Here is a 57,671-nt window from a genome sequence, read left to right as displayed (position 1 = left end):
TCGTGCCAAGTTGGTTTTTAGTGGCTTAGATGGCTTGCTAGCAAGGGACGCAGCTGGTAATGTCAACTCAGTCAATTTTAGAGTAGAGCCGTAATGAAGCAATTCACACTGTATTTTCCACGATTTATCCAGCCTCAGTGGCTATGTTGATAAGGTGAATACACGTATTATTTAACTAGCCGTTGGGGCCAATTGGAATCGCAAGGTCGATGATGACCAGATTCGATTGGGGGCTGTTAATGTTATTGTTAACTTGCAAAATCCTCTCCCTCAAAGTCGTTCTAAATCTGACCTACCAAAATAAATTATAAAATTTAACAGGACAATTTTGTGAACTCAAAAATACTTGGCTCAGTTGCCATTGTCGCAGGAACGGCAATTGGCGGCGGTATGTTAGCCTTGCCATTGGCAACCGCTTCATTAGGTACCATTCCCGCACTGCTTTTACTCATCGCCATCTGGGGCGTATCAATCTATACCTCTCTATTGATGCTTGAAATTAACCTGCGCACGGGTGTGGGTCTTAATATGCACTCTATTACCGGCAAAACATTAGGTCGAGTGGGGCAGATTTTTCAGGGGGCGTCATTCTTAAGTTTATTATTCGCCTTAACCATGGTGTATCTGATGGGCGGCTCATCGCTGCTTGAGTCTAAGATGGACTTGGTTGGTATGAAGATGGACAACCAGCTTGCTGTATTGATTTTTACCGCTATTTTCGGTGGTTTGATTGCGGTTGGTGTGCGCTGGATTGATAAAGTTTCACGGGTGCTGTTTACCTCCATGATCGCATTACTTGTGATTGTGGTCGCTTACTTGCTACCTGAAGTCGATATGAGCCTACTGATGCGCAACTCGACTGAAGGTATGGTCAGTAGTGGCGACTTAACCAACCTGTGGCTAGCGGCTATTCCAATTGTATTCACCTCATTTGGTTTCCATGTGTGTATTGCCACGATTGTGCGCTACTTAGATGGTGACGCGATGTCATTGCGTAAGGTATTGATTATCGGCTCAACCATTCCATTGGTGTGTTATATCCTGTGGTTGCTAGTGACGCTTGGCACCTTAGGTGGCAAAACCGTGTATGAATTTAGCGGCTCACTACCTATGTTGGTTAGCGCACTGCAAGGTGTGGCGGAATCATCAATTTTGCAGCAGTTCATCGACCTATTCGCTAACCTCGCATTGGTGACCTCATTCCTTGGCGTAACCATGAGTTTGTTTGACTATATTGCCGAGCTGACCCGTGCCAAAGAGAACTTAGCTGGCCGTGCACAAACCTGGTTATTGACCTTTGTGCCACCGCTCTTGTGTGCACTTTATTATCCAGATGGTTTCTACAAGGTGCTTGGTTACGCAGCGATTCCGTTAGTGGTGATGATTATCTTCCTACCGATTGCGATGGCACTGCGTCAGCGTAAGCAGAACCTAGGCGGTTATCAGGTGTGTGGCGGTAACACGGCACTTGCTTTAGCTGGGGTTGCAGGTGCAACCATTATTCTAGCCCAGCTATGGGTGGCGCTATAATTTGCCAAGATAAATCTACTTATAGACAGATAAGTATATCAATTAGATTAGGTAACAGCTTTGTAAGAGATTAATTCTGAATCTGTTATCAACATAGCATCTTATGATAAAGTCGAGCTCGATTATGAAAATAATGGCTCGGCTTTTTTGTTTTTCGGGCCCAACAAAATTGACTATCGAAGCACAAGCAATCAACAAAAAATCTTAAAAATACTCATAATAAATGCTTTTAAAAATAATATAAAAATGGACTTATAAAATGAAAAAATGGCTTTTGACAGTAGCTATCGCCACCTCTTTTGGTGCCGTAGCTGACGAAGGTATGTGGCAGCCTCATCAACTTCCCGCCATGGCAGATGAATTGAAAGCGAAGGGATTAGAAATCGACGTTAACTCGATTTCAAAATTGACCGAATTTCCTATGAATGCCGTGATCAGCCTAGGTGGCTGTACGGCATCATTTGTATCACCAAAAGGCCTAGTGGTGACTAACCACCACTGTGCTTACGGCTCAATCCAGTACAATTCAACGCCCGAAAATAACCTGTTACGTGACGGCTTTTTAGCTAAGTCGTTTGGCGAAGAGCTAGCGGCAACACCGGGCTCACGCATTTTCGTGACCGAAAGTGTTACTAACGTGACCGACAAGGTGAAAAAAGGCCTTGAGGGCGAAACCGGTAATGCATTTTACAAAGGCATTGAGCAAAAAGAAAAAGGCTTAGTCGCCGAGTGTGAAAAAGAAGACGGCTACCGCTGTAAAGTTTATAGCTTTCACGGCGGCCTTGAGTATTACCTCGTTAAGCAGCTAGAAATTCGCGATGTGCGCTTAGTGTATAACCCGGCCGCTAGCGTTGGTAAGTACGGCGGCGACGTTGATAACTGGATGTGGCCACGTCACACCGGTGATTACTCATTCTACCGCGCGTATGTCTCTAAAGACGGCAAGCCTGCAGATTTCAGCAAAGACAACGTGCCATACGAGCCAAAGAGCTTCTTGAAAGTGTCGGCTAAAGGCGTGAGCGAAGGTGATTTTGTGATGGTCGCGGGCTACCCAGGCCGTACCAACCGTTACCGCACCGCCAACGAAGTTGAAAATCAATTTGAGTGGGCATATCCAGAAGGTAAAGTCTTACGTGAACGCTTAATTGAAATCATCAAAGAAACTGCGCCAGAAGGCAGTGATGAGCGCATTAAGTATGAAAGCTCAATTGCAGGCCTAGCAAATTATGCTAAAAACTTTACCTCGATGATCGAGTTCTACGGCAAATCGCCCATGCTTGACGACCGTAAAGGCTTAGAGCAAGAGTTAGCTAACTGGATTAAAGCGGACAAGAAGCGTGAGCAGCAATACGGCAAAGTACTGGCTGAGCTTGATAAGTTAATCGCTAAGAGCCAACAAGGCCAAGAACGTGATTTACTGCTGAGCTACATGGGTTACAGCACCATGCTGAGTACAGCTAACCGTTTGTATCGTCTAGCGAACGAAAAAGCATTGCCAGATATGCAACGTGAGCCAGGTTTCCAAGACCGCGATATGACCCGTTTTACCTCTGGCATGGAGCGCATTGAGCGCCGCTATGCAGCCAGTGTTGATAAAGCCATGCTAGCGGATCTCATAACCCGTTACGCAGCGCTGCCACAAGATCAGCGCCTACCAGCATTTGATAAAGCGTTTGGTATTACTAACAACTTTAACGCGGCCGAGCTAAATAAAACGCTGGATAAGATGTACGCTGATACCCAGCTTTCAGACAAAGCAACGCGCCTTGCTTGGATGGAGAAATCAGTTGCTGATTTCAAGCAATCAAATGACCCGTTTATTCAGTACGCGGTAGCGACTTTCGATGAGCGCATGCAGCGTGAAAATGACAAGAAGCAGTTAGCAGGTGAGCTAATGAAGGTGCGCCCTATGTATATGGACGCCATCATTGCTTATAACCGCGAGCAAGGGTTGCCAGTTTACGCTGATGCCAACTCAAGCCTACGTGTTACTGTTGGTCATGTGAAAGGTTACTCACCAGAAGATGGGCTTAAAGCGGTGCCGTTTACTCGCCTTGAAGGTATCTTGGCCAAAGACACAGGTGTAGAGCCATTTAACGCACCAGCTAAGCAGCTAGAGCTTATCGCTAACAAGCAGTACGGTGATTACTACGTAAAATCACTAGACTCTGTACCAGTTAACTTCCTATCGACGCTTGATACCACAGGTGGTAACTCAGGTTCACCAACCTTAAACGGCCGTGCTGAGCTAGTGGGTCTACTGTTTGACGGTGTATACGAGAGTATTATCGGTGATTGGGGTTACGATCCACAGACTAACCGTTCTATCCAGGTGGATAGCCGTTATATGCTTTGGGTGATGAAGTATCTGGATAATGCAGATAACCTGTTAGAAGAGATGGAAATTGTTAATTAACCTTATAGACCAAGGTTAGATAGGTCTTTTGGATGCAAAAGCCGAAACATTAAGGTGTTTCGGCTTTTTTGATCTTGTGGTTTGGGTTGAGTTTCATGCTCAAACTCGTCTGAACGATACCAAGCTGTGCTTGAGCTTAAAGTTAGACTGCGTCTAACAACTAAAGTCGTGAGCTTCCAGCTCACACACGGCCAAGAGGGGATCAACAGCAATCCCCTCTTGGATCACCCCTGCCGCCCCGACGAAGTTACATGCATTAGATACGGGCCTCGTACTTATTCGAAATAGTCTAACGCTTCCGATGGGGCATCCTGCCCCGCGAAAGCTATGCCCACGTCCGTGTGGGCATTACGACTATTTCTTCAACGTACTTCGGCAACTCCGATGGGGAAGTCGGTGTTTCCTGTGAGTTTCGTAACTCATTTTTGCCCCATTTCCAGTTAGTGCTTTTACTCATTCACACCTTGTTAATGTCCGATTGCCATACTAAAAGTTATCTGAATTCAGCACATCCAGAAACTCTCTCTCACAGAGCAATCTAACTTCTCAACTCTAGTGCTAAGCTGTTGATTTAAAATTGAAGAATTAAGCGAAAGAATGCATTATAGGAAGATGAAAGCGGCTTTTAACCGTCTAATAAGCGTTTGGCTTACATCGATATAATCAAATTTTCACCAGAGGCATCAGTATGGAAGTACAGAAAAAGCTAAAGTCAGTTGATATTAAGTTACTTGATGAAATATTCGAGATGGGGGCTGGGTATGTCCTTGATTTTTCGAATCGAACATTCTCAGAATTCTTTATTGAAGAGCTAGGCATTAATATCGACAATCCTAACTATGCCGTAGATGGCGGTAGTAAAGCCAAAAGGTTACGTTGTTATCTACGTCAGGCAAATACTAATGAGGTTGTAAAAGTATTGCTCGCATTATGGGATTACCGTGAGGCTATACGTCGTCGTTCTGGTCAAGAAGAGACTATGGAGCTGGCAAAGTCTGAGTTCTACCTGCTGATTGAAAAGCTAAGTGGAAAGGCTCCTGAAAGTGTTCATCATAAAGCAACGAAAACAAGCTTTTCAAACATATCTAGTCACGTAGCAGATGAATTTTTAAACAAGCTAATTACTGTTACCAGCTTGGAGCCGCAAGCTAGAGGCTATGCATTCGAAAAATTCTTAAAGGAACTATTTGATGCTAATGGTTTGGATGGTCGATCTTCATTTCGGTTGATTGGGGAACAGATTGATGGCAGTTTTGAAATGTCAGGCGAAACCTATCTTTTAGAAGCTAAGTGGACCAGTAAACCTGTTGATGCCGCAGTTCTACGTTCCTTTAATGCAAAGGTTGAAGACAAAGCTTCATGGGCAAGGGGACTTTTCATTAGTGATTGTGGCTTCTCTGAAGAGGGGTTATTAGCTTTTGGCAAAGGGAAAAGTTTAGTTTGCATGGACGGTCTAGATCTTTGCAATATGTTGCAAGAAAGGCTTTCGTTGCAAGAAGTATTATCTAAAAAGGTACGTCGCGCAGCAGAGACTGGTAAGCCTTTTGTTCGTATTAGAGAGCTTTTTTAGCGCTGGTTGTGTAAGCCTACAAATTGCTTAAGAATAACGACTAACCTTTGGCATTTTTGGTTCGGTCAGTTTCAGTGATTACGTGGCTTTCCTTGAGTGTTATGGAAGTTATCAGCATCTTAGCAAAGCGTTAGGTCTTAGAGGTAATATGGACGCAAATTTATCATTTACGAGACTAGAATCTCAGGTTGAGCCTATTAGCAAAGATGAATATGAAACTCGCTTGAGTTCGATGATATCAAGCATCGAATCGATGCTTGATATTTCATTGGTTAAAGATGGGAAAGCAAATAAAAAGCACCCACTAGGTAAGGTTATTGTAGAAATTATAAACCTACATATTCAAGGTAATTACTATAACCGTGATATTGAGTTAAAGCGTCTGTTTGGCTTTGTTAATGACCTTAGAAAGATCAAGGAAAAATCCGAATCACACTTTATGCAGCACAGAAAGCTCTTGAGAAAGTGTACAAGGCTAAGTCAGTTTGTTGGTTTACGCTTTGAAGTTAGCCTTTCAGCGACCTTTGTGAAAAAGAGATTAACGTACAAAAACACAGAGAGTCCTGACTTTGAATTCAGCATGAAAACTAGTGGTGAAACAGCTTTCATTGAGAGCACTAGTTGTCATTTTACCCAACTTCGTGACGGTGATATGTATAACAAGGTCGCCAATGCAATACGAACTAAATCTAAGAAAAAATACGCAAACAGCAAAACAATATTGGTTGTAGATTTTACTAACGTCATGCACTCAGCTGCAATATCAGGATCTGAATTTAAAGTTGAAAAATTAGTGGAGCGACTAAGTGATGTAATCAAAGTGTCAGATTATGGTGCATTTGTTTTTACAGGGGTACATACGAATCCTGATGATGGTTGGTTATATAGTGGTGGTGATTCCTATATTAAAGCTACAGCCTCAAAAGGTGTAATCGAATTGTATTCAGCATTAGGGTGGGCTGACAGGCAACCTAGTTTCGTTGAACATGGAACAGTATTTAGCTACTGAGCACATAAACCATACAAGTCGTTTATTATCCGCACCATCAATATTGGACATGCCGTTAAGCCACTTTTCCATACCTGAAATAATTCATCGAATGCTAATTTAGATATGTGGGGTCAGTGTAAACTTTATTTGATTGCCATATATTTCCTAATTCTACGACCTAGCTTTAGACCCTTTGCACTAAATGATTTCTGTCCAAAAGTGCGTTAGAAATGTTTTAGTCTCAGCCATTATCCAAGCTTCCAGTCCATTATTAACTTACAGAAAACACCTATTCCCCATCGGAGTTGCCGAAGGTATTGAAGAACAATCGCGTGAGCGAGTCATGGATGACGAGGTAGCCTTAGGTGAGCCATGGACGGCGAATATGAGGCGATAGCGATTTTCGAAAATAACTGAGGATCAACAACTTCGTCGGGGCGGCTCGGGTGATGCAAGAGGGGGAAGCTGTTGTCCCCCTTTTGGCCGTGTGTGAGCTGGAAGCTCACGACTTTAGTTGTTAGACGCAGTCTAACTTAATCCCCTAGCCGGTAAGGCTAAATCAAACGCTGCTTTCTGGGTAAGCAACAGAAGCTAACAATTCCGTTAGCTCAACGGAACTCAAAGGTCGCATAGAGCCCTCTGGCAAATCCCCAAGCTGCAAACTCTGAATCGATACCCGTTTAAGGTCGATAACCTTAAACCCCAACGCCTGAGACATACGCCGTATCTGGCGATTGAGCCCCTGAGTCAAGGTAATCTCATACTTATCAGTAGCTAAACGCTGCATGATACACGGCAAAGTGGTGACATCTTTATAACTCACTCCAGCAGCCATACTGGTAAGAAAACTATCATCAAAAGCACGGTCAACTTGCACATGGTAAGTCTTAGCATGACCAAAGTCTGGGTGCATCAGTTGATGGGTTAGCTCGCCATCGTTGGTTAAAATCAGTAAACCGCGGCTGTCTTTATCGAGGCGGCCGATAGGGTAAAGCCTTGGCGACTCAGGCAGTAGATGTAATAAACTGTTTGGCAGATGCGACAACAGCCGACTGTCAGTACCGACCGCTTTATTAAATAGCCAATAAGCTTTAGCTTCAACGGCGCGAACAAGCTCCCCGTTAACATAAATCCGCTCTACACATTGCTGGCCATCTGCCGTTTCAATAATAGTGACACTATCAATATGGTTAGCGAGGCGGTCGTTAATGCGTACTAAACCATCACGGATTAAACGGGTGGCGGCGCGGCGTGAACAGCTGCCTGTTAAGGCAAGATATTTTGCGAGTCTCATGGAAAGCCTAGTGGTCTCCAGCGAGGTAGCGCTGTGACAGTTCTCGGTAATTATTAATCGCAATTTTACGTATGCTCCAAGCCAATGCAAGGCACCAAAGCATGACGATATTGGTTAAGACCCACATGCTGATAGGCACCCAGCAGTAATGTTGTTTGATATTGTGATTGATGCAAGGAGCGAAGTCTAAGGTATGCCAGTCTAACTGAAATACTAGCCCTGAGGCGGTAATAAACCCCAGTACGCTGCAAAAGAACACGGGCCAGCTACAAACAGATTGACGACTAAATTTATCGCTAATGCAGATAAAAAACATCATCACAGTGCTAATCAGATAACAGGTCGATACGAGTCGGTGAAGCTCAAGGTAATTGATGGGGAACACGCCCATTAAGATAATGCAAAAGCCCACACATGAGCCGATAAGCGATAAATAGTGACTAAAGTGACCAAGGCGAAGCAGGTATAAACCTAGCATCGACAGTAAAATACACAGACCCGCAATCATTAGAGAGAAATTATAGATATAGGCAAAAGGGGTTTCTGTATAGTCTCCGAGTAAATCGGCGCGGCGGTTTAATACGTCAATGCCTATGTTTTGATATTCAAACCAGACGGATAAAGATACACCCATTGCCGTAATTAATGCGCCACTAAAAATCATCAACACCACTAAGCGGTGAAGGTCATATTGCATCGATTGGTGTTGCAATTTATCGTCCATTCAAGCCTTTGTATTTGATAATGGTGTTAAGGGGGCTTATCACAACCTTCTTTATGTTTGGATAACAAAAAAGGAGTACATATTGATGTACTCCTTTTGAGTGTTAATGCGCTCGCCTTGAACACTCTATTAGCATAACTTGCCTGATTAATGGCGTTTGCGCAAGATAACAATCGCAATTGCGACCACGGCTAAGATCATGCAGTACCAAGCGTGGGTGACAACATCAAGTGGTGAAAGACTAAAGGTTGAGGCCACTAATAGCGCCTGTGCGCCGTATGGAATTAGACCTTGAATGATACAAGAGAAGATGTCCAAAATGCTGGCGGCACGCTTTGGGGTTACGCCGTGCTTCTGTGCGAGGTCTTTAGCAATATCGCCTGTAACCACAATTGATACAGTGTTGTTGGCCACACAAGTGTTAGTGGCTGCCACAATCGCTGCCATACCAAGCTCTGATGCGCGGCATGATGCTTCGCCTTTAGCTTTAGAGAAGCGACCGATCAGCTTTTCAATTTGTTGACTAACAAAAGCAAGGCCACCTTGTTGCTGCATTAGCGCGGCTAAACCACCGACTAACATAGACAAGATGAAGATCTCTTGCATGCTACCGAAGCCTGCATAGATATCTTTACCAAACTGGATCACGCCGTAATCCATAGTGGTTATCCCCGTAACGCCTGCGAGTAAAATACCGATAGTCAGTACAACAAATACGTTAACACCCGCCACCGCTAAGAATAGAATGGTTAGGTAGGGGATGACTTTGATGAAATCGATATCTTGTGGCGCCACCTCAGCTTGGCCTTGACCCACTAGGGTGAACAGTACCAAAGTGATGATAGATGCAGGGATTGCAAAGATTAGGTTTTCTTTAAACTTGTCTTTCATATGGCAGCCCTGAGTACGAGTGGCTGCAATCGTAGTATCAGAGATGATAGATAAGTTATCACCAAATAGCGCACCTGAGATCACCGCGCCCGCCATAATGGCTAAGTCGATTTGTGCTTCGTTAGCGACGCCAAGTGCAATCGGGGCTACTGCCGCGATGGTGCCCATAGAAGTACCCATGGCCGTTGCTATAAATGCAGCAATGACGAAGAAACCAGGTAGTAATAGGTTCGATGGCACAAGAGACAGGCCAAGGGCGACCGTTGCATCAACACCGCCAGTGGCTTTAGCTACAGCGGCAAAAGCACCCGCTAACAAATAAATCATACACATTGCGATGATATTTGAGTGGCCAATGCCTGCGATAAACGTTTCAATCGTTTGGTTAAGCTTCTGCTTTGAAATCAAAATAGCAAAAATAATGGCGGGTAGAATCGCCACTACGCTAGGTAGTTGATAGAAAGCAAAGTCTACGCCTTGGCTTTGAAAATAAACGCCTGCACCAATAAATAGGGCTAAAAACAAAAATAGCGGTGTAAGGGCTAAAAATGATGGCGCAGTGGTCGCTGCAGTATTTTGGGCTTGTGGAGCATTACTGGAAGTCGTCAATGTTATCTCTCTTATCTTCAATCTGTCTTTGAACCATTGTTCCTATTGCCCTCCTAGCTGGAACAAACTAATCATTAGGTTTAACTAAATCATAGAATGGTACATCTCAATAGTTCAGAGGATATGAGATCGTAACACGCCTGTCAATTTAGACGTCTAGATGTTTTTACTGCTAATCTGATATTTAATGAAACTTGTGAACTCGGTTGGCTTAGCTATTACTATTTAAGCTGAGGCTTAAGTTGTTGGGCTTAGCTTAAAATAACGGCTTAAAGTATTAGCGCAAAGAATACGAACTGTTTATCTGAACGCCAATGAATTTGTGAGCGATATTTTATCTAGAGCTTATGCTTAAGTGGTAAGCTTTAGTGCTGATTTATCTGTTTGCTATTTTAAGGCTGATAAAGCGTAAAAAGAATACCGCGTTACATTCACTCTCCACGATAAATAATAAATGAGACCCGAGATGCAACTGATTGAAATTGATAAGCAAGCCTACCGTAAACATACCAATCTAGTCATTATGAGCTTTGTGGCAGCTCTGGCGATCTTATCGCTGGTATTCGGCGCACTGTTAATTCACTTCTTTGGTTCGCAAGCGACTGTCAGTGGTGAGTCGACAGGTAATTTTCATTTGAACTTTATTGGGGTGCTTTTAGCCTTGGGTACCTGTAGCGCTGTGCTGAATAGTCAAAAACAAAAACCTTTTTTCAAAGAGGTGTATTACGTCTGGCGCTTGAAGCAGTTACATAATCAAATCTACCGTAAGCTCGCTAAGATAAAGCAAGCCGCTGACAAGAACGATACCAATGCGTTTATTATCTTGAGCTTCTACTTTGTTAGCTTAAAGCAGGTGTACACACTTGATAACAACACTCTGACGATATCTACGGTAGACAAAGATCTCAGTCAGCTAAACGATAAGATTGCATCGCTGGGGTTAAGCATCACACCTGAACAGTTTGAGCCGCAAATGCTAGCACAGATCTAACACTGCCATTTGCCATCTAGCGAGTCATACAAAATCTTTAGTCTTCTAGATGGCTAGCTGTTATGTTCGTATTTCAATCAAATGGAATAGGATATGACGCGATGAAACTCGAATCTTTAGCTCTGCACCACGGATATAAATCGGAAGCCACCACCAAGGCGGCAGCGGTTCCAATTTATCAAACCACCTCTTATACCTTTGATGACACCCAGCACGGTGCCGATCTGTTTGACTTGAAAGTGCCTGGCAACATTTATACACGCATCATGAACCCTACTACTGATGTGCTAGAGCAGCGACTTGCGGCGATAGAAGGCGGCATCGGTGCCCTCGCACTGGCATCGGGAATGGCGGCCATTACCTATGCGATTCAAGCGCTCACCGAAGTGGGCGACAACATCGTTAGCACCAGCCAGCTCTATGGCGGCACCTACAACTTGTTTGCTCATACTTTACCGCGTCAAGGTGTTGAAGTGCGTATGGCGGGCTTTGATGATTTCGAACAGCTTGATGCATTGATTGATGATAAAACCAAGGCATTATTTTGTGAGTCTATCGGCAATCCGGCGGGCAATATTGTCGATCTGCAGCGCCTTGCTGAGGTAGCCCACAAACACGGCGTTCCCTTGATTGTTGATAATACCGTTGCCACGCCCGTGCTGTGTAAGCCGTTTGAGCATGGCGCCGATATCGTAATCCATTCACTCACTAAATATATTGGCGGCCATGGCACCACCATTGGCGGCGCAATTATCGATAGCGGTAAGTTTGACTGGGCGGCGCAGCCTAAGCGTTTTGCGCTACTTAATGAGCCAGATCCCTCTTATCATGGTGTGGTTTATACTCAGGCCTTTGGTCCAGCAGCTTTTATTGGTCGTTGCCGCGTTGTTCCGCTACGTAATACTGGCGCGGCGTTAGCGCCTCAGAGTGCTTTCTTGCTGTTACAAGGGCTAGAAACCTTAGCGTTAAGAATGGAGCGTCATTGTGATAACGCCTTGGCTTTAGCCCAGTATTTAGCATCGCACCCCAAGGTTAGCTGGGTTAATTACGCAGCGCTTGAAAATAGCCCCTTCCAGGATAACTGCCATAAAATTACCGGTGGTAAGGCATCTGGGATCATCAGTTTTGGTATAAAAGCTGACGACGGCAAGGCCGCGGGGGGACGCTTTATTGATGCACTGCAGATGATTTTGCGATTGGTTAATATTGGCGATGCCAAGTCTTTAGCCTGTCACCCAGCTTCAACCACTCATAGGCAATTGGATGCAACAGAATTAGCCAAAGCCGGGGTATCAGAGGATTTAGTGCGTATTTCTGTGGGTATCGAACATATTGATGACATTATCGCTGACGTGGCGCAAGCATTAGATAAAGCGAGTTAATCTACAGAACAAGCTGTAGTGAAGCGTTAATCTATTCTAATGATGCTCTACTTAACTAAGCGGGTTTAACATTATTTAGCGTTAATCGATCATATTATTACTGGTGTCGATTCTGTACAAAAGGCTAGCGAAGCTCGCTAGCCTTTTGTGTGTTTAATATCGATATTTACCGTTATCTTCACTACTTATTGATATTAATATGAAGCGATTTGCTGCTGTTTTAGCATAAAAAATCTGGAGTATGTAAAGGGGGACTTCTAATGATAAGTCCTTATTAAATCAAGCCTATATACAGGATAGGTGTTTGTGTTAAGCTGCTTGACGATTTTTGTAAAATAACCTGGATTGGCAGTGCTTGTTGCAACAAAATGGCTAAAGACAATGATACTTTTTACTGTGGCTTATTTGGCCTCTGTAGCGGGTATATGCGCGCAAGTATCACAATCATTACAATCTTTAGAGCAACAGCTTGCTGACGCTTCTACGGCCGATGGGCTGTCTCTTCTTAATCACTTCAATTTAGATCTAGCTAACGCGAGCATTCAAGAACAAGCAAAGCTGCACTTTTTATATGCTATGCAATATGAAAAAAACCGTCAGCTTGAGCAAGCGATTGGCCGTTACGATAAAGCCATCGCGCTAGTAAAGCCGCTCGGTGCATCAGCGCTATTGATCGACAGTTACTTAGAACGTTCTTTTGCACTGTATTTACAAAGCAATGATCCTCAGGTTTATTGTGTTGATAGAAAAAAGGCCTTGGTATTTGCCCGACAACAAAGCGATAAAGAGCTCCTAGCCAAAACACTGACCCAAAATGCTTTTTGCTATAACAAGGTTACCAATGTTCATCAAGGCATTGCCTTACTTGATGAAGCCATGCAGCTGATTGAAACTGACGGTAATACAAATTTTAACCGTAAGGCGATGATCTATAACGCGACGGGATCGCTCTACCGTACGGTAGGTTTACATAAGCGTGGCTATAGCAACTTTGAAAAAGCCTATCAAACATGGAGTGAGATAGACGATATCCAAGATATGTTTAACATGCAGCACAATATGATTAGTGAAGCGGTTAAACTCGGCGACTGGGACAAGGCAAGACATAATATTGAGCAGCAATTTTTATTAACCGAGTCGGCACCTGAGTTTACCGACTTTGGCTTTTTTACCCAGCTTAATGCTGGTCGAGTTGCGCTGGCGACCCACCAGTATGCCAAGGCGATTGAGCATTTAGAAAAAGCAATTTCTTTGCAAGATACCACCCAAGAGCAGTATTTCGTAAGCAGTGGCTTTCTCTTTTTAGCCGAAGCTTATTTGCGCTTTGGTGATATCACAAAAGCCGCGGATATGGCGCGTATGTTTAAACAAGACAGCAGTTTTCCGAAAAATATGGCCAGCCTTACGTTAAAGGCTAATGCTATCATTGCTTTGGATGAACAGTATTATTTAACTGCGGTAAATACCTTGCTAGAAGTGATCGATCAGGAACGTGAAACCAATAAACAGGTAATTAATAATGAGGTGATTGATTTAGCCTTAAACCATAACTCGAAAGTGGCAGAATTTGAGAATCTACTATTAGCGAACAAGCTGGCGATTAATGAACTGAGTTTAGCTGCGGTGGAGGATAAAGAGCGTATCTACGACTTGAGGTTAAGCATGTTCTTCTTAGTGGGTATCGTCCTGCTGATCGCCATCTTGTTTCTGTGGCAATCACGCAAAGCTTTTAAGCATAGTGCACAAACTGACTTTTTAACGGGTATCGCTAATCGTGGCCATACCTTCAGTCAGGGGCAACGGATGATTAATAAAGCCATTAAGAAGCAGCGTGGTTTAGCTGTGATCATTTTCGATATCGACAACTTCAAATCCATTAATGATCAATTTGGCCATCATACTGGTGATCTGGCCATTCAAGCGGTGGCGAAACGTGGTGCTCGTTGGCTAAGAGAGAGAGACTTAATTGGCCGAATTGGTGGTGAAGAGTTTTTAATTGTCTTGCCAGAGACAAGTGAAAAGGAGGCTATGGTGATCTCTGAGCGTTTGCGGGAGGGGATTGCCGCTCAAGCGTATACATTTGACGATGTGACTATTGAGCTGACGGTTAGTATTGGTGTTACGGCGTTAACTGGGCAGCAAAGGTGTTTAACAGAGCTAGTTAATCAAGCGGATCAGGGGCTCTATAAGGCTAAATTTTCAGGAAAGAATACGGTGCATTTTATTCAGAGTTACGCTTAAGTTCAAACTACTATCCCTTCTTAATACTCACTTATTTACCAGATCTTATTTCATACGTTTACCATTTTCTGAACGAGTATAGGCTTGTTTCGAACTTTTAAAGTTATTAAACCTATCAAAAACTTGTATTAAGTCATTTGTTTGCTATGTTTTTTATTTAGCGAGTGCTGAAATTTGTTTGTGCAAACGCGCGAAATTATGTCAGCTAGGATGTTCGCTAAACGGATTGATAAATTGATAACCAAGGTTGGAGATCCCATGAAAAAAGCGCTAGCAATATTCCCCCTTGCCACATTGGCCCTAATGCCATCGGCTTTCGCTGTTGAAATCTATAAGGATGATAAAAACTCCATAGGAATTGGCGGCTATCTGGATGCTCGAATTATTGATACCCAAGGCCAGACTCAAGTCGTAAACGGTAGCTCTAGGGTCAATATTGGTTTTACCCGTGAGATGTCTGATGACTGGAAGGCTTATGCCAAACTCGAGTGGGGTGTAAACCCTTTTGGTGACACGAATCTGTCATATAGCAGTGAAAGTTTCTTTGAAACCACCACAGATAACTTTCTGAGCAACCGTTTAGGTTATGTGGGGGTGAGTAATGATAAGTTAGGTTCCCTTGCAATAGGTAAACAGTGGGGCGCATGGTATGACGTGGTTTACAATACTAACTATGGCTTTGTATGGGATGGTAATGCATCGGGTACCTACACTTATCAAGGAGATGGCTCCTTTAATGGTACGGGCCGTGCAGATAAAGCGCTGCAGTACCGTAACAGCTTCGGTATGTTTAGTTTTGCGTTGCAGGCGCAATTAAAAGATGATTCCTTCGATGTCATTGAGCCCGTAGACCAAGTCGCTGCCATGGTAACGACTCCTGCAACAGTCACTCATGTTGAATATAACTATACCTACGGTGCAGGCCTGACTCTTGATGCAACCGATAGGCTGACTTTCACTGCTGGTGCCAACTTTGGTGAGTTCAAAGCGAGATCGTCTAATGGTTCTCGATTAACTGAAACAGATTATATTTACGGTGGTGGCGTCACTTGGGGGGCATGGGATGAGCAGGGATTTTATGCGGCATTAAATGCCAACCAACAGCAATACCATGATACTGATAATATTGGGCGTATTATCCAGGATGCAACGGGTCTAGAGTCACTTTTCTCCTACCTATTTGAAGATGACTTTAAGGTATTTATCTCATACAACATCTTAAAGGCGGGTGACGAATATGAAGCCGCTTATAACGGTGATATTTTTGAGCGTGAATCGCTCGTTGCTGGCGGGCACTATATTTGGCAAAACAGTGTTATTTTCTATCTTGAAGGCCGTAAAGATTTGAGTAACTTTGACAGCACCAATAAAGAGCAAGAAAAGCTGATGGGTAAACCTGAAGATGATGGTGTTGCAATAGGCGTACGCTTTATTCTGTAGTATATATACCCAAGCCACCTGAAGATGGGGTCAGTGGGAATTTAATGCGCTTTAAGCAAGGCGTTGATTGCAGTTAATGGTTGTTCCCTTAGCAAGATCAATAACGCAGCAGAAAGTGCATTAAACCCCATCGAAGAAGGCTTTGCGCAAGCCCACTTCGTTGTTGCACTAGCTTAAAAGGGAGTTACCATTCCTACGCTAATACGCCTAGAATTGAACTCGCGCAAGGCCTCTGAAATGAGCATGTTCAAGTCGTTTGGGTATAGTTTTAATAACATTAAAGGCTTACCTAGTTCATTTTGAGACTGGGTAAGCCTTTTTTCTACTTTATTTAACCTAATAAGGCTATTTCAAACGATAAGTCACTTCGACTCTATCCTGTATCGTCACCTGGCCTTGTTGATAGCTAGGGCCGGCATCGAAGCTCGCTTTCTCTGAATTCATTCGTAGCATCACAGGCTGAATAGGGCGCTGCTCAAAGTAGCTTATAGCCCACACTCCATCGAGTTTCTGGCCAAAACCTTCAGCCAGCATTTTGGCTTTCTGCTGGGCATCTTTTATCGCGGCCATTCTTGCTTGTTCAACATATTGCGTTTCTTTACTCGACTTTAGCGCGATGTTATTGATGCGGTTGATCCCTTGCTCAAGGGCTGAATCAAGGATGCTATTAAGCTTGGCTAAATCCATCACAGTGACCTTGATACGGCGGCTAGCGCTATAACCGGTAAGCTGATTCGGCTTATCTTTCTCATAGGTATATTGCGGTTGTAGGTTGATATTGGCACTTTGCACTCGCTCTTTATTCACGCCAGCTTTTTCTAAGCGTTGTAAAAAGCTGACAACGGCTTTATCTGATGCAGTTTTGGCTTCTAGTGCTGTTTTAGCCTTAATGACCACTTCAACATTTATTTCAGCCATATCGGCTGGCACGGTGAGTTGGCTCGTGCCTACAGTGTTGAGGCTAGGAAAGTCTAAGTCGGCCGCATGAGCTGTACCTATCATGCTCGTTGACGCAATAAGCCCTGAGATGAGTGCTGCGATAATTGATGATTTCATAATGACTCCAAAAGTGAAAATTGATTAGGTTTAGCAAAGTTTGTTTATCTTGTTAGGTATAAACGTAGTCACTTTTGAAAAGGGTTTTATTTTTTATTCTTTTTTTATTCTTTTTTTATTCTTTTTTTATTAGTTAGCCCGAGTTCAGGCTAGTTATGTCAGTTATGTCAGTTATGTCAGTTATTGAGTTAGTTTTAGGACAGACGATTGTCGTGGTCAGGTAGAGCCAAACAACTCTCAGGTTGCTACATCAAAGCTGTCTTTAAATACCAGGTCAATTTTACTCTTTTGCTGTTCCCATCCGGCAGACTTTAGCTCGGGTTCAGCGAGAAACTCGTCAACATAACCGATACACAAATAGCCTATTAGCTCACTATCATCGGGTGCATTTAGCGCTTGCTTAACCGCATTTGGGTCAATAATGCTGACCCAGCCGACCCCAATATTGAGTGAACGAGCCATTAACCATAGGTTTTGAATCGCACACACCACACTGAACCGTCCCATGTCTGCCATGCTGGTTTGACCAAGCACGGGCGTTGATTGGCTTTGATAAAACACCGCCAGATTGACTGGCGCTTCTAATATGCCCTCAAGCTTTAGCTTACTGTACTGAGTATTTTTATTACCGTTAAATTGCGCGCGCCCTGCAGCGTTGGCTGTAACAAAGGACTGATGTACCTGCTGTTTCACTGCATCGTTGCGGATCACCACAAATTGCCAAGGTTGCGAATAACCCACTGATGGCGCATGTAATGCGGCGTCGAGCAGTTTATCAATGATGCTGTCATCGACGGGAGTCGACAAAAAATGGTTGCCACGCACATCACGTCTAAGGCGCATTATCTGGGTAAGTAACAGGCTATCGTTTGCAGAAAACTGGTGGCTCATAGGGCTCTCATCTGACATGACGGTAATAAAAAGGCGCCAATAATGGCGCCTTAAACTTAACGGTATTACTACTGGAAATCAGTTAACTTGCTTTCAATCTAATTTATCATCATTGAGATGAAATAGCCTATTACTGTCGCGGTTACCACGCCAATAAAGCCAGGCATAATAAAGCTGTGATTGACTATGTACTTGCCAATATGGGTCGTCCCGGTTCTATCAAAACTGATCGCCGCTAAGTCACTTGGATAGAAGGGGAAGAAGAAGTAGGCATAGCAGGCAGGCAAAACACCGATAAGCACGGGTGCTGGAATACCTAACGAGAAGCCTAGTGGTAGCATGATTGTCAGCGTCGCAGCTTGGCTCTTAAGGAACACCGATGCGGTAAACATTGCAATCGCGAATGACCAAGGGTGAGCATGAACAATATCGCTCACCGACTCAATTAAATAAGCCTTGTGGTGACCGATAATGGTGTCGCTTAACCAAGCAATACCGAAGATGATGATCACCGCTGTCATACCCGCGATAAACACATTGCTATGGACAATCTTCTTCGGGTCTATCTTGGTCGCAAGCAAGATCACCGCGCCCACCGATAGCATCATAAACTGAATCGCTACCGACATTTTCACGCCTTCAGGCAGCAGTTGGTCGCCAAATATCGCTAAGGCAATCACTGACAGTATGCCAAGTAGGAAGATGCTTAAGCCTCTCTTGGCGATGCTATCACTGTGAGCGCTATCGGTATCATCAGTGTCGATATCAACTAGGCTGTTTCTAAAGTCTTCATCTTGCATACGAGCTTGAAATTCAGGATCTTTATCGAGATCTTTACCACGCTTAAGGCTCCAAGCGGCCGCGACGATTACGCCAATCAATGTTGATGGGATGGTCACCAGCAATACGTCTATTAAGCTGATATCGAGGTTATTCTCCATCGAGGTGGCAATAACCACTGCAGCAGCTGCGGCAATAGGGCTGGCAGTAATGCCCATCTGCGAGGCAATTGTTGCCACTGCTAACGGGCGTTCAGGGCGAATGCCTTTTTTATAAGCCACATCATAAATAACGGGCAATAGTGGATACACCGAGTGGCCAGTACCAACTAATACGGTTAACGAATAAGTACATAGTGGGCCAAGAAATACAATTTGGCCTGGGTGTTTGCGCAGCAGCTTTTCGGCGTAACGTACCAAGAGCTTTAAACCACCCGTCGCTTCCAGCGTTGCAGACGCAGCCACAACCGCCAAAATGATCAACATCACGTTGATAGGTGGCGCACCTGGAGCAATGCCAAACACAAAGGCGAGTATCGATACGCCTAGGCCACCGAGCAGACCAAAGGCCACACCACCGTGGCGGATCCCCACAAAAATAACAGTTAGCAGTAACAGCATATGTACAAAGAACATAGCGGGGTTCCTTTAAGAATATAAGCAGATCGTCAGCAAAGTGCAGACGTAGGCAAAAGCAATTGCAGCGGCCATTAAAGTCATCTTATACCGTATGTTATCGAATGCTTAAATAGTCAGGATTTAACAAGGTGATAGGGCGCATTTATTTGATCAGATTTTTGCCAAAATTGTGAACTGAAACTGACGTGAACCAGCAAATATCGCGGCGAAACAAAGCTTGAATGTGACCGCTAGCAGCGTGTCTGTTGTCATCGCGTCGATTTAAACGCGAGTTAACTGCCAAAGCGTGCTGCAATTGGGTAGAATGAGACAGGTTTTTCATTCATCAGAGTGACGGTATGCACGTACATATTTTAGGGATTTGTGGCACCTTTATGGGTGGCTTAGCATTATTGGCTAGAGCGGAAGGGCACAAAGTCACAGGCAGCGATGCCAATGTTTATCCGCCAATGAGCACGCAACTCGAGGAGCAAGGTATTGAGCTTATCCAAGGCTTCGATCCATCACAACTTGGCAGCAATGAAGACGATGCCCCAGATTTAGTGGTCATAGGTAATGCCATGAGCCGTGGTAATCCTTGTGTTGAAGCGGTATTAAATCGAGGCATTAAATACACCTCTGGCCCGCAGTTTTTGGCGGAGCACATCTTGCCGCAGCGCTGGGTACTTGCAGTATCTGGCACTCACGGCAAAACATCGACATCAAGTATGTTGGCGTGGATTTTAGAAGATTGCGGCTATGAGCCAGGATTTTTAATTGGCGGCGTACCGCAAAACTTTGGTGTATCGGCGCGTCTTGGTGGCTCACCTTTCTTTGTCGTGGAAGCCGATGAATACGATAGTGCCTTTTTCGATAAGCGTTCTAAGTTTGTCCATTATCAACCGCGTACCTTAGTGATTAATAACTTAGAGTTTGATCATGCTGATATTTTTGACGACTTAAAAGCTATTCAGCGACAGTTTAATCATGTAATACGTACCGTGCCGGGCGAAGGTAAGATCATCTGGCCAGCGGATGTGGGCAGCGTGCAGCAAGTCATTGAAATGGGCTGCTGGAGCGAGCAAGAGCAGTACCACCTAGCAGCAAATGCTAAGGGCTGGTATGCGATGAACCTGACTGATGATGGCCATCAATTTGAAGTGTTCTTTAATGGCGAGTCACAAGGTGTTTTAGACTGGCAGCTAATCGGCCAGCACAATATTGAAAATGCGGTTATGGCGATAGCCGCCGCAAGGCATGTGGGTGTTAAGCCTGATGCGGCGATTGCGGCGCTAACTCAGTTTGCACCGCCAAAGCGCCGTATGGAGCTACTTGATACGGTGAATGGCATTGAGGTTTATGATGACTTTGCTCATCATCCAACGGCGATTAGCACATCACTTCAGGGCATGCGCGCACGCGTGGGAACGGGCAAGGTGACGGTGATTTTAGAGCCACGTTCAAACACCATGAAAAGTGGTGTGCACAAAGATACTTTAGCTAACTCATTAGATTTAGCGAGTCATGCTTATCTGTATCAAGCGGGTAATATTGATTGGGATATTCGCGCGGCAATGAGCTCGGCTTCTATTCCGGTTGAGGTCTTGTATGATATCGATGAGATCGTTGCTAAAGTGGCCGCCCAAGCCAGTAGCGGAGATACTATTATTGTTATGAGTAATGGCGGTTTTGGTGGCTTACATCAAAAGCTGCTTGCTACACTTCGCAGTCAAACAGGTAAATAACAGACCATGAGCGTTAAATATCACAAGGCAGAAAAGTCGATTAGTTTGGCATGGACCGGCGCGTCTGGTGCACCTTATGGGCTAAGGCTGCTAGAGATCTTATTGAAAAGTGATTATCAGGTGTTCTTGATGATCTCTTCTGCTGCTAGGGTTGTGCTTGCTACTGAGCAAGGGTTGCAGTTAAGCAGTAATAGTGAAAAAGCCAAGGCGCAGTTATTAGCGCAATTCGGTGAGGTTGCCGGTGAGTTGATTGTATTAGGCAAAGAGGAGTGGTTCTCGCCGCCAGCATCAGGTTCCGCCGCGCCTAAACAAATGGTCATCTGCCCTTGCAGCACGGGTACATTAGCGGCAGTTGCGACTGGTATGAGTAATAATTTACTCGAAAGAGCCGCCGATGTAGTAATAAAAGAACGTGGCCAATTAATCTTGGTTCCGCGAGAAACTCCCTTTAGCGCCATACACTTAGAGCATATGTTGTCGCTTTCAAGACTCGGGGCTACCATTATGCCTGCTGCTCCGGGCTTTTATCATAATCCCAAATCGGTTGAAGATCTGGTAGACTTCATGGTCGCCCGAATTCTTGACCATTTGGGCGTTAACCATGCACTAACGAATCGTTGGGGTTATGACAAACATAACGTTAGCGACATCGACTACTGAGAGTTTTATGAAACACACCACTGAAGTGATGATCACTGCTGAAGAGATCAATCAAAAATTGGATATTTTGGCTGAGCAAATCAATGCTCATTATGCTGATAGCGACCGTTTATTAATGGTTGGCCTGCTGAAAGGTTCTGTTGTTTTTATGGCAGATCTTTGCAGACGCATTAAAGGTCATGTTGAAATCGATTTTATGTCGGTATCAAGCTACGGTAATGAGATGAGTAGTAGCCGTGACGTAAAAATCCTAAAAGACGTACAGTCTGAAATTCAGGGGCGTGATGTACTGATCGTTGAAGATCTTATTGATTCAGGCAATACCTTGAACAAGGTGCGCGAAATGCTGATGCTACGTGAGCCAAAGAGCCTCGCTCTTTGTACGCTGCTTGATAAGCCTGAACGCCGCGAAGTTGACGTACCAGTGGATTTTATTGGTTTTACTATTCCTGACGAGTTTATCGTAGGTTACGGTATCGACTATGCGGAGCAGTATCGTAATCTGCCTTACATCGCTAAAGTTGTACCGTTAGAAGACTAAGCTAAAAATTAAGTTGTTGTGCGGAATAATTAAGGGCAAAACAGCCGGAGTTTATTCACGCAGCAATCTGATTTAATGACTCCCGCTAATGCGGGAGTTTTTATATACCTTTCAAATGGATTGAATAACCATGGCAAATTCACAAGCCGCCCTCGTTATCGACTCGCTAAAAAAAACCTATAAAGGCGGAGTTGAAGCAGTTAAAGGCATTAGTTTAACGGTCAACAAAGGCGATTTCTTCGCGCTTTTAGGCCCAAATGGCGCCGGTAAGTCGACCACAATTGGCGTGATTAGCTCATTGGTGCAAAAGACATCGGGCAAGGTGTCTGTATTTGAACATGACATCGATACCGAATTAGAGTTGGCTAAGCTGTGCATTGGCTTAGTACCACAAGAGTTCAACTTCAACCAATTTGAAACCGTACAGCAAATTGTGGTTAATCAGGCTGGTTACTACGGCGTTAAGCGCGATGTAGCGCTTGTTAGAGCCGAAAAGTATTTAACTCAGTTAGATTTGTGGGAAAAACGCAATAGTGCGGCTCGTGAACTTTCAGGTGGTATGAAGCGTCGCTTGATGATCGCCCGCGCACTGATGCATGAGCCTAAGCTGCTTATTCTTGACGAGCCGACAGCGGGCGTTGATATTGAACTGCGCCGTTCAATGTGGGCATTCCTGACAGATCTTAACGCTCAAGGCGTGACGATTATCCTCACCACCCACTATTTAGAAGAAGCCGAAATGCTGTGTCGTAATATCGGTATTATCGACAAAGGCGTGCTGGTGGAATGTACCAGTATGAAATCGCTGCTCAGTCGTCTAAATATGGAAACGTTTGTACTCGATTTAAAAGATGACTTAACTCAAGTACCGCAGCTCAGAGGTGTACAGTGTCGCTTGATTGATAGCCATACTCTAGAAGTTGATGTGGCTAAAGAACAGGGCTTGAATAGTGTGTTTGTGCAGTTAAATGATCAAGCTATACAAGTGCTGTCGATGCGTAACAAGGCAAACCGCTTAGAAGAGCTGTTTGTTGAGTTAGTCGAGAAGGGTAAAAACGGCGGAGATGTGAAATGAATATGAAAGCGCTGTATTTCACAGCTTTTAAAAGTATTTTAACCAAAGAAATTAATCGATTTACCCGTATCTGGGTACAAACATTAGTGCCACCTGCAATCAGTATGACCTTGTACTTTTTAATATTTGGTAACTTGGTTGGCAAACGTATCGGTGATATGGGCGGCGTATCGTATATGGAGTTTATCGCGCCGGGTCTTATCATGATGGCGGTGATTACTAGCTCATATTCGAACGTGGTGTCATCGTTTTTTAGTGCTAAGTTTCAGGGTAACCTTGAAGAGCTGATTGTTGCACCTGTACCGCATTACGTGATTATTGCCGGTTATGTTGGCGGCGGTGTCGCCCGGGGATTGTGTGTCGGCACGATAGTCACCTTAGTGGCGATGTTCTTTGTCGATATTAGCATTCATCATCTAGGGCTCGTGGCGGTAACTGTGTTGCTTACCGCGATATTGTTCTCGTTAGGCGGTCTGATTAACGCGGTATTTGCTAAGAGTTACGATGATATTAGTATAGTACCGACCTTTGTATTGACGCCTTTGACCTATTTAGGGGGCGTATTTTACTCGCTCTCTTTATTGCCTGAATTTTGGCAAGGTGTGTCGGCGCTTAACCCCATTGTGTATATGATCAACGTATTCCGCTATGGCTTCTTGGGTTACGCGGATATTAGCGTGTCTTTATCTGTAGCGATAATGGTGGGATTCTGTGTTGGCCTGTGGAGTGTTGCTTACTACTTGATTTCTCGCGGTATCGGCCTTAGAAGCTGATCAGCGCTGAGCGCTCACATCATCTCAATAGGTATAATACCAATTGAGATGATGCTGATTGAAAAACGCCAACAGTTTTGCTGTTGGCGTTTTTGTTTTTGTTGGTATTAGTATTAGTATTGGTATTGGTATTGGTATTGATCGTTGTATTGGCTTATTGATGCTCGATAAACGCGATAATCTCAAACAATGACCTTATATCCTTAGCACTGAGTTTACTGGTACAGCAGTGGCCTGCTTGGCTAGCATGCAGGCGTGTCCATTGGATCAGGGTCTCAAAATCGATTTGAGGTGAACACAAATGCAAACATGGCGTGTGATGACTCTTATCTAGCTGATAGCTTTTGCCATCATTATCGATAAAGATGGCGGTGTGAAGCTCAGCTAGCATGCTTGTCTGCTCTGCATAGTCATCTATAGAATCAAGGTAGAAAAGCTCGTCTTGCTGCTTTTGTTTTAACAAAATAGGCCAATTTAGGGATTTTAGATCCATTTGAATCGCTCCAACCAGCAAGATTAGATAAGTAAAGTGATTGCTAGAGATATGATTGTAATCGCTTTTAGTTAGTTGCTGTGGTCTCTTGTTCTATCAATGATTTTCTATCACTAAGCAGATTAATGGCACCTGCGTTAACTTGCACAAGTTGATCGAAATGTTGGTTCATCTCGTTAAGTGACTCGATATATTCTGGATCGCTAGTTAGTTTTTTCTGCCAGTAACGATTACGTTCAAGTTTTTGTAACTCACTCGCTCTGAGTATTTCGTAATAGCTGTTTTCTTGGCGTAGGCGATACACTTCGCTATCAAGTAGTTGAAGTAAGCGTTTTTTAGAGATGGTTTTTTTGTTAAGTAAGGCTTGCAGAGGATCTTGCACTTTGGCGCGTTTATCAGAATCGATTTCAGTGGTGATCCCCAGCTGATACTCGATTTTATGCTGACGGAATTCTTTAGGACACGACTGCTGACTAAAAACGATTTTGTCGTTTTTTATGCACTTAAAAATACTATTTGCCTGTGCAGAACCTGTAAAAATCAGGCAAATTAAAGTGAAAATTACTCTCGCCATCCGGCTAACTATCCTTATTGACCGTCGATAACAGTACTTAGTCGATATCAGTAAATCGATGTTGATTTAGCGTGTAGGTTGTTTTTGATTAACAATATTACTTAAAAATTAACAACCTGGGTACTATGGCTTAAGTTGACTGAAAACACCAGTTTTTTGACACTAAAAAATTGCACTTTAAAAGTATCGACAACTGCTATATAGCAGGCTGGGATGAGTTATTAACTTGATGATTTTTTGGAACTATTGCTTGATGATTATTGAATCTAGTGATTGGTGCTTTACCTGTAGGGAATGGCCATTTTTGGCAAGCTCAGCGGATGTTTGTGCAATAAAAAACGGTTCAAAACTAAGTTGTGAACCGTTAAATTGCACAGCATCAAAATGCTTATGGGCCGATACTTAAATTAGCACTGAAATCTAGCACTGAAATCTAGCACTTAAATCTAGCACTTAAATCTAGCACTTAAATCTAGCACTTAAATCTAGCACTTAAATCTAGCACTTAAATCTAGTACTGAAATCTAGCACTTAAATCTAGTACTGAAATCCAGTACTTAAATCTAGCACTTAAATCTAGCACTTAAATCTAGTACTTAAATCTAGCACTTAAATCTAGTACTGAAACGCAAGTACCGGAACTTAAGCACTGAACGCAAGTACTGCAAGTACAGATAGATAAATGTTAGTTCACCAAATTGACGACGAGATTATCAATCAGTCGTGTTGCGCCCATATAGGCAGCGACTAAAATGACCAAGTCTTTGTCATTTGGCGTCGCCATTGCAAATGTATTGGCATTTCTTACATCTAGATAATCATTGTTAAAGCCCGCTTCTGCGAGCTCTGTTTGTGCTTTAGCTATCACGTCAGCGATGGCTACGCCAGATTTTAGCGACTCCGCCATTTTATCTAAGCTGCGCTTTATCTGCGCGGCCTGCTGTTTTTGCTCAGTGCTTAGGTAGCCATTGCGTGAACTCATAGCAAGCCCAGACGCTTCGCGTATGGTGTCAACGCCAACAATCTCAATCGGCATCGAAAGATCTTCCACCATAGTGCGGATGACTAATAGTTGCTGAAAGTCTTTTTGACCAAACACCGCGACATCTGGTTGTACTATGTTAAACAGCTTACAGACAATGGTCGCTACGCCTCTAAAGTGTCCTGGGCGACTGGCACCACAAAGCACATCAGAAATATTGGGCACTTCAACATAAGTTTGGGCATCCATTCCTTTCGGGTAGATGATGTCTGGCGTAGGGGTGAACAGTAACTCTGCGCCAGCGGCAATTAAGGCTGCTTGATCATCGGCTAAGGTTCTTGGGTAGGCATCGAGATCTTCGTTTTGCCCAAATTGCATCGGATTGACAAAGATAGAGGCAACCACGTGATCGGCACGGGTTTTTGCTTCTTTGACTAAGGTGATATGACCTAAGTGCAAGTTACCCATAGTGGGTACAAATGCAACGGTTTTGCCTTGTTGACGCCATGCTTTTACTTGCGCACGGATATCTGAAATAGATTGAGTCGTGATCATGGTTTTACTGCTCTAACACTCAATTTGAAAATGCGCTCCCAGTGGATGGACTAGGAGCAGATAATTAGTTAAACGTATGCTCGTCGCCAGGAAAAACACCTTGAGCCACTTCGTCAATATAGGCTCGAACTGCTGCGCGAATTTCGCCAGTTTGCTTGAGGTAGTTTTTAGAGAAACGTGGAATATAACCACTAGAGATCCCGAGCACATCGTGCATCACTAGGATTTGACCATCGGTATCTTTACCCGCGCCAATACCGATAACCGGTATCGTAAGGGCATCGGTGATGGCTTTAGCTAGAGAAGCTGGGATACATTCAACCACGAGTAGTTGCGCGCCAGCAGCTTCCAATGCCTTAGCTTCATCTAGAATACGCTGCGCATTGTCAGCATCACGCCCTTGTACTTTAAAGCCGCCAAATACATGAACGGATTGCGGGGTTAATCCCAAGTGGGCACATACAGGAATACCGCGCTCTGTCAGCATAGATACACTTTCGAGTAACCAGTGGCCACCCTCAACTTTAACCATATTGGCGCCTGCTTGCATAAGCGTTGTGGCGTTAATCATGGTTTGCTCAGGTGTGGCGTAGCTCATAAAAGGCATATCAGCGATCAGCAGTGAATGCTCAACACCGCGGCGTACGCAACGAGTATGGTAGGCAATATCATCAACCGTCACCGGTAAGGTGTCGCTATGTCCTTGCAGTACCATTCCCATTGAATCACCGACTAATAATACGTCAATCCCTTCGCTATCGAACGCGCTGGCAAAGCTAGCATCATAGGCTGTTAATGCGGTGAACTTTTTACCTTCTTGCTTAAAGGTACGCAGTGTAGAACTTGTAATTTTAGACATAATGGTAATTTTAAAACCCAATTTGTGAAGTGGTTATATGCCAACAAAGGCTCAACTTCAATGTTCTCGGTGTTTGACTGTCTCATAACGGACGCGCGTCATACTATCAGAAAATAACAGTCTGCTGAATGTTACTTATGTCGCCGTCGGTTTTCGAGCCAAGATTAATTCAGCTCTTAATGACTCATTGATGAGGCTCGATAGTGACGTGTTGTCTGGCAGAATAAGTGCGGGTGCAATATCAGCTAGCGGGATCAGTACAAAACTGCGATCTCGCATTCCATAATGAGGCACGATTAAGCGCGGAATGTCGATATGGTGATCGCCATAGAGTAATAAATCTAGGTCAAGTGTTCTTGGGCCCCAACGTAGCGCTCGTAAACGGCCTTGCTGGTTTTCAATAGCTTGTAGTGCATCGAGTAGCTCAATAGGGGCAAGGTCGGTGTTAAATCCTGCAACGGCATTGACGTAATCAGGCTGCTCAACGTCACCCATAGGGGCGGAGCGATAATAGGGGGAAATAGAAAATGAATCGGCAGCTGCCAGACTCAATAACGCATCACATGCGCTATCGAGTTGGCTTATCGGATCGGCTAAGTTTGCGCCTAACGCCACATAAACTTGAACCATTATTCTGCAGATTTTGACGCCGGTTTTGCACTTGGCTTACGACGTCTATTAGTGTTACGGCTACGGCCACCTTTATTGGTAGAGCGAGCGATCACATTACGCTGATCTTCATTGCCTTCGACAAAGCTCTTCCACCAAGCGGCATTTTTAGCGGTAAGGCCGCCTTCAGCATTGCCACGTAGCAAGAGCAGATCGTAAGCGGCCCTAAACTTAGGGTGCTCCATAAATCGATAAGCTTTGGTGCCCTTGTTACGCTCGAACCTAAGTTGTAACTGCCAAATGTCTTTGGCTACAGTGCTAAAGCGGCGCGGAATACTAATCGAGCGGCATTGCTGCTCCATAATATCACCCATAGCTGCAGTGTATGCATCATAGGTCGATAGGCCACTTTCTACTGCAATATCGTCGGCACGCTGGCTCAATGGATACCAAAGCAGTGCTGCATAGAAAAATGCGGGGGTAACCGGTTTATCCTGGGCGACCCGCTCGTCAGTACTTTGCATCATCTCTTGCATTAACTTAGCGGTTTCACCGTTTGGATATTCTTTTAGCAGTGTTTCTACTAATGGGAATAACGGTTCGAAAAGGCCAAGTTCACGCATCATATTAAAGTTTTGCAGCGCTTTTCCGGCGAAAAACATCTTCAGTACTTCTTCATACATGCGCGCAGCAGGAATATCTTTAAGCAAGCTAGCTAACCCTTTAATCGGCTTAGCAGCTTTCGCTTCAATGGTCATATCCAACTTAGTCGCAAAACGCACTGCACGTAACATGCGCACAGGATCTTCACGGTAACGTTTTTCAGGGTCACCAATTAAGCGAATCGTGCGAGATTCTAAATCTTGTAATCCACCGCCGTAGCTGTGAATTGAAAAATCGCTAATATCGTAATACAAAGCGTTGACGGTAAAGTCTCGACGCTCAGCATCTTCATCGATACTGCCGTAAACGTTGTCACGTAATAGGCGACCAGATTCATTGGTCTTTGAGATTTTTTCACCGCTATCAACGTGATGACCACGTAAGGTGGCGACTTCAATCACATCGCGCCCAAAAACGATATGCGCGAGACGGAAGCGGCGACCAACAAGGCGGCAGTTACGGAATAAGCGCTTGATCTCTTCTGGGGTGGCATTGGTGACTACATCGAAGTCTTTCGGTTGCAGACCCAATAAGATATCGCGTACGCCGCCGCCGACCAAGTAAGCTTTAAAGCCTGACTTGTGTAGTCGATAGAGTACTTTGATCGCATTGTCGCTGATCTGGCTGCGAGAGATCGCGTGCGCATTTCTAGGCACGACCTCTAAACTAAGACCTGTCTGCGTGTGTTCTTCAGTTTTTGGACTATCTTCAAAAAACTGTTTACAGAATTGGCTAATACGACGAAAAATGGGACACCTCTGATTTGGATCTTCGTTTGGGTAAAAAACAAGTGGGCTATGATAACTCAATTAAAGCTTAATGAGTATACGATTGAGCTCACGTATCGAGCAGTATTTCCGATTGTTTTGGCACCTTAGAGAGATTGAATTGGCTAACGGCCTGTTCAATCATCTTACTGGCTTGAGATTCCATCGCAACGGGGGCTTGGCCTAAGAAGGCTAATGCCGCGTTAATACTGGCTTGCGGATGCATATTATCGATTGCAGGCGCATGGTTTTGCTTAGACAGTTTTCTGCCTTTTTCTGCACAGGCTAACGGTAAATGCAGCCACTTGGGTGCAGGCTTTTGTAATATTCTATACAAGCTTTCTTGGCGGCAAGTGGGCTCAAGTAGATCGCAGCCTCTTACCACTTCGGTTATTTGCTGATGAATATCATCGAGCACAACAGCGAGCTGATAGGCATATAAACCATCACTTCGCTTGATAATAAAGTCCTCTGCAGCAAAGGTTTTATCGACAGAAATTCGGCCCATATGTTGGTCGACAAAATGTTCGACAGCAAATGGGTTGTGTACGCGAATCGCCCCTTGGCTCAGTGGCTGACAGAGCTTGCCGCAGCGGCCATCGTAACGGCTACCCATCGCTTGGATCTGCTTGCGGGTGCACTGACAATAATAAGCTTGGCTGTGCGCCAACAATTGCTCAATCTTAGCTTGGTACACATCTAAGCGTTGGCTCTGATAGAGCACAGTGTCATCCCACTCAAGGCCATAAGCTTCAAGGGTGTTAAGGATTGCACTGCTAGCGCCTGCGATTTCACGTGGAGGATCGATATCTTCGATACGAACCAACCATTTCCCCCCCAAAGAGCGGGCACGTAAAAAACTGCCGAGGGCAGCAATCAATGAACCAAAATGAAGAGGACCAGATGGGGAGGGCGCAAAGCGGCCTATATAGGAAGTCGTATTAACCATTTACTGTATAGTAAAACAAAAGAGCGGAGCCATAAGCTCCGCACTTAAGGCAGAAATTAACCTGCCATTTGCTTTTCTTTGATCTCAGCAAGTGTTTTACAGTCAATACATTGATCGGCTGTTGGACGTGCTTCTAATCGGCGAATACCGATTTCAATGCCACAAGATTCGCAGAAGCCAAAATCGTCTTCTTCAATATGTTGCATTGTCTTTTCGATCTTCTTAATTAGCTTACGTTCTCTGTCACGAGCGCGTAACTCTAAGCTGAACTCTTCTTCCTGAGCTGCACGGTCGACAGGGTCTGGGAAATTAGCCGCTTCGTCTTGCATGTGATTAAGAGTACGATCAACTTCTTCACGTAATTGGTTACGCCATGCTTCAAGAATCTTCTTAAAGTGACCCAATTGAGCCTCGTTCATGTACTCCTCACCCGGTTTTTCCTGGTAAGGATCTACACCTGCGATAGCGAGCACGCCAAGTTTTCTAGTGCCTTGAGGCATAACGCATCTCCTGTTAATCATTTGCGTTGTAGGGCGTCTTTAATAACGGCCGCTATCTATACCAGAAAGCTTTATACTAGGCAAATAATTTGTGTTAATTGGGGCCTGTTATTTGACTATGTCCGCTATTACGCACAATTTCAACCCTATCTTTTGATTTAAAGCCTAACTGGACAGGATTTAACCAAACGCGTCTCAACAGGTGATAACTCAGCTTTGTAGGCGATAATTTCTACACCTTTACTATGAGCCTCGCTAAGAAGAGTTGCGTAACTAGGGTCGATATGCGCCGCTGCTTGTACACTATTAATGCCCGAATGTTGAACAACAAATAACAGTACTGCTCGTTGCCCTTGCTCAACCATTTCCATCAGCTCTCGCAGGTGTTTCTGCCCGCGGGTGGTTACCGCATCGGGAAAGTAACCTAGGCCCTCATCTAATAAGGTACAACTTTTGACTTCTATATAGCAGCTCGCCTTGTTAGCGTCTTCGAGCAGAATATCGATGCGGCTATTTTCACTGCCGTATTTAACTTCACGTCGCAGCGAGCCATAACCTTGCAGCTCGGTGATCACGCCGTTGTTAATTGCCTCTTCCGCGAGTGCGTTAGCGCGGCCAGTATTAATCCCAATTATGTGGCCTTCTGGGGTTTCGGCTAGCTCCCAAGTGCGGCTATATTTTCGCTTAGGATTGTCTGACACCGAAAACCAGACTTTCTGGCCCACAAATAAGCAATTTTTCATCGAGCCGGTATTTGGACAATGAATCGTTACTTGCTCACTGTTGGCAAGCGTAATATCTGTTAAGAAGCGTTTATAGCGCTGGATTAATACGCCAGTGTCGAATCCAGGATTAAATTCCATTTTACCGTTTAGCTTAGGTTGTTTTGTCATAGGTTAACAGAATTGAATCCGTGATTGGGTTTTGCCGACAAGTTAACTTGATAGCTGGTCATAGAAAAGCATTAGTACAAAAGGGTTAGTGCAAAAGGCTTAGCATAAAAGTGCAAGGTTGAAAACCGCTCGGGGTAGGCGCTAGCTGTCTTAAAAAACTGCCACATATATCGTTAAGCCGTCATCGCGATCCACTTTAGATATCGCAATGGATGCAGTAGACTGCCTGCACTAAAAATAGGCTGGTTGCCGATAAAGCAAGCCAAAAGCTGCTGTTATCGGGACATCGATTCATATAATAAGGACCTAGAATGACGGATTTAATGAAAGTAACCCTGACCCATGACGCCGCTGCAGCCCATTGGGGCAGAGCTGATGTGACCTTTCAAGGGGATGTCGCTTCTATTCATTTAATAGCAGGGGACGCCTTACTGCATGTCCAGCAAGCCGCACGCAAACTCGAACTACAAGGTGTCACTCAAGTGGCGTTAACTGGCGAGCTATGGACCTTGGACCTACAGTGGGCTTTCGCTCAAGGCTTTGCGACTGCACTGACGACACCTGTCATCAAATGGACAGGCAATGCTGCGACTCAAGACTTACTCACGAGCCGCCTAGAAAGCGCGACATTTGCGCGCCAACTTATCAACGAAACCCCTGAAAACCTATCGCCAGTGGTACTTGCCACGCAAGCGGCAAAATGGCTTAGCGACATCGGTGGAGATAAGGTGACTTACCGCATTATCGAAGGCGAAGAACTGCTAGAGAAAAAGTGGATTGGTATCCATGCTGTTGGCCGTGGCAGTGAGCGTCCGCCAGCATTGCTAGAGCTCGACTTCAATCCATTAGCTGATGACGCGCCAGTCTCTGTTGCGCTTGTCGGTAAAGGTATCACCTTTGACTCAGGCGGTTATAGTATTAAAGGCTCTGAAGGCATGCTTGGGATGAAGTGTGATATGGGCGGCGCGGCGACGGTGACGGCGGCCTTAGGCCTTGCGATGAAGTCAGGTCTTAATAAGCGCGTTAAGCTGTTTTTATGCTGTGCGGAAAACTTGATCAGTGGCCATGCTTACAAGCTAGGTGACATTTTAAAATACAAGAATGGCGTAACAGTTGAAGTGGTGAATACCGATGCCGAAGGTCGTCTAGTGCTAGCCGATGGTTTGCAAGCGGCGTCTGAAACGGGCGCACCACTGATTATTGATGCCGCAACACTTACCGGCGCCGCAGTGATGGCGGTAGGCACTAACTATAACGCAATTTTCTCACCTAAGGCTGAAGTGTTGGCATTGGCACAGCAAAAAGCATTGGCTGTGGGTGAACGAGTATGGCCACTGCCACTCGATCCTTGGCATAAAGATAATTGCCCAAGCCCGTATGCTGACACGGCAAACAGTCGTCCGATGAAAGGCGGTGGTGCGGGCGGCGCATCGAACGCCGCGGGTTTCTTATGGCGTTTTGTATCACCACAAGCCAACTGGCTGCATATTGATTTAGCCTCGGCATTTTCTGATGCCGGTGATCATTTATGGTCTCCTGGTGCAACGACCCATGGCGTATTAACTATCGCGGGTTTGCTTGAAGACTAGCGGTTAACTGCGTCTTAATGTTTTTTTAAGACGTAAATGGCTGTTGTTTTACGATAGAGCCTCGCGAAAGCGGGGCTTTTGCCTTTGATGCACGAATGATGTACGAATAATGATAAAGATCAAATATCACTAAATCAGCCTTTGCCAAAAAAAGTCTTATGTTGCAGTATTGTTGCCAATCAAGGTTGCAACAAAACATAGGTTCTTCTCCCAATGAAGCTGAGTTTTAGTGAGTTCTCCATAGACAGTGAAACATTAGAACTGCATATCGATGGCAATTGCGTGGCTATCGATGAGCGAAATATCACCCTGTTGCTCATCTTGGCTCAGTCCTATCCTAGCCACTGCAGCAAACAAGACTGCTTAGATAAAATCTGGCAAGAGACGGTTGTGTCCGATATGTCTCTGTCTAAGTTGGTTTCTGATACGCGTAAGTTGTTTCATAAGGCCGGTTACTATGGTCCATTGATTCAAACCGTTCATGGGCGTGGTTATCGCTTAGAACATGTGTTGGGCAAGCAAGTTGTACAACAGGCTCAGTTAGCGCGGGAAACTCAACTACACCTACAGTTGCACGAGCAGGGCTCTGATGAGACTGTTCAAGAGGCAGCTCAAGAGACAGGTGCTGAGCCTGTGACGAACGAGCAGCCAGCCTCGGTATTTCATGGTAAGCATCAATCTAGTTCCAGCAGACAAACGCCATTGTGGGAGCTTTTTGCTAAAGGGGTCATTGCGTTATTGTTGTTGATCGGTTTGATAATTCAGTTTCAGCATGTCACTAATCCAAGCCATGAACACACGGCTGACGCAGATCATCAGCATACCGATAGTGCTGGTCATGATAAAGAAACAGTAAGACAACTTGCTTACAGTGAACCAAACGGTGCGATAGCTCGGGTGCTATGGGTTGATGATCATCCAGAAAATAATCTTGTAGAGAAGGCTTATCTCGAGCAAATAAATATCGGTGTATATAACACGGTCACTTCAGAAGAAGCGCTGATGCTGCTAACTATGTACAACTATCAGGCGGTGATCTCTGACATGGGCCGCCATGGTGATTCATTAGCTGGGCTAAAGTTATTGCAAGCCATGCGAGCAGCGGGAAATCGCACTGCGTTTTACCTTTATACTTATGTTGAGTCGCCTGGAGTTGTTGATGCGATTTATGAAAGCGGAGGTCAGGCTGTGGTGCTCGACTCTGAGACGCTCTATAAATTAGTGCTTAGCCATATTGAGCAGGAAAGCATGTAGACCGCTAGGAATTCAACACTTTTCAGCTTATTTCAAAGTTTGTCAGTGGGTAATTACCCAAGGATATGATACCAATATAGATGACGGGTTGTTATACCAATCGTTAAGCGGGGCGCTTGGGTGATAAACAGTCGATGATTGTACAAGATGGTTCTGCTTTTATCCCATTCTTCGATTAGCCACCTAGAGAAAGGTGGCCTTTTTTTATCTGCAGTTTGTCAGTTTTATACCAATCACAGCTTTAATAATACGATTGGTATTATTAAAGCTGTAGCAGAGGTTTAATCGTTAAATCCATCATGAATAAACAGATGCTTAGTTTGATTAAAGTTGCTCTCACTGCAATTAACAAAGTCGATGGCGTATTGAGCATGCTCTAATCTAAACTTGGCGACTTTGGCAATTTCATACTCATTCATCACGATATTCATCGCTTCTTGAGTCCACTCGGCTTCACCTGTGCCAATTTTTACTTCTGGTGGATCGTAGTGAGTCACCATCCAGTTCTGTAGTGCTTCGGCATCAATTTCACCTAGCTTCCAAGAAGTCAGCAGAGTGAGTAGCTGCGTTTTAGTTATTTCGGTGGTTTCCATGAATATCTCATTGGCTGGAACATAATGCTGCATAGGGTAGCTCAGATTTCATAAAGCACCTAGTTCCCACGAATGGAGTGTTGGATATTCGACCCCATTAAGGCCTGGGTAGGATTCAAATAGCTGAAGCTGTAATGGCTGTAGGCGCATAGCGTGATAATGAACTCCGCTAGCTTCCGCCATAGCCTTACGCGAAAGGGTTATATGGGGATTAAAACTATGCTCACTACAATGTAAGCCAAGTTCGGCAGCGATAAGCTGTGCATCCTGCGCAAATTGACGTAAGCCGCTGTCGGTAGCATCGCCCTTAAGGCAGAGGATTTTTGGTTTACTCCAATGGGCTAAGGTATCGAGCGTGACACTGAACGTAGGTTTACTCATTTTATCGACACTATCGATAAGTGTTTTTATTTGAGTTGGGCTAGCGGCACCAAGAAAGGCGAGCGTCATATGCAAGTTAGCGCTAGGGACCAATCTGACACTATTAGGGAGTTGAGTTTGGATTGCTGTTATCTGCTCAGTTTGGGCTGAATTGAGGCTAAAGCCTAAGAATACACGTTGAGTTGTCGTTGACATATTCGCTCCCATAAAAGCAGTTGATACAAGCTGTTTAGTCCTAGGTGGCTTTTAGAGTACACTAGCGAATAACAGTTTCATTTTATTCATGCAGGTTAACGAGCATATTTAGGGTTTATTTCTCCCCTAATCACTCATGGCATGAACTTATTATAACGGTATAAAAGACCCTCTCGTGACCTCATTACCTATACATTCACTGTTACAACCGCTGCGTGACGCTTTTAAGTGTCAGCAGCAGGTGATCCTCGAAGCGCCGACTGGCGCAGGTAAGTCCACCGCCTTACCGCTCGATATGCTCGATTGGCCAGAGATAAGCGGTAAAATTTTGATGCTAGAGCCAAGGCGAGTCGCAGCGCGTAATGTGGCGCAGTTTATTGCCAAGCAGCGCGGATGTGAATTAGGTAAAGAGGTCGGTTATCGAGTCAAAGGTGACTCGCGGGTTTCTGCTAATACACGTTTAGAGATAGTTACTGAGGGGATTCTCACCCGTATGATCCAGCAAGATCCCGAGTTATCGGGTATCGATATGGTGATTTTTGATGAGATCCATGAGCGGCATCTCACCACAGATCTCGGTTTAGCGTTGGCGTTAGAGATCCAAGCCAGCTTTCGAGAAGATTTAAAGATCCTTGCGATGTCAGCAACATTGTCTGGCTTGCCGCTTGCCAAGCTGATGCCTGAGGCCATAATGCTGAACAGCGAAGGCCGTAGCTTTCCGGTTGAACATAGTTATAGCAGCGTGCCCAATCAGGGGCACTGGCTCGATCATATGGCCAAGGTGATCATCAATAGCCTTGACGAGCACCCACAGGGTTCATTGTTGGCCTTTTTACCTGGTCAAGGTGAGATTAATCGCTTACACACCATGTTGAGTGCGCGTTTAGACTCAAAGACCACAATTATCTGTCCTTTATACGGCAGCCTTAGCGCAAAGGCACAAGATTTAGCCATTGCGCCTGCGCCACGCGGCATGCGAAAAGTGGTACTCGCCACTAACGTGGCTGAGTCGAGTCTGACTATTGAGGGGATCACCCAAGTTATCGATTCCGGTTATAAGCGTCAGGCACGTTTTAACCCTAAAACCGGTGTGACTCGTTTATCACTAAAACGAATTAGCCAAGCATCGGCAGCCCAGCGTGCGGGGCGAGCTGGTCGACTTATGGCTGGCTTTTGTACTCGACTATGGAGCCAAGAGGAGCATGGGCGGTTATTAAAAGCCGATGAGCCTGAGATCGTGCATAGTGATCTGCTGTCAATGGTACTCGATGCAGCCTTCTGGGGGGTTAAATCACTTAGCGAGTTGCCTATGCTTACCCAGCCTTCGCAAGCAAATGAGAATGTAAGTTGGCACTTACTTCAAGTCATGGGCATGGTTAATAACTCTCGAGTGATTACCAGCCATGGCCGCGCCGCGCACCAGCTTGGTTGTAATCCTAGATTGGCGCACATGTTATTGCTTGCCAAGCAGCAAGCTGGGCAACAGCAAGATATTAATCTCGCGGTACTCGCCTGCATTTTGGCGGCAACGTTAGAGTCACGTAGTCGTAGTCGGCAGGGTGCAGATATTAGCCGTTATCTTAATGAAGCGATTCAAGGTGAGACACGCCAGCAGATCCGTAACTGGGTCAGCACATTAAACCTCACCGCGTTAGGCAAGATTGATCTGAACGAGGCGGTGCGCCATGCCAGCAATGATGATATCGCCATGTTATTGGCTTTTGCATTTCCAGACCGAATCGCCAAGGCCCGTGGGGTCAGCGGTTATCAGCTGGCCAATGGCAGTGGTGTAGAGCTGGCCAATGACGATGCGCTAGCGGGAGCAAGTTGGTTAGTGGTTGCAGACCTTCAAGAAACTGAAGGGCGCAGTCAGGGTAAGGTGTATCTAGCTGCATCGCTTAATGAGCCATTATTTGATGCACAGTTAGCCAGCTTGGTTGAAAGCGTAGAGTATTGCGGTTGGGATGATGTTAAAGGCCGTTTTTACGCAGAAAAACAGCGTAAAGTTGGCCAGATATTATTAACCAAAGAGGCGATCAAAGTCGTCGACAAGCGCTTAATAAAGGGCGCGCTATTAGAACAGATAAACTTAAAGGGGCTAGCATTAGTTAATTTCAACAGTCAATGCCAGCGACTGCAAAATCGTGTCGCTTTAGCGAAGCAATACTGCCCAGAATATACTTGGCCAGCCCTCGATAATGACTCACTGCTCAATACCCTTGATGACTGGCTCGCACCTTACTTAGATGACGTGCGCAGTTTGGCACAATTAAAGCAAATAGATTGTTATACTCTGCTGCTTAATTTATTACCTTGGGAGTTGCAGCAGCAACTAGAGGCGTTGCTTCCAAGGAGCTGGCCAATGGCGACGGGGACTCAAGTTAGCATCGATTATGATGCTAACGGCCGCGCACTATTGAGCGTAAGGCTACAAGAAGCACTGGGCATGGCACAAAGCCCGGTACTTGCACAGGGCAAGCTCATCGTGACCATGGAGTTGTTGTCCCCCGCACATAGGCCGTTAGCGTTAACCGCCGATCTTGCGAGTTTTTGGCAGGGCCCCTATGAGCATGTTAAGAAAGAGATGAAGGGAAGGTATCCAAAGCATTTATGGCCAGATGATCCTGCTAATACCCAACCGACCAAATTTACTAAAAAGAAGACGTTTAGCTCGCAATAAGCTTGAGCACGTCGCGGACCGATAATGACTGATAAAGCTACACCGAAAGCCAGCGTGAAAAAAGCGCCAGCAAAGAAGAGCGTTGCCGCAAAAAAAACGCGAGCAAGCAAAAAGCCGACTAACAAGAAAGCCAGTAATGGATGGAGCAAAAAGCTTTGGTCTATCTGCTGGAAATTGGGCCTTGTCTTAGCCGTGATCATCGCATCTTATGCAATCTATCTTGATCAAATTATTGCCCGCAAATTTGAAGGGCAAAAATGGCATCTGCCAGCCCAGGTGTTTAGTCGCTCTATGGCGCTGTATCCCGGTGCAGCAGTGAGTCATGGCCAGTTAATGTCGGAGCTTAAACTGCTGGGTTATCGTAAGGTGGCTAATCCGCGTCAGGTCGGGGAGTTTTCGGCTTCTAAAACCAAGATCGATCTATGGCGTCGACCATTTTTGCATCCGCAAGGCGATCAAGCGGAGCAGAGGGTGATGATGACCTTCGACAGTAATGGTGTCGTATCGGTTGCCCGTGATAGCGATAAGCGTCAGTTAGCGGTATTTCATCTTGAACCTGTTTTACTCGACAGAATTATCACTGGTGATGGTGAAGACAGGTTGTTTGTTTCGACCGATAAGATCCCTAAACCAATTGTTAATGCACTTATCTTAGTTGAAGATCGCAGTTTTTATGAGCATCACGGTGTTAACCCGTTTGCTATTTTACGTGCCGCTATGGTCAATATCAGTGCAGGGCGTACTGTACAAGGTGGCTCGACCCTAACTCAGCAGTTGGCTAAGAACTTCTTCCTATCCAGTGAACGTTCGCTTAGCCGTAAACTTCGTGAAGCTTTGATGGCGATCATTATCGATTTTCGTTATGAGAAAGATGAGATCTTAGAAGCTTATCTTAATGAAGTGTATATGGGACAAGATAAAGCCCGTGGTGTACACGGTATGGGCTTAGCTTCGCAGTTTTATTTTGGTCGACCAATCGCTGAGTTAACTGTGCCGCAGCAGGCATTTTTGGTCGCAGTGATTAAAGGGCCCTCTTATTACAATCCGTGGCGCTACCCTGAGCGTGCGACAGAACGTCGTGATCTCGTCTTGCGCTTGCTGATGGAAGCCGGCGACTTGAATGTGGCTCAATATCAAGCGGCGGTAGAGTCTCCTTTAGGACTTAGATTAGCCAATAAATCAGTGCATCAAAAGCTGCCAGCCTTCTTCGCTGTGGTTAAGCGTGAGCTTGCCAACCGCTATGGTGATGCCCTGTTGCAGGAATCTGGAATAAAGGTCTACACCACGCTTGACCCTATGGCGCAGGAGGCCGCAGAAAAAGCGGTTGAACAAACCTTAAAGCAATTGGGTAAAAACGATAAAAGTCTGCAAGTGGGCATGGTACTGACCGATAAATACTCGGCAGGCATTGCCGCAATGGTGGGCGATAAGGTGCCAAGCTATAAAGGTTTTAACCGTGCGGTAGAAATTCGCAGGCCCATAGGCTCATTAATTAAGCCATTTGTGTATGCCACAGCGTTAAATGATGGCAAGCAATATAACTTAATGTCGCCTTTAAAGGATCAGCCTATTACGCTGAAAAATGGCCAAGGCAAAACCTGGTCGCCACAGAACGTTGATAAGAAGTTCCGTGATCAAGTACCTTTACTCACTGCATTTAAGAACTCAATGAACGTGCCGACCGTTAATCTGGGTATGGCGATTGGCGTGAGTAGTGTGGCCACAACGTTAGATAAAGCAGGCTGGAAGGATAAGATCCCTGAATACCCTTCAATGCTACTTGGCGCAGTAAACGGCTCGCCATTAATGGTGGCACAGGTATTCCAAACTATTGCCGATGATGGTCGCTATCGCCATTTAAATTCGGTGACGACGGTATTGAACGCCCAAAACCAACCGCTGGCAGCTTCTAGGCCGCAAGCGGTGCAAAGTATTCCAGCAGCCAGTAATTACTTAGTTAAATACGCTATGACCCAAGTGGTTGAGTCGGGTACGGCAAGACGTTTAGGCAGTGCATTCCCTTATGTGACGTTAGCGGGTAAGACAGGCACCAGTAATGACTCGCGTGATTCTTGGTTTGCTGGCTTTGATGAGCGAAATGTGGCTGCTATTTGGATTGGCCGTGATGACAACGGTAAGACAGGGCTTTACGGTAGTAGCGGCGCAATGGCTGTTTACCAAGCCTTCCTTAACCATCGTGCGCCATTGAGCCTGCGCATGGCGCCAGTTGATGGCGTAGTGCAGGGCTACTTTGAGAAAAATACCGGTAAGGCCGAAGAGCCACAATGCGCCAATGTGGTAAAAGTGCCAGCCCTTAGGGATAGTTATCAGCCTGTGGCTAATTGTGGTGAACCTGTTCCTTGGTGGAAGAAGCTGGTTGGCGGGTAATTTATAACGTGTGGTTAACTCTGAGTCGGTCATTAACTCAGTAAGTCTTTTAGATAGAGTCTTCTAGATTGAGTCTTCTAGATTGTCATCTTAATATGCCCATTGATGTTTTGCATCAATGGGCATATTTGTATGTAGCTGGGAGGCGTTAAGACTAGCCCGCTAGAGTCTGTACTCGACGTGCTTTTAGTAGATAAACCAAGGGAATAATCGCTATAACAATCAGTAAGGCTGCCAAATTACCGTTTTGGACCACGCCATAACGTGCTGCAATAATACTGCCAAGTAAGGCGCCACTGCCAATGCCCACGTTGAATAATCCGGAATAGATAGCCATAGCCACATCGGTTGCATCTGGCGCGAGCTTGAGCGCTTTAGATTGCAAAGATAAGCACATCAACATCATGCCTGTACCCCATAAAATACACAGCGGCAGCAATAACCCTATTTGACTCGCGATGAAGGGGAGTATCGCCATACAAGTGCCGAGTGCTGCTATAGCAAGCATTAGCAGTCGTTGAGCATGGCGCGCTTGATAGCGACTAAATAGCGCACTGCCAATTAATCCTGCTGCACCGAATATCAACAAAATCATAGTGGTGATATTGGCCGAATAGCCAAAATGCTCTTGCAGTAATGGTTCAAGATAAGTGTAAACGCTGTAGTGTGCAGTAACGAGCGTCATGGTTAATAAATACAGCCACAGCAGCGCTTTGTTGCTCGCCAATGCTGGTAGGCTTCGCCAGCTACCACCATGGGTTGCAGGTAAGGTTGGCAGGCCACGCCATAGCAATAACATCATGCCCAGAGTCAGTACACCGATTAAGGCAAAAATACTGCGCCACCCCATTAATTGACCCACAACGCGCCCCATAGGGATGCCTAGCACTAGCGCCAACACGCAGCCTGTAGCAAAGATACTCAAGGCTTTGGCGCCTTGCCCTTTAGGGGCTAAGCGTACGACTAACGCCGGAGCAATAGCCCAAAATAACGCATGGGTTAAGGCGATACCGATACGGCCCGATAGCAAGATATCGTAGCTTGGCGCCCAGACGCAGATCCCGTGACTGATGATAAACACCGACATTAACCCGAGCAGAAGTTTCTTACGCTCAAAGCGTGCAAACAAGAGTACGGCTGGCAGAGATGCGAGTGCAACCACCGCAGCATACACTGTGAGCATGGGGCCGATAGCAACCGCACTCATATTAAAGCTTTGGCCAAGGTCTGATAAGAGGCCTACAGGAACAAATTCAGTAGAGACAAAGACAAAAGCGGTCAGTGCCAGTAGCCACACTGGAGCCCAAGCGAGGAGGCGCTGTTTCATCGGGTCTGGTTTCATCGGGTCTAAATCAAAATCAAAAGGGCGGCAAGTCTACGCTCAAATCGAATTTTTGGCGAGTGGGTTAGCGATGGTGTGAGATATAAAATGTTTAACTTGTGAGCAGTGAGACAGTTTTACTTTTGCCATTATTTTGTGATTTTTAGGACCTAGGACCTAGGACCTAGGACCTAGGACCTAGGACCTAAGACCTAGGACCTAGGACCTAAGACCTAGGACCTAAGACCTAGGACCTAAAAGCTAAAAGCCTAGAGCGCTCATAAACTCGCTGCGAGGACAGCTTTGCTGTTAGAGCGGACTGCGTCCTGCTATACGGTCAAGAGTCTGCATATGTTGTTGATGTAGGTTGGGCTTTAGCCCATCGCGGATGAGAATTAACTAAAGGGGGAAATGACGGCATAAATGCCGAGCTACTATAAAGAAGGCCCTAGGATCCAGAACCTGCTTTTCCTAGAACCTTCTTCTAAAACCTCTTCAATAAAAAATAACGTTCTGGGCTTCTTGCTGTGGCCGGCACTGTACCAATGATCTCAAATCCGAGTTTTTGATAAAAGACCGGAGCCTGAAAAGAGAGGGTATCGAGTTGCGCCTGAGTACAGTCACGCTTTATAGCCTCAATCTCCGCTTGCAGCATAAGCTTGCGGCCAAGTCCTGTGCCTCGCGCTGCCTCATCGACCCAAACGACGTTAATCAAAAAGTTATCGTAGATAGTACGCCCAGCGACACCGCCAATGAGTTTGCCATTATCATCATGGGCAACAATAGTCAGCGGCTTTGAGGTTTCAGGCCCCATATGAGCAAAGTTATGCTGCCGAACACCTTCGACCAAGGCATCAACAATGGCAGGGTTTTCATCGTGGATCACATCTATGTTCATCTTAACGTCCATTTTTATTGTTTTAGGTTGGCTCAGTTTTTCTTTTTCGTGTCAGCCTTTCCGGCTTTACCCGGCTGTTACCGTCTTAGCCTTTCCTTGCACCTAGGACCTAGAACCTAGAACTTAGCACCTAGAACCTAGAACCTAGATTCCTATCGTCTTTTCTTTCTTGCCGGCTTTTGCTGTAACCAAATATAGATCCCGCTAAACGCCATGATTAACAAACTTAAGGCTACTAAATCCATTATCCAAGGGCCTAATGAACCAAAGAGGCGGCCGCTGTGTAAATCAAGTAATACCCGCTCCCAGCTTAATCGACTCGCTCTAATTTGTTCTGCAACCTTGGTGGTGTCTGCATCATCTATGGGGTGAACCCAATCAATGGCTACCAGAGGTTTTATTGCGGTCCATTCGATAATATCGCTATCGGCCTTATATTGGCCTGTTGTCGTTTGTAGCCATAATTCTTCGCCGTATCCAAGGGCTTGAATATTATTGGGGAGACCGGTCGCTGCACTTTGTGTTTCAAATAGATCACCTTGGGCGGATAACAGGTAAAGCTGGTGGCTGTCGATAGCGACAATGATCTCTTGCTTGATAGCGATCGCTAACACTTCAGTGTTCGCTTCTAAAATTAATTTATCGTTAAGCCACACTTGGTTACCAGAGCTGGAAAGAGTCTGTGGTGAACTTTGATAGACGGCGATATTGGTTGGCGCTTTTATGCCGTAGTAATCGAGTAACCAAGCCTGCTTTACATGGGCTGTATCGAGAGACAGGTGGTTGCTGTGATTGATTAACACCCCAGTTACGGCGATAAAAATCACGAAAAGCGTCGAGAAAATGCCGATGCGGCGATGCCAAGGACGTAGTTGGCGCAGTATTTTTACTCTAAGATTTGGGTGTTTACGGGTCATTATGGCACCGGTTGACCTTCTTGTTGTTTTAATGATCAGCCCCTAGGTTGCTTAAATCACGTTGCTTAAGACGCGTTGCTTAAGTCACGTTGCTTAAGGCACATAGCCTAAGGCTTTAAATGCGAATGCAGCTCATTTACTTTACAGCAACACGTGCCACGACTGAACTGTTAAATGCTTTTTATCATAGGGCTGTTGAGTTTTGCCGTATCTTGTTGCTCAAAATAGAGAGCATACTAACGGCGGCTGATAAGCCAGGGGAGGGATACCGTTGAAGCGAATAGGCCAGCCTAGTTGCTGACCTATTCAAAACTGTATTTAAAAACAGTATTCAAAACAGTATTCAAAAACTGATGTATTTCAAAGCGGGCTATTCAAAAGCAGGCTAACTCACTCAGCAGGCTAGTCAGTAAGCCTACAAGCTAGAACCAACTTTGTTCAATCGCGGTTGAAAAAACAGAAGAGTAATCAGCTAAAATAGCGCTATGACCCGTACTAAACACCTTAAATGATGCATCAATAGGCACTGTTAGTTCGTTGTTGGTGACATTGACGATTAATTCTGGAAATAACACTGTGTTGGCTGCATTAATCAAATCTTGCGCTTGAGTTAACGAGTAATCATCATTACTTATTGAAGCTGCTGAAATATTTGATAGTTCAGAATCCGATACGCGAATAATGACAGAGAAATTAGCCAGCTTTGCGATTGACTCTTTGGCATCATTTACCAAATCCGCGGTAGCAAAATCAGCGGGTTCTTGCCATGTGTACTGATAACCATCATTGAACTGGTAAGCTCGGCTATTTTCAAATTCAAAATTGGCAGTGGCGCCGTCAGCGGGCAGATGAAAAATAACTCGGCTTGCTACTGTGCTTTTGGCGTAATCATTTTTCTGAATCACATCGTTGTAACTATATTCAACTCTGACTTCTTGTTGACTTGTTTCAAGATTAAGTTCGGTGATGCATTTAACGCTAATCTTATTTGTCGCTGTACATAAACGGGTAATGGTGTCATCAGATAAGCCGAGTTGCAGCGCATCACTTCTGAAGTTTTTGTCGACGATCACTTCATCACCATCGTCAGGGTGCAATATGTTGTCGATATATTCGCACCCACTAATATTTAGGCATAACAAACTGACCACTAGTATTTTGACTTTAGTATTCATTTATCGATTACTCAGCTACTGATAAAGCAAACGGAAATCACAATTTACCACTGTTTATATTGGCGGTAATAGTGATATTTACTCTGAAATACCATTACTGCACAGTTGTAATCATCATGCGGTGAAATAAAGGTCATGTCGCTGCTGTTAAGTTTAGTTGTGAAGCCGCTAAATGGGCTGGTTTTATTCAAGGCGGGTCGGTATGGCGAAGTTTGTCGTCGGTTAGCCGTTGGTGTTGTTCGCTATATATTGGCTTAGCGGCTTTGCCTTTATGGTGTATTGTTTCTCTATAATGACCAATAGTGCTGCAAAACAGCCAATATAACAGACAACATAATAGCGATGACAAAAGCGCTCAACAAAGTTAAACCGTCATATGCGGGTTTAGTTTTTTGGGGTGATATATACCCAAGCTACTTCAAGATGCTCGTTTCAGCGAGAATTTATTGGCTGCTAATCAAGGCGCAGATTTATAAGCATAGTCGCTCTACGTTAAAAATCGGCAACGCAGAGTAGAAGCCAATAAAACCCGCCCTTCGGGAGTGACTCAGCGTATCTACTTCTGTGTCAAATAAGTTTAAAAGGGAATGCCATTCCAGCACTCATTTTCCTTGAATTAAACACGCTGAGATCACTCTGAATCCTGCATCTTGAGGTCACTTGGGTATACCATCTAAGTACAGTGCGATACGAGATAACTTGGTCAATGCCCTTACTGATAGTGTCGCACCTGTTATGCCGTCAATATGGGTATCAAGCTTGAGCTCTGGGGTAAGTTTGGCTGACTTAAACTGGTCAGTAAAAAAGTCATGCCTGACTTCATCGCCGCGACTTTCTCGATATTCCAATACTTTTGTTTGGGCTATTTGGTTGTTTTTTACATGGATGCCGACGGTGATAGGGGCTTCTTTACCTATTTCGTTCATCACCCACACACTTTCATTACCTTGTTTCCAGTAGCGTAAGCGCATTTTTCTATAACTATGAGCGAGAATCGACTCAATCACGCTTTTAGTCTCATCATCAATCCATAACACTTTAGATTTAGGCGGCGCACTGTTAAAGGCTTGAGCAATAAAGTCTTCAGCAGTCTGGTAGGTTCCGCGTGCACTTGCCATGCCGCCAAATAGCGACAAACTAAGGATGATAATGACGGTCGATGCAAACTTCATAGCTGACTTCTTAGGCTGTGTTAGGAAGGTAAAAGCTCGAAAGCTAAATGAGTGCCCACGATGGGCACTCATGCGGTGTCTAAGTGCTTAATAAATATTGTTTTATAAACAACTTAGCTTAAAACTGCTTAGCTTAAAACTGATAGCCAACACCTAGGTTGAAGCCGTCAGCGTCTTTAGCACCGCCTACGCTTTCGTAGTCAGCTTTAAATACCACATTCTCATGCAGCCAGTAGTTGATACCTACGTTAGTTTGCTCAACGTTAGTGTCTTCGCTATTGCCTGCATTGTTGTCGTACTCGTTGTAGCGAGCAAATACACCAAAGCTTTCGTTGATGCGATAAGACGGCTCAATGTACCAACCGTTTTGCTCATTACGACCTAGTGCCTTAGCTTCTTTACCGTCAATATCCCACTGGGCATACAATGCTTTAACAGTGAAATCTTGAATAGAGTAGATAGCATGAGCCGTCAGTAATGTTGCTGCTGCGTTTTCAACGCCAGCTGCGCCCTGAGTTAAGTCAGATTGATACTGCGCAGTTGCCGCAAGCTCTAAGCCTGTTACGCCTGTATATTTGACGCGTGCTGTGTAGGCAAGATCTGAAGCATCAGCCTTTGCTACTTTTTGGCGGCCGCCACGAATGCTGTAGGTATTATCAACCTTTAGCCCTGAGGTGATTGTGCCATCAAATGCAAGACCCGGAGCGGCTTTAACATTAAGTGCAGCACCCGCTTCCCACCACGTTGCTGGAATGATGTACTTCTCAACGGGGTTACGTTCAACACCGTAGAATGCTGGTGGCTCGTGAGTTTCGTTAATGATGCCGACAGGGATTAAGAATAGACCTGCTTTACCGGTAAGCATCTGGTTGAAGTCATGCTCGATATAAGCTTGCTCTAGCTCAACTTCACCAGGCTTATCGTTACCCGATAGCGCATGTTCAATTTCTAGTTCAGAGAAAAAACGGGTGTTTTCAGTGAATTCATGACCGAAGAATAAAACGAAACGATGAAAATCGATGGATTTCTTATCTTTACCCGTCTTGTTATCAGTGATGTTGTTGTAGTGAAGCTCACCATAACCACCGATAGTGGTCGTGCTTTCGGTTACCGTTACCGAGACAGATTCTTCTACAACGTCAGCAGTTTGTTCAACACGTTTTTCTGTTTCATCCAGACGCTTTTCAAGATCTTGAAGCACTTGCTGTTGCTGTTCGATAATTTTACGTAGTTCCGCTGTATCATCGGCTGCAACAGCAGCTTGAGAGGCAAACATGCCAACTAGCGCGGTGGCAAGTAAGGTTTTTTTCATCATTCTATTCCCCAATATTTAATGAGTTCGCTTTATTTGTGACGGATTGTATCAATTGATTATCATAATGCAAATTATTCTCATTTAAATTTAGATTGAGATCAAGGTTTGTAACTATTTTGTAGTTGGATTGTTTGTATTTGTCGTGTTGCTACATGCCTTTTATTGCTTTTTATTCATGGCGTTAGTCAATAATTGTTACGGAGCAATAAAAATATGGCTTTGTTTGCATCGGCACTATATAGCTGAGAGTTAGGCTGGAATGCTGCTTCAAAAACACGAGGTAGAGTTAGGGGCCACGTTCGTTTTGTTCGCGGTTAAGGAGGGCTGCATCCTTCTAGCTAAGTCATCGGGTGAGTCAAAATCCAATCTTGGTATACACTGGCGGACTATTTTTGAAGGTTTATTAAATATCCGAGTGAATATGTTTTTAAGTTCTTATTTTAAAAAAGAAAACCAATCTTTAACTATCACTCCTCAGCAGGCGAGTGATTTTGCCAAAAGCGTCGCCCAAGACTTCAATCCCATTCATGATGTGGGCGCTAAGCGCTTTTGTGTTCCTGGCGACCTACTATTTGCCTTAGTGCTTAATGAGTATGGCTTAAGCCAAAAAATGACATTTAATTTTGCAGGCATGGTTGGCGATGGTGTACAACTGCAATTTGCTGATGATGTTGCAGAAGATTTTGATATTCGAGATAACAAAGATAAGTGTTATCTCGAAGTACACCGCAGTGGCGATGTGCGTTATTGCGAGACCCAGATAGAGTCGTTCATTCGCAAATATGTGGCGTTCTCCGGCCTTAATTTTATGCACATTTTAGTGCCTATGATGAAGCAGCGTCAGATGATGATTAATCCTGCTCGCCCTTTGGTGATCTACGAGAGCATGTCATTTGATTTAACCACCTTAGATTTTAATGAGGTGAGTCTATCTTTGGTTAAGCAAGAACTCGAAATTGAAGGTAAGCGTGGCGATGTGACCTTAACCTTTGAGCTACTCAGTGGTGATACGGTCGTTGGAACAGGGGTGAAAACCTTAGTCATGAGCGGTCTTCGTCCCTATGAAGATGAGCCTGCACAGCAGATGTTTGATGCCTATGAGAGCCGCAGATTAGCCTTTGTTTAAGCGGATCGTTAGCTCTACAAGCTAACTTGTTGAACAGACTTAAAAGCCACTTATTGCTTTAATTGCTTAAGTGGCTTTTTTGTTTTTAGGCTCTTGGACTTTAGATCTAATACTGATTGGTATAAATAGCATCAACTTGATTTAAAAATGCGCAAATGAACGACGAAAGCTGAAAATGTGATTAAGTTCACTTGAGACAAGGGGTCAGATCGCGCATTCTACTTGTCCCTATCACTTGCTGGCCCTAATGGTTAGACAAGGACTGGGATCCGTTCGGATGAAGGTAGCAGGAGAGTGGGGAGTAACCCCACACCGACGAGGCAACTTTGTTATTGCTAATGCGTTAACAAAGCACTCTTTCAGGTGCCACATAGTGGTGAGGACTGTTACTGGACGAGCCTCTGGAGAGACTGTGAGCAGCTAAGTGTTCGTCAACTTAACTGTCACACAGCGCCGAAGGCGAAAGTGTGAGCCCCTGTGGTTTACGCGAAACGCTCAGGCAAAAGGACAGAGGAGAGGATGACTGTGTTAGTTATTAACCATAACTACATAAAGTCACTGTCGTTTGTCGCTGCGCCTTTTTTCTACCTAACTCACGTTTAGTGAAGCTAGGTGGACTCTATCGCTCGTTGCAATCGGCTAGTGCTAGCAACAGCCATTTCTTTTCCTCCTCCGATTATTAATAACTCTAAATACAGAGTTTTGTTGTTTAATACTCGAGGAATACCATGAATTTTCACGCGCTTTTAGCCGATATCAACGCCATTGTCTGGGGACCCGTTACCCTATGCTTATTGGTTGGAACCGGCCTCTATCTCACTGTTCGACTGAAATTGATCCAAGTTTTTAAATTGCCTATGGCGCTGGGTTTACTGTTTAAGCCTGCTAGCGGCAAGGGCGACCTGTCATCGTTCGCTGCGCTTTGTACTGCGCTTTCTGCCACCATTGGAACCGGTAATATTGTCGGTGTGGCTACTGCAATTAAAATTGGCGGCCCCGGCGCGCTATTTTGGATGTGGCTAGCGGCTTTCTTTGGCATGGCAACCAAGTATGCTGAGTGTATGCTCGCGGTAAAATACCGCACCACCGATGCTAGAGGTAATATTGCCGGCGGCCCAATGTACTATATTGAGCGCGGCCTAGGCCTTAAATGGCTGGCAAAAATCTTTGCTGTTTTTGGTGTGGGTGTCGCCTTTTTTGGTATTGGTACTTTTGCGCAGGTTAACGCCATTAGTGATGCCATGACCATTGCCTTTGAAATCCCGGCTTGGGTTACCGCAATCGTGCTAACTCTTATGGTTGCAGCAGTGACACTGGGCGGTGTTAAGCGCATCGCTAACGTGGCGCAAAAGCTGGTGCCGACGATGGCGCTAGGCTACGTATTAGCCTGTATGTGGGTGCTATTTATTTTTTCTGACCAGATCATGCCTGCGTTTGAGTTAGTGATTCATTCAGCCTTTACGCCTATCTCGGCGGCGGGTGGCTTCCTGGGGGCAACCGTTGCGCAGGCGCTGCAAATTGGTATTGCCCGCGGCGTATTCTCTAATGAGTCAGGCCTAGGTAGCGCACCGATTGCTGCTGCTGCGGCAAAAACCAATGAGCCCGTTGAACAGGGCCTTGTGAGCATGACAGGGACTTTCTTCGATACAATTTTAATTTGTACCATGACGGGTTTAGTGCTGATTATTACCGGTGTTTGGAGTGGCGATACCGCGGGTGCCGCCATGACTAGCGCTGCATTTGCAGCCAGTGGTTCAGCCATTATTGGCCAATATGTGGTGACGATTGCCCTAGTGTGTTTTGCCTTTACTACCATTTTGGGTTGGCATTATTATGGCGAGCGCTGCTGGTATTACTTAACGGGTAGTCGTCTTGGTGAGAAGGGCGTCAAACTCTATCAATTTATCTTCTTAGGGTTAATTGCCGGCGGCGCATTTATTCACTTAGATCTGATTTGGATGCTAGCCGATACGGTCAATGGCTTAATGGCGATTCCAAACTTAATTGCCTTGATTGGGTTAAGGCACGTGATATTAAAAGAGACGCGCAAGTACTTTGCTAAGCAGCAAGCATTAGCGACTCAAAGTTCACCAGCTTAATTTAGCCTAGAAATACACAGCCGTTATAGCTAAAAAACAGCCCGTTTCATTATCAATGAGACGGGCTTTTTCTTGAGCGTTATTACAGGACTTTCTGTTAGAGAAGGCTAAAGTTTTTGGCAGCAAGTGTCGCTTGTTAACTGTCGATTGATTGAGCACCTAAAAGCTCAAAAATGGCGTATGATCTCGCTTCAGAAATTTGGTCATAGGAAGAGTCACTTTAGACGCTCAGGCACGATTGCCAAGCGCTGTGCTTTCCTTTAATTTAGTGACCATTAAAACTTTTTATAGATCTAACATTAGACCTAACATTAGACCTAAAACTTATAGCTTAATGTAAGCCCACAGCGCTTACCGTTATGGCTCTGTTTGGATTAAGGAATGCAATGCCAAGCTTAAATCGCATCATACTTATCGATACTCATCTACCTGGCGTGGTAGAACTGGCCCTGGATGGCCACACCAATATTTGCGGCACTAACGCATCGGGTAAAACCACCTTGCAGCGTCTGGTCCCCGTTTTTTATGGTGAATACCCGAGTCGAGTGGTGCCATCAACCCGTGACAGTTTTGAGCGCTGGTACTTGCCCCATGATTCAAGCTTTATCATCTATGAATATATCAAGTCTGATGGCTTAGCCTATCAGGCGGTGTTAGCTTCTGCTGGCGACGGTAAAGGGGTGAACTACCGCTTTATTGCCAAGGCTTTTGAGCTTGATGATTACATCAAGACTAAGCAGGGCGATAGCATTCAATGTTTCACCATGGCCGAGCTTGGTCGTGAGATGAAGCGTGCAGGTGTGGCGGTAACTAATCTGCTTAATACTCGTGAGTATCGCGCCATTATTCAAAATGACCGCGCCTTATTAAGCACGGGCAGCAATCGTAATGAGCTACGCAATTATGCGCGTCAGTTCTCCTTGTGTGAGGCGGAGCATTCACTGCGCCATATTGAAAAACTGGCTAAAGCGGTGCACTCGAAAGAGGGCAAGATGGAAACCATCAAGTCAATGGTTGCCGCCATCTTGGAAGAGGATGGGGTTAACCCGCCAAGCTCGCGTCTGAATCCACAGCGTGTTGAAGCCTGGATCCGCGAAAGTCAGCTGATCCAAGGCTTTGAGCAAATTCGCCCAGAGTTTGAAAAGCTAGAGCAAGAGTTCAACCAACTGCTGAGTACCGAGCTTCGTCTTGCAAGTTTACGTCGAGGCTACAGTAAAGATGAAACTGCAGAAGTTGAGCGACAAGAACATCATCAAGACCTGTCTAAGGCGTTAAACGCCCAGCTGCGCCAACTCGATGAAGAGTGGAAAGAGCAGCGCGACGAGCTTAACCTCGACTTGTCAGCCGCCAAAGGTGACGTGGCTAAGTGTGAGCATGAGCTGGACTCAATTGAAGATCAGCATGCCGGTTTTCAAGATGCCGAAATCGAGCAGGCCAAGTTAGATCTCGAACAGCTTCCAAGCTGGCGCGGAAGTTTAGAGAATTTAACTGAGCGTCATAAGCTACAAACCGAGAAACATCAAGATATTGAAGCGGCGTACAATGCGCGTCGTAGCAAGATTGGTGAAGGCTTAAACCGTGAGCTTGAAAACCTACACCAAGAGCAAGATAGCTTACGTGAGTCACGCGATAAGCAACGCGAAGTGGGCCGCTCTGAGTTAGCCGCACTTGAGCAGCAATGGCGCGAGTCGACCGAAAAAGGTCAAGCACAGTTTAGCGAGCAAGCCTATCAACTTAAGGTCAATGCTGCTGAGCTAAAGGTGCGCGTCGATAGCGTAACTTACTCAGAAGAGGAAAAGTTAGCGTTAGCGGTATTTGATGAGCGCATATCCGGCGCCGATGAAGATCAAGAAGCGTGTAACGCTAAGGTAGATCGCTTAACCAGCGAGGAGCGTAAGTTACGCGCTAAACGCGATCAGGCCAACGAGAGCCTTCGTGTTGCAGGCATTCGAGTCACTGAGCGCCAAAGTGAGCTAGAAGAGCTACAACATATCTTGTTCCCGCAGTCGCATACTTTACTGGAGTTTTTACGTAAAGAAGCTAACGGCTGGGAAAATACCCTAGGTAAGGTCATCAACTCAGAATTACTGCATCGCAGCGACCTGCATCCAAGCATCAGCGGTGATAGCCTTGAAGCCTTATACGGTATCGCGTTGGACTTAAAAGCCATTGACGCGCCAGAATACGCGGCTTCAGAGCAAGAGCTAAGGGTTAAGCACACTGCTGCAGAAGAGATGCTGGCTAGCGCCAAAGCGCTACAAGTTGAAGCTGAAGATACCTTGGTTGTGAGCAACACTGAGCTCGATAACCTACTGCGTGAACTCACCTTTGCTCGCACAGCTTATAAGAATAGCCGGGACGATCTGCGTCGCCTGTTTGATGACAAGCGCGCTGAGCAGGAAAAGATTAACCAAGCATTGAACGATCGTAAAGCCGCTTCGCAAAAGCAACTTACCCGTATCGATAGCGATATCAAGCAATTGCTAAGCCAGCAGCAAGAGTGGCTGGAAGAGCAAAAAGAGCAAGCCCTCGAGGCGCGCATGGAGAAAAATGCTTACTGGCAGGAAGTAGTTGGCGCATTAGACAACCAGCTAGGCCAAGTTAAAGCCAATATTCAAAACCGCCGTGATCATGCTGCCAGCGAGCAAAAAGCCTGTGAGCAGTGGTACAAGAGCGAGCTAAAATCTCGCGGTGTCGATGAAGCTAAAATTGTGGCACTTAAGGCCGATATACGCACTCTTGAAAGCAATATTAGCAAGGCCGAACAGCGCCGTAGTGAAGTGCTACGTTATGATGATTGGTATCAACATACTTGGCTTAAACGTAAGCCAAAGCTGCAATCGGAGCTCAGCACCGTTAAGCATGCCAGCCTTGACCTTGAGCAGCAGCTAAAAGCCAAAGCCAATGAAGTAAAAGCCAAGCGTAACGAGCTTGATGGTGAGCGTAAGCAATCTGATGCAGTGCAAATTGAGGCGTCAGAGAACTTAACTAAGCTGCGCAGTGTGATGCGTAAACTGAGCGAGCTAAAGCTGCCGCCAAACAACGATGATGCCCAAGGCAGTTTGTCTGAGCGTCTACGCCAAGGCGAAGATCAACTACTAAAGCGTGATTCTATGATGGGCTCGGTGAAGCAATATGTTGAGCACTTTGACTCAGTGATCGCCAGCAAGTCAGGTTCTGGTCTGTCTGAAACGTGGGAGCGCGCCCGTGAAGAATCAAGTTTCGTTAACGATAAAGGTATTCGTATTATCGATTACCGCAAATTGGTGCCACAGCTTGAACAGCTATTGAACGTGATGGTGCCGCAATCGATTATGGCGCTACGTGAGCAAGGGCGTATATTCGGTGTCGACTTAACCGCCTTCTACGACGTATTAGCGGATATTGATCGCCGCATCGCCTCGCAAAGTGCGCGTATTACCCGTGAAGTGGGCGAAGAGTTGTTCCTAGATGGCGTATCAGAATCAGCCGTTAGAATTCGCTCACGCATTAGTGAGCTAGAGTTCTGGCCTGAGCTAGAGCAGTTTGTAAAAGCCTTTAAACGCTGGAAAGCCGACGGTTTTAGCGACCTGCCAGGTGAGGATTACACCAACAGTATGCGCCGCGCGTTAGACATTATCGGCCGCGCGGCACTGTCTGGTGGTATCGCTAAGCTACTTGAGATTGAGCTGCGCCTTAAAGAGGGAAACAGCGATTTAGTTATCCGCACCGACAGACAGTTAAATGAATCATCAAGCCACGGTATGGCTTACTTAATTTTGTGTAAGTTCTTGCTGGCATTTACTCGATTATTGCGTGGCCGTGCAGATGTGACGATTCACTGGCCCATTGATGAATTAGGCACCTTGCACCACGGTAACGTGAAGAAGATTTTTGATGCCTGTGAAAACAACAATATTTCAGTATTAGGCGCGTTCCCCAACCCAGAATCTGAGGTGCTTAACCTGTTTGCTAACCGCTACATCATTAACAAACAGACGAAGAAACTGCAGGTGGTTAAGCCGCAAGTTAATCCTATCGCCGATAAACTCAATCAGCGACGTGCTAAGGAGGCTGTGTAATGAGCCAAGTAACCGAAACAGCCATTGTTGGAACCAGTGCCTTAATTGAGCGTTTACTTAAAGGTGAATTTATCTGCCGCACCACAGATGAAGACGGTTGGCGTGCACTGAAAAGCCCATCGACTCGCGATCATGTAGAGGCTTACCTTAACCAAATAAACCGCACTATTGGCTCCGCCAGTGAAGGCGAAGTCTTTTTCTGTGGTTATCAGCAGCTAGGCGATAGCGAGCGTAAAGTGATTTCCTCGCAGTTTAAAGATATCTGTAATGCGCTGATCCCGCTGGTGGAATGGCTAGTACTGGTGCAAGAAGGCAGCGGTCAAGACGCGCCGCTATCTGAAGGTGTTGCAGTGCGTTTAACCGAGCTGCAAACCCGCATCGAAGACACGCCAGCATTTCGTGAGCAGTTAGCTAAAATCAGTCATTACCGCCTGTTTGGCTCGACCAGCACTAACGTCGACGCGCAAATCAAACTGGTGTTTAAGCGCTTAGTGGAGCTGGGGTATCTGACTCGTCCTAACAGCGAAAAGCAGATTTACATTGCCACAGGCAAGCTAGATTACCTTTATGAGGTGATCCGCTTTATCGATGAGACTGAAGGTTTGAGCCTGGAAGCTCAAGCCGAGACCGCAACGCAAAGGGACTTGATCTAATATGAGCAGTAACTTGCATCAAGCGGGTGTAAAACTACTGAGGCAACTTGGGCGTCACGCCGAGCTGGTGATGGACGTGTACTTGTCTGGCTCTGTGTCGGTCGATGAAAGCAACGCCGCTGCCATTGATAAGCTGCAAAAGAGCGATATCTTATGGCGGCCAGAGCCTGAGCAGGAACTGCGCCTTAAGCGTTCGGTACGAGCCTTGCTCGAAGAAGCTTTGAGTGATGAGCGTAACCGTCAGATAGACGCTAATGTTGGCTCGTCACTGGCTAGCATTAAGACTTTAGCCGAACACTATAAAGAGGCGCGTCATAACGTCGATTTTGCGGCATCTGAGGCGTATCTTGCCGACTTAAGTGAGCATGTTTATAGCTTCGCCGATGGATTACGTTATTCGATTCGTGTGTTGTGGAGCCGGATAAACAATGAGTTTGGTTATGTGGGGAGTATTAACGCCAAAATTCGTGAAAACGAGTTAGCCCAGAGCCAAGTATCTGAGCTGTTAAACGGTCTGGAGATGTTCCAGTTTAGCGAACTGGGTGAAATAGCCGGTGATACTCGCGAGTTGCGTAAGTTGCTCGTCACCACTTTGCAAGAGACCTTGAGCGATTGTACTCAAGAACTCAGTGTGGTGCAGGCGCGTTTACTCGAATTGCTCGGTCGTTTCCGTCAAATTCGGGGGCGTACTCGTTTGCTAAAAGGTTGGCTACTGTATACCGACCAGCATCCAGATTACCGCCCTGCAGATCATGTGAGTCACAAACACCTGCCAAGCTTATTTAATGTTGCAGAGCGATTGTTAGCCCCTGCTGCGGTGGATGTGCACAACCATGGCTTAGAGGCAGAGCTGCTAGAGATAGTGGCTAATATTAGACGAATCGATCGCCTAACTGATGTGAGCTCCATACGTGAGCAAGATGTGTCAGTCGATCTTACTCAAGTCGAAGATTTTGATATTCCAGATAATCCGCTCAAGTTAGCAGTAGACGGCTATTTCTGCGCTGTGATTGATTCGGGTAAGAGTCAGTCGGCACTGGATTATCTTGATGAGCACGGGCTGTCTTGGGATAGAGAATCATGGCTGTATCAGGTGATCTGCGGTTATGAGGGCTTACCCGAAGAGCATCGTCGCTACTTTGAGCTTGAGCATATCGGCGAGCCAGATCCTGTCTATAGCGGTAACTTCATTATTAAAGATGTCGAGCTGTGGTTGGCATGATAGTTAACCGATAGCAGGTGTTATCAGCGGTAAAACAGCTTAATAAAAAGCACCTTTAAAGGTGCTTTTTTTATGAACAATAATCGGCGTTATCGCCTTATTGTAGTGATGTACGACTGTTTACTGGTTATTGCGCAGATTATTTAACTGCTAGGGTGTTCTCGGCTAGCTTTTATCACTGTTCTGACTTTGAGTTTTTGTGCGCAAAATGATGCAAATATGTTGCTGGTGTAAAAGTTGTGACATTGTTACCTTTATTTGCAATCACTTAAACTCCTTTAGTAACAACGGTTTTCGCGTCGCTTTAATGCGCCGTTACCAGCCTGTATCAAAAACTAATTGTGCCATTTCGATTGAAATTCTTGCCAGCATGTTTCACTATCTTTGGCACAAAGAGATGGAAATTTATAATTCATCAAAATTGAAGGCATGCGTTAGACATGTCCTAATAAGGCAAGCAAATGAAAAAATCACTTTCGACTCGGATCTTTATCGGTCTATTTTCAGGGCTTATTTTTGGCTCTATTATTCAATATTTCCTCGCTGATATCAGTTTGTTCTCAGGCACTAT

46 protein-coding genes and 1 riboswitch (1 of these 47 only partly in view) are annotated in these 57,671 nt (G+C 45.2%); of the genes, 23 read left to right on the top strand and 23 right to left on the bottom strand.

Translation table 11 applies throughout. The features are described from left to right. The first annotated feature begins 330 nt into the window (after window positions 1-330). From ACVBIL_RS04085 to ACVBIL_RS04070, 4 genes are all read left to right on the top strand, one after another. Window positions 331-1,530 carry an amino acid permease gene (locus tag ACVBIL_RS04085; RefSeq protein WP_447165711.1) on the top strand — a complete coding sequence of 400 codons (1,200 nt, stop codon included), beginning with the start codon at window positions 331-333 and terminating at the stop codon, window positions 1,528-1,530. Window positions 1,531-1,789: 259 nt separating this feature from the next. Then, a complete protein-coding gene (locus ACVBIL_RS04080; RefSeq protein ID WP_447165710.1) occupies window positions 1,790-3,946 on the top strand; it encodes a S46 family peptidase in 2,157 nt (718 codons plus the stop codon). A gap of 688 nt (window positions 3,947-4,634) precedes the next feature. Next, entirely contained in the window at window positions 4,635-5,516 is an 882-nt protein-coding gene (locus ACVBIL_RS04075) for a restriction endonuclease (RefSeq protein ID WP_447165709.1), read from the top strand. A gap of 148 nt (window positions 5,517-5,664) precedes the next feature. Next, a complete protein-coding gene (locus ACVBIL_RS04070) occupies window positions 5,665-6,525 on the top strand; it encodes a hypothetical protein (protein WP_447165708.1) in 861 nt (286 codons plus the stop codon). 541 nt (window positions 6,526-7,066) lie between these two features. Here the strand turns inward: ACVBIL_RS04070 and ACVBIL_RS04065 are convergent. The 3 genes from ACVBIL_RS04065 to ACVBIL_RS04055 form a co-directional block, all read right to left on the bottom strand. Then, window positions 7,067-7,801 (bottom strand): RNA pseudouridine synthase, encoded by a 735-nt coding sequence (locus ACVBIL_RS04065; RefSeq protein WP_447165707.1) that lies wholly within the window; start codon window positions 7,799-7,801, stop codon window positions 7,067-7,069. 7 nt (window positions 7,802-7,808) lie between these two features. Continuing rightward, the gene (locus ACVBIL_RS04060) at window positions 7,809-8,525 is read right to left on the bottom strand and encodes a hypothetical protein (protein WP_447165706.1); all 717 of its coding nucleotides are present in this window, start codon (window positions 8,523-8,525) and stop codon (window positions 7,809-7,811) included. Window positions 8,526-8,672: 147 nt separating this feature from the next. Then, on the bottom strand, window positions 8,673-10,025 hold the full coding sequence (locus ACVBIL_RS04055; protein WP_447165705.1) for a Na+/H+ antiporter NhaC family protein: 1,353 nt from the start codon (window positions 10,023-10,025) through the stop codon (window positions 8,673-8,675). Between the two features lie 466 nt (window positions 10,026-10,491). Between ACVBIL_RS04055 and ACVBIL_RS04050 the strand changes: the two genes are divergently transcribed. The 4 genes from ACVBIL_RS04050 (at window position 10,492) to ACVBIL_RS04035 (ending at window position 16,079) form a co-directional block, all read left to right on the top strand. After that, a complete protein-coding gene (locus ACVBIL_RS04050) occupies window positions 10,492-11,016 on the top strand; it encodes a DUF3087 domain-containing protein (RefSeq protein ID WP_447165704.1) in 525 nt (174 codons plus the stop codon). 101 nt (window positions 11,017-11,117) lie between these two features. Beyond that, window positions 11,118-12,398 (top strand): O-acetylhomoserine aminocarboxypropyltransferase/cysteine synthase family protein, encoded by a 1,281-nt coding sequence (locus ACVBIL_RS04045; RefSeq protein ID WP_447165703.1) that lies wholly within the window; start codon window positions 11,118-11,120, stop codon window positions 12,396-12,398. Window positions 12,399-12,779: 381 nt separating this feature from the next. Next, window positions 12,780-14,639 carry a diguanylate cyclase gene (locus tag ACVBIL_RS04040; RefSeq protein WP_447165702.1) on the top strand — a complete coding sequence of 620 codons (1,860 nt, stop codon included), beginning with the start codon at window positions 12,780-12,782 and terminating at the stop codon, window positions 14,637-14,639. Window positions 14,640-14,897: 258 nt separating this feature from the next. Continuing rightward, window positions 14,898-16,079 (top strand): porin, encoded by a 1,182-nt coding sequence (locus tag ACVBIL_RS04035; protein ID WP_447165701.1) that lies wholly within the window; start codon window positions 14,898-14,900, stop codon window positions 16,077-16,079. Between the two features lie 345 nt (window positions 16,080-16,424). Here the strand turns inward: ACVBIL_RS04035 and ACVBIL_RS04030 are convergent, their stop codons facing one another. The 3 genes from ACVBIL_RS04030 to ACVBIL_RS04020 all read right to left on the bottom strand — a co-directional run bounded on the left by ACVBIL_RS04030 (window position 16,425) and on the right by ACVBIL_RS04020 (window position 19,441). Further along, complete coding sequence (locus tag ACVBIL_RS04030; RefSeq protein WP_447165700.1) at window positions 16,425-17,135, bottom strand: oxidative stress defense protein; 711 nt, start codon at window positions 17,133-17,135, stop codon at window positions 16,425-16,427. 237 nt (window positions 17,136-17,372) lie between these two features. Continuing rightward, a complete protein-coding gene (bluB, locus tag ACVBIL_RS04025; RefSeq protein ID WP_447165699.1) occupies window positions 17,373-18,026 on the bottom strand; it encodes a 5,6-dimethylbenzimidazole synthase in 654 nt (217 codons plus the stop codon). 98 nt (window positions 18,027-18,124) lie between these two features. Beyond that, complete coding sequence (locus ACVBIL_RS04020) at window positions 18,125-19,441, bottom strand: anaerobic C4-dicarboxylate transporter (RefSeq protein ID WP_447165698.1); 1,317 nt, start codon at window positions 19,439-19,441, stop codon at window positions 18,125-18,127. A gap of 341 nt (window positions 19,442-19,782) precedes the next feature. Between ACVBIL_RS04020 and mpl the strand changes: the two genes are divergently transcribed. From mpl to ACVBIL_RS03995, 5 genes are all read left to right on the top strand, one after another. After that, a complete protein-coding gene (gene mpl, locus ACVBIL_RS04015; RefSeq protein ID WP_447165697.1) occupies window positions 19,783-21,168 on the top strand; it encodes a UDP-N-acetylmuramate:L-alanyl-gamma-D-glutamyl-meso-diaminopimelate ligase in 1,386 nt (461 codons plus the stop codon). A 6-nt stretch (window positions 21,169-21,174) separates the two neighbouring features. Continuing rightward, a complete protein-coding gene (locus ACVBIL_RS04010) occupies window positions 21,175-21,828 on the top strand; it encodes a flavin prenyltransferase UbiX (RefSeq protein WP_447165696.1) in 654 nt (217 codons plus the stop codon). Window positions 21,829-21,835: 7 nt separating this feature from the next. Then, a complete protein-coding gene (gene hpt, locus ACVBIL_RS04005) occupies window positions 21,836-22,369 on the top strand; it encodes a hypoxanthine phosphoribosyltransferase (protein ID WP_447160935.1) in 534 nt (177 codons plus the stop codon). Window positions 22,370-22,499: 130 nt separating this feature from the next. Beyond that, a complete protein-coding gene (locus ACVBIL_RS04000) occupies window positions 22,500-23,444 on the top strand; it encodes an ABC transporter ATP-binding protein (protein WP_447165695.1) in 945 nt (314 codons plus the stop codon). A 2-nt stretch (window positions 23,445-23,446) separates the two neighbouring features. Then, complete coding sequence (locus tag ACVBIL_RS03995; RefSeq protein ID WP_447165719.1) at window positions 23,447-24,217, top strand: ABC transporter permease; 771 nt, start codon at window positions 23,447-23,449, stop codon at window positions 24,215-24,217. 154 nt (window positions 24,218-24,371) lie between these two features. Here ACVBIL_RS03995 and ACVBIL_RS03990 read toward each other — a convergent pair whose 3' ends face one another. The 9 genes from ACVBIL_RS03990 to sfsA form a co-directional block, all read right to left on the bottom strand. After that, window positions 24,372-24,710 (bottom strand): DUF4144 family protein, encoded by a 339-nt coding sequence (locus ACVBIL_RS03990; RefSeq protein WP_447165694.1) that lies wholly within the window; start codon window positions 24,708-24,710, stop codon window positions 24,372-24,374. 67 nt (window positions 24,711-24,777) lie between these two features. Next, window positions 24,778-25,284, bottom strand: coding sequence for a DUF4124 domain-containing protein (locus ACVBIL_RS03985; protein WP_447165693.1), 507 nt, complete (start codon window positions 25,282-25,284; stop codon window positions 24,778-24,780). Window positions 25,285-25,969: 685 nt separating this feature from the next. Continuing rightward, a complete protein-coding gene (gene panC / locus ACVBIL_RS03980; protein ID WP_447165692.1) occupies window positions 25,970-26,821 on the bottom strand; it encodes a pantoate--beta-alanine ligase in 852 nt (283 codons plus the stop codon). Window positions 26,822-26,885: 64 nt separating this feature from the next. Further along, window positions 26,886-27,680 carry a 3-methyl-2-oxobutanoate hydroxymethyltransferase gene (gene panB / locus ACVBIL_RS03975; RefSeq protein ID WP_447165691.1) on the bottom strand — a complete coding sequence of 265 codons (795 nt, stop codon included), beginning with the start codon at window positions 27,678-27,680 and terminating at the stop codon, window positions 26,886-26,888. 135 nt (window positions 27,681-27,815) lie between these two features. After that, window positions 27,816-28,310 carry a 2-amino-4-hydroxy-6-hydroxymethyldihydropteridine diphosphokinase gene (folK, locus tag ACVBIL_RS03970; RefSeq protein ID WP_447165690.1) on the bottom strand — a complete coding sequence of 165 codons (495 nt, stop codon included), beginning with the start codon at window positions 28,308-28,310 and terminating at the stop codon, window positions 27,816-27,818. Continuing rightward, the gene (pcnB, locus tag ACVBIL_RS03965) at window positions 28,310-29,608 is read right to left on the bottom strand and encodes a polynucleotide adenylyltransferase PcnB (RefSeq protein WP_447165689.1); all 1,299 of its coding nucleotides are present in this window, start codon (window positions 29,606-29,608) and stop codon (window positions 28,310-28,312) included. Before pcnB ends, folK begins: the two co-directional genes overlap by 1 nt. 181 nt (window positions 29,609-29,789) lie before the next feature. Further along, complete coding sequence (gene gluQRS / locus ACVBIL_RS03960; protein ID WP_447165688.1) at window positions 29,790-30,668, bottom strand: tRNA glutamyl-Q(34) synthetase GluQRS; 879 nt, start codon at window positions 30,666-30,668, stop codon at window positions 29,790-29,792. 56 nt (window positions 30,669-30,724) lie between these two features. Continuing rightward, window positions 30,725-31,168, bottom strand: coding sequence for an RNA polymerase-binding protein DksA (gene dksA / locus ACVBIL_RS03955; protein WP_012275883.1), 444 nt, complete (start codon window positions 31,166-31,168; stop codon window positions 30,725-30,727). A 158-nt stretch (window positions 31,169-31,326) separates the two neighbouring features. Continuing rightward, on the bottom strand, window positions 31,327-32,031 hold the full coding sequence (gene sfsA / locus ACVBIL_RS03950) for a DNA/RNA nuclease SfsA (protein ID WP_447165718.1): 705 nt from the start codon (window positions 32,029-32,031) through the stop codon (window positions 31,327-31,329). Between the two features lie 341 nt (window positions 32,032-32,372). Between sfsA and pepB the strand changes: the two genes are divergently transcribed. Beyond that, on the top strand, window positions 32,373-33,650 hold the full coding sequence (gene pepB / locus ACVBIL_RS03945) for an aminopeptidase PepB (protein WP_447165687.1): 1,278 nt from the start codon (window positions 32,373-32,375) through the stop codon (window positions 33,648-33,650). Between the two features lie 213 nt (window positions 33,651-33,863). Continuing rightward, the gene (locus ACVBIL_RS03940; RefSeq protein ID WP_447165686.1) at window positions 33,864-34,904 is read left to right on the top strand and encodes a winged helix-turn-helix domain-containing protein; all 1,041 of its coding nucleotides are present in this window, start codon (window positions 33,864-33,866) and stop codon (window positions 34,902-34,904) included. A 281-nt stretch (window positions 34,905-35,185) separates the two neighbouring features. On the opposite strand, the gene ACVBIL_RS03935 is transcribed toward ACVBIL_RS03940, so the two are convergent. Both ACVBIL_RS03935 and thpR read right to left on the bottom strand, forming a co-directional pair. Beyond that, window positions 35,186-35,497 carry a hypothetical protein gene (locus tag ACVBIL_RS03935; protein ID WP_447165685.1) on the bottom strand — a complete coding sequence of 104 codons (312 nt, stop codon included), beginning with the start codon at window positions 35,495-35,497 and terminating at the stop codon, window positions 35,186-35,188. Between the two features lie 48 nt (window positions 35,498-35,545). Continuing rightward, entirely contained in the window at window positions 35,546-36,073 is a 528-nt protein-coding gene (thpR, locus tag ACVBIL_RS03930) for an RNA 2',3'-cyclic phosphodiesterase (protein WP_447165684.1), read from the bottom strand. Window positions 36,074-36,248: 175 nt separating this feature from the next. Between thpR and hrpB the strand changes: the two genes are divergently transcribed. Beyond that, entirely contained in the window at window positions 36,249-38,753 is a 2,505-nt protein-coding gene (gene hrpB / locus ACVBIL_RS03925; RefSeq protein WP_447165683.1) for an ATP-dependent helicase HrpB, read from the top strand. 24 nt (window positions 38,754-38,777) lie between these two features. After that, window positions 38,778-41,141: a penicillin-binding protein 1B gene (gene mrcB, locus ACVBIL_RS03920; protein ID WP_447165682.1), complete on the top strand. Its 2,364-nt coding sequence runs from the start codon at window positions 38,778-38,780 to the stop codon at window positions 41,139-41,141. Between the two features lie 154 nt (window positions 41,142-41,295). On the opposite strand, the gene ACVBIL_RS03915 is transcribed toward mrcB, so the two are convergent. The 6 genes from ACVBIL_RS03915 to ACVBIL_RS03890 all read right to left on the bottom strand — a co-directional run bounded on the left by ACVBIL_RS03915 (window position 41,296) and on the right by ACVBIL_RS03890 (window position 47,936). Continuing rightward, window positions 41,296-42,468: a sugar transporter gene (locus ACVBIL_RS03915; protein WP_447165681.1), complete on the bottom strand. Its 1,173-nt coding sequence runs from the start codon at window positions 42,466-42,468 to the stop codon at window positions 41,296-41,298. Window positions 42,469-42,946: 478 nt separating this feature from the next. Then, window positions 42,947-43,360: a GNAT family N-acetyltransferase gene (locus ACVBIL_RS03910; RefSeq protein WP_447165680.1), complete on the bottom strand. Its 414-nt coding sequence runs from the start codon at window positions 43,358-43,360 to the stop codon at window positions 42,947-42,949. Between the two features lie 152 nt (window positions 43,361-43,512). Further along, entirely contained in the window at window positions 43,513-44,277 is a 765-nt protein-coding gene (locus tag ACVBIL_RS03905) for a PepSY-associated TM helix domain-containing protein (protein WP_447165679.1), read from the bottom strand. 422 nt (window positions 44,278-44,699) lie between these two features. After that, window positions 44,700-45,452: a hypothetical protein gene (locus ACVBIL_RS03900; RefSeq protein WP_447165678.1), complete on the bottom strand. Its 753-nt coding sequence runs from the start codon at window positions 45,450-45,452 to the stop codon at window positions 44,700-44,702. A gap of 656 nt (window positions 45,453-46,108) precedes the next feature. Next, entirely contained in the window at window positions 46,109-46,624 is a 516-nt protein-coding gene (locus tag ACVBIL_RS03895) for an FMN-binding protein (RefSeq protein ID WP_447165677.1), read from the bottom strand. A gap of 133 nt (window positions 46,625-46,757) precedes the next feature. After that, window positions 46,758-47,936, bottom strand: a complete 1,179-nt coding sequence (locus tag ACVBIL_RS03890) for a porin (RefSeq protein ID WP_447165717.1) — start codon at window positions 47,934-47,936, stop codon at window positions 46,758-46,760. Window positions 47,937-48,360: 424 nt separating this feature from the next. Between ACVBIL_RS03890 and ACVBIL_RS03885 the strand changes: the two genes are divergently transcribed. The 6 genes from ACVBIL_RS03885 to ACVBIL_RS03860 form a co-directional block, all read left to right on the top strand. Then, window positions 48,361-49,065 (top strand): DUF3581 domain-containing protein, encoded by a 705-nt coding sequence (locus ACVBIL_RS03885; protein ID WP_447165676.1) that lies wholly within the window; start codon window positions 48,361-48,363, stop codon window positions 49,063-49,065. Window positions 49,066-49,456: 391 nt separating this feature from the next. Continuing rightward, a riboswitch (glycine riboswitch) is annotated at window positions 49,457-49,586 on the top strand. A gap of 207 nt (window positions 49,587-49,793) precedes the next feature. Next, entirely contained in the window at window positions 49,794-51,164 is a 1,371-nt protein-coding gene (locus ACVBIL_RS03880; protein ID WP_447165675.1) for an alanine/glycine:cation symporter family protein, read from the top strand. Window positions 51,165-51,550: 386 nt separating this feature from the next. Next, window positions 51,551-55,225, top strand: coding sequence for an ATP-binding protein (locus ACVBIL_RS03875; protein WP_447165674.1), 3,675 nt, complete (start codon window positions 51,551-51,553; stop codon window positions 55,223-55,225). Further along, the gene (locus ACVBIL_RS03870) at window positions 55,225-55,878 is read left to right on the top strand and encodes a hypothetical protein (RefSeq protein WP_447165673.1); all 654 of its coding nucleotides are present in this window, start codon (window positions 55,225-55,227) and stop codon (window positions 55,876-55,878) included. The genes ACVBIL_RS03875 and ACVBIL_RS03870 overlap by 1 nt, the downstream gene beginning before the upstream one ends. Window position 55,879: 1 nt before the next feature. Further along, window positions 55,880-57,100, top strand: a complete 1,221-nt coding sequence (locus ACVBIL_RS03865; RefSeq protein WP_447165672.1) for a phosphoenolpyruvate carboxylase — start codon at window positions 55,880-55,882, stop codon at window positions 57,098-57,100. 461 nt (window positions 57,101-57,561) lie between these two features. Further along, window positions 57,562-57,671, top strand: partial view of a dicarboxylate/amino acid:cation symporter gene (locus ACVBIL_RS03860; RefSeq protein ID WP_447165671.1) — the 5' end (the start) only. It continues 1,147 nt past the right edge of the window; the window shows 110 of its 1,257 coding nt (coding positions 1-110); the start codon lies at window positions 57,562-57,564; its stop codon lies beyond the right edge, outside the window.

This window comes from Shewanella sp. 125m-7, from assembly GCF_052977045.1.
The sequence above is the reverse complement of the archived record's forward strand: the minus strand, read 5'-3'. Positions and strand labels throughout refer to the sequence as shown.

Excerpts from the sequence above, each read along its gene's own strand:
- dksA (WP_012275883.1), bottom strand. The coding sequence starts at position 31,168 with ATGCCTCAAGGCACTAGAAAACTTGGCGTGCTCGCTATCGCAGGTGTA.
- ACVBIL_RS03875 (WP_447165674.1), top strand. The coding sequence starts at position 51,551 with ATGCCAAGCTTAAATCGCATCATACTTATCGATACTCATCTACCTGGC.
- ACVBIL_RS03890 (WP_447165717.1), bottom strand. The coding sequence starts at position 47,936 with ATGAAAAAAACCTTACTTGCCACCGCGCTAGTTGGCATGTTTGCCTCT.
- ACVBIL_RS03990 (WP_447165694.1), bottom strand. The coding sequence starts at position 24,710 with ATGGATCTAAAATCCCTAAATTGGCCTATTTTGTTAAAACAAAAGCAG.
- ACVBIL_RS03865 (WP_447165672.1), top strand. The coding sequence starts at position 55,880 with ATGAGCAGTAACTTGCATCAAGCGGGTGTAAAACTACTGAGGCAACTT.
- ACVBIL_RS03940 (WP_447165686.1), top strand. The coding sequence starts at position 33,864 with ATGAAGCTGAGTTTTAGTGAGTTCTCCATAGACAGTGAAACATTAGAA.
- folK (WP_447165690.1), bottom strand. The coding sequence starts at position 28,310 with ATGGTTCAAGTTTATGTGGCGTTAGGCGCAAACTTAGCCGATCCGATA.
- ACVBIL_RS03880 (WP_447165675.1), top strand. The coding sequence starts at position 49,794 with ATGAATTTTCACGCGCTTTTAGCCGATATCAACGCCATTGTCTGGGGA.
- ACVBIL_RS03935 (WP_447165685.1), bottom strand. The coding sequence starts at position 35,497 with ATGGAAACCACCGAAATAACTAAAACGCAGCTACTCACTCTGCTGACT.
- ACVBIL_RS04010 (WP_447165696.1), top strand. The coding sequence starts at position 21,175 with ATGAGCGTTAAATATCACAAGGCAGAAAAGTCGATTAGTTTGGCATGG.
- ACVBIL_RS04070 (WP_447165708.1), top strand. The coding sequence starts at position 5,665 with ATGGACGCAAATTTATCATTTACGAGACTAGAATCTCAGGTTGAGCCT.
- mpl (WP_447165697.1), top strand. The coding sequence starts at position 19,783 with ATGCACGTACATATTTTAGGGATTTGTGGCACCTTTATGGGTGGCTTA.
- panB (WP_447165691.1), bottom strand. The coding sequence starts at position 27,680 with ATGTCTAAAATTACAAGTTCTACACTGCGTACCTTTAAGCAAGAAGGT.
- ACVBIL_RS04060 (WP_447165706.1), bottom strand. The coding sequence starts at position 8,525 with ATGGACGATAAATTGCAACACCAATCGATGCAATATGACCTTCACCGC.
- ACVBIL_RS03985 (WP_447165693.1), bottom strand. The coding sequence starts at position 25,284 with ATGGCGAGAGTAATTTTCACTTTAATTTGCCTGATTTTTACAGGTTCT.
- ACVBIL_RS04065 (WP_447165707.1), bottom strand. The coding sequence starts at position 7,801 with ATGAGACTCGCAAAATATCTTGCCTTAACAGGCAGCTGTTCACGCCGC.
- ACVBIL_RS04050 (WP_447165704.1), top strand. The coding sequence starts at position 10,492 with ATGCAACTGATTGAAATTGATAAGCAAGCCTACCGTAAACATACCAAT.
- panC (WP_447165692.1), bottom strand. The coding sequence starts at position 26,821 with ATGATCACGACTCAATCTATTTCAGATATCCGTGCGCAAGTAAAAGCA.
- sfsA (WP_447165718.1), bottom strand. The coding sequence starts at position 32,031 with ATGGAATTTAATCCTGGATTCGACACTGGCGTATTAATCCAGCGCTAT.
- bluB (WP_447165699.1), bottom strand. The coding sequence starts at position 18,026 with ATGAGCCACCAGTTTTCTGCAAACGATAGCCTGTTACTTACCCAGATA.
- ACVBIL_RS04000 (WP_447165695.1), top strand. The coding sequence starts at position 22,500 with ATGGCAAATTCACAAGCCGCCCTCGTTATCGACTCGCTAAAAAAAACC.
- thpR (WP_447165684.1), bottom strand. The coding sequence starts at position 36,073 with ATGTCAACGACAACTCAACGTGTATTCTTAGGCTTTAGCCTCAATTCA.
- ACVBIL_RS04080 (WP_447165710.1), top strand. The coding sequence starts at position 1,790 with ATGAAAAAATGGCTTTTGACAGTAGCTATCGCCACCTCTTTTGGTGCC.
- ACVBIL_RS03870 (WP_447165673.1), top strand. The coding sequence starts at position 55,225 with ATGAGCCAAGTAACCGAAACAGCCATTGTTGGAACCAGTGCCTTAATT.
- ACVBIL_RS04075 (WP_447165709.1), top strand. The coding sequence starts at position 4,635 with ATGGAAGTACAGAAAAAGCTAAAGTCAGTTGATATTAAGTTACTTGAT.
- ACVBIL_RS03900 (WP_447165678.1), bottom strand. The coding sequence starts at position 45,452 with ATGAATACTAAAGTCAAAATACTAGTGGTCAGTTTGTTATGCCTAAAT.
- ACVBIL_RS04045 (WP_447165703.1), top strand. The coding sequence starts at position 11,118 with ATGAAACTCGAATCTTTAGCTCTGCACCACGGATATAAATCGGAAGCC.
- pepB (WP_447165687.1), top strand. The coding sequence starts at position 32,373 with ATGACGGATTTAATGAAAGTAACCCTGACCCATGACGCCGCTGCAGCC.
- ACVBIL_RS04035 (WP_447165701.1), top strand. The coding sequence starts at position 14,898 with ATGAAAAAAGCGCTAGCAATATTCCCCCTTGCCACATTGGCCCTAATG.
- mrcB (WP_447165682.1), top strand. The coding sequence starts at position 38,778 with ATGACTGATAAAGCTACACCGAAAGCCAGCGTGAAAAAAGCGCCAGCA.
- ACVBIL_RS03905 (WP_447165679.1), bottom strand. The coding sequence starts at position 44,277 with ATGACCCGTAAACACCCAAATCTTAGAGTAAAAATACTGCGCCAACTA.
- hpt (WP_447160935.1), top strand. The coding sequence starts at position 21,836 with ATGAAACACACCACTGAAGTGATGATCACTGCTGAAGAGATCAATCAA.
- ACVBIL_RS03915 (WP_447165681.1), bottom strand. The coding sequence starts at position 42,468 with ATGAAACAGCGCCTCCTCGCTTGGGCTCCAGTGTGGCTACTGGCACTG.
- ACVBIL_RS03910 (WP_447165680.1), bottom strand. The coding sequence starts at position 43,360 with ATGAACATAGATGTGATCCACGATGAAAACCCTGCCATTGTTGATGCC.
- gluQRS (WP_447165688.1), bottom strand. The coding sequence starts at position 30,668 with ATGGTTAATACGACTTCCTATATAGGCCGCTTTGCGCCCTCCCCATCT.
- ACVBIL_RS04020 (WP_447165698.1), bottom strand. The coding sequence starts at position 19,441 with ATGTTCTTTGTACATATGCTGTTACTGCTAACTGTTATTTTTGTGGGG.
- ACVBIL_RS04040 (WP_447165702.1), top strand. The coding sequence starts at position 12,780 with ATGATACTTTTTACTGTGGCTTATTTGGCCTCTGTAGCGGGTATATGC.
- ACVBIL_RS03885 (WP_447165676.1), top strand. The coding sequence starts at position 48,361 with ATGTTTTTAAGTTCTTATTTTAAAAAAGAAAACCAATCTTTAACTATC.
- ACVBIL_RS04030 (WP_447165700.1), bottom strand. The coding sequence starts at position 17,135 with ATGAAATCATCAATTATCGCAGCACTCATCTCAGGGCTTATTGCGTCA.
- ACVBIL_RS03995 (WP_447165719.1), top strand. The coding sequence starts at position 23,447 with ATGAAAGCGCTGTATTTCACAGCTTTTAAAAGTATTTTAACCAAAGAA.
- ACVBIL_RS03895 (WP_447165677.1), bottom strand. The coding sequence starts at position 46,624 with ATGAAGTTTGCATCGACCGTCATTATCATCCTTAGTTTGTCGCTATTT.